This window comes from Devosia sp. Root413D1 (assembly GCF_001425235.1).
Lineage (GTDB): Bacteria > Pseudomonadota > Alphaproteobacteria > Rhizobiales > Devosiaceae > Devosia_A.
In genome coordinates this window covers 107,963-163,825 of the sequence record NZ_LMEA01000011.1, presented here as the reverse complement: position 1 = coordinate 163,825, position 55,863 = coordinate 107,963, and the positions used below count along the sequence as shown (strand labels likewise).

The 55,863-nt window shown below is 65.0% G+C and carries 55 protein-coding genes (2 of these 55 only partly in view); 26 read left to right on the top strand and 29 right to left on the bottom strand.

Features of this window, described 5'->3' with window-relative positions; translation table 11 throughout:
• Window positions 1-643, bottom strand: the 5' portion of a protein-coding gene (gene araD1, locus ASC89_RS18145) for an AraD1 family protein (protein WP_055882580.1). It extends 350 nt beyond the left edge of the window; 643 of the gene's 993 nt are visible here — the first part of the coding sequence; it begins with the start codon at window positions 641-643; the stop codon falls past the left edge of the window.
• Window positions 644-898: 255 nt separating this feature from the next.
• On the opposite strand from araD1, the gene recA reads away from it, so the two are divergent.
• Window positions 899-1,975 carry a recombinase RecA gene (recA, locus tag ASC89_RS18140; protein WP_082528255.1) on the top strand — a complete coding sequence of 359 codons (1,077 nt, stop codon included), beginning with the start codon at window positions 899-901 and terminating at the stop codon, window positions 1,973-1,975.
• A 446-nt stretch (window positions 1,976-2,421) separates the two neighbouring features.
• On the top strand, window positions 2,422-5,061 hold the full coding sequence (alaS, locus tag ASC89_RS18135; protein ID WP_056000371.1) for an alanine--tRNA ligase: 2,640 nt from the start codon (window positions 2,422-2,424) through the stop codon (window positions 5,059-5,061).
• Window positions 5,062-5,158: 97 nt separating this feature from the next.
• Here alaS and ASC89_RS18130 read toward each other — a convergent pair whose 3' ends face one another.
• From ASC89_RS18130 to ASC89_RS18105, 6 genes are all read right to left on the bottom strand, one after another.
• Window positions 5,159-6,118 carry a DMT family transporter gene (locus ASC89_RS18130; RefSeq protein ID WP_055882269.1) on the bottom strand — a complete coding sequence of 320 codons (960 nt, stop codon included), beginning with the start codon at window positions 6,116-6,118 and terminating at the stop codon, window positions 5,159-5,161.
• Window positions 6,119-7,102 (bottom strand): DMT family transporter, encoded by a 984-nt coding sequence (locus ASC89_RS18125; protein WP_055882268.1) that lies wholly within the window; start codon window positions 7,100-7,102, stop codon window positions 6,119-6,121.
• A 110-nt stretch (window positions 7,103-7,212) separates the two neighbouring features.
• A complete protein-coding gene (locus ASC89_RS18120; protein WP_056000368.1) occupies window positions 7,213-8,190 on the bottom strand; it encodes a glycerophosphodiester phosphodiesterase family protein in 978 nt (325 codons plus the stop codon).
• A gap of 62 nt (window positions 8,191-8,252) precedes the next feature.
• Complete coding sequence (locus tag ASC89_RS18115) at window positions 8,253-9,794, bottom strand: hypothetical protein (protein WP_056000365.1); 1,542 nt, start codon at window positions 9,792-9,794, stop codon at window positions 8,253-8,255.
• An 85-nt stretch (window positions 9,795-9,879) separates the two neighbouring features.
• Window positions 9,880-10,281, bottom strand: coding sequence for a DUF6855 family protein (locus ASC89_RS18110; protein WP_056000362.1), 402 nt, complete (start codon window positions 10,279-10,281; stop codon window positions 9,880-9,882).
• Window positions 10,282-10,387: 106 nt separating this feature from the next.
• The gene (locus ASC89_RS18105) at window positions 10,388-11,602 is read right to left on the bottom strand and encodes an NADP-dependent isocitrate dehydrogenase (RefSeq protein ID WP_056000359.1); all 1,215 of its coding nucleotides are present in this window, start codon (window positions 11,600-11,602) and stop codon (window positions 10,388-10,390) included.
• Between the two features lie 487 nt (window positions 11,603-12,089).
• Here ASC89_RS18105 and ASC89_RS18100 point away from each other — a divergent pair, with 487 nt between their 5' ends.
• From ASC89_RS18100 to ASC89_RS18090, 3 genes are all read left to right on the top strand, one after another.
• The gene (locus ASC89_RS18100) at window positions 12,090-12,482 is read left to right on the top strand and encodes a MarR family winged helix-turn-helix transcriptional regulator (protein WP_162247960.1); all 393 of its coding nucleotides are present in this window, start codon (window positions 12,090-12,092) and stop codon (window positions 12,480-12,482) included.
• 63 nt (window positions 12,483-12,545) lie between these two features.
• Window positions 12,546-13,817: a beta-ketoacyl-ACP synthase II gene (gene fabF, locus ASC89_RS18095; RefSeq protein ID WP_055882251.1), complete on the top strand. Its 1,272-nt coding sequence runs from the start codon at window positions 12,546-12,548 to the stop codon at window positions 13,815-13,817.
• Between the two features lie 351 nt (window positions 13,818-14,168).
• Window positions 14,169-14,900 carry a GntR family transcriptional regulator gene (locus tag ASC89_RS18090; protein WP_056000355.1) on the top strand — a complete coding sequence of 244 codons (732 nt, stop codon included), beginning with the start codon at window positions 14,169-14,171 and terminating at the stop codon, window positions 14,898-14,900.
• 109 nt (window positions 14,901-15,009) lie between these two features.
• Here the strand turns inward: ASC89_RS18090 and ASC89_RS18085 are convergent, their stop codons facing one another.
• The gene (locus tag ASC89_RS18085) at window positions 15,010-15,948 is read right to left on the bottom strand and encodes a dihydrodipicolinate synthase family protein (RefSeq protein ID WP_056000352.1); all 939 of its coding nucleotides are present in this window, start codon (window positions 15,946-15,948) and stop codon (window positions 15,010-15,012) included.
• A gap of 153 nt (window positions 15,949-16,101) precedes the next feature.
• Between ASC89_RS18085 and ASC89_RS18080 the strand changes: the two genes are divergently transcribed.
• The 8 genes from ASC89_RS18080 to ASC89_RS18045 all read left to right on the top strand — a co-directional run bounded on the left by ASC89_RS18080 (window position 16,102) and on the right by ASC89_RS18045 (window position 26,792).
• The gene (locus ASC89_RS18080; RefSeq protein ID WP_056000350.1) at window positions 16,102-17,370 is read left to right on the top strand and encodes an ArgE/DapE family deacylase; all 1,269 of its coding nucleotides are present in this window, start codon (window positions 16,102-16,104) and stop codon (window positions 17,368-17,370) included.
• A 174-nt stretch (window positions 17,371-17,544) separates the two neighbouring features.
• Complete coding sequence (locus ASC89_RS18075) at window positions 17,545-18,777, top strand: amidohydrolase family protein (protein ID WP_056000345.1); 1,233 nt, start codon at window positions 17,545-17,547, stop codon at window positions 18,775-18,777.
• Window positions 18,774-19,313, top strand: a complete 540-nt coding sequence (locus ASC89_RS18070; RefSeq protein ID WP_056000341.1) for a GAF domain-containing protein — start codon at window positions 18,774-18,776, stop codon at window positions 19,311-19,313. Before ASC89_RS18075 ends, ASC89_RS18070 begins: the two co-directional genes overlap by 4 nt.
• Before the next feature lie 97 nt (window positions 19,314-19,410).
• Window positions 19,411-20,400 (top strand): sugar ABC transporter substrate-binding protein, encoded by a 990-nt coding sequence (locus ASC89_RS18065; RefSeq protein ID WP_056000338.1) that lies wholly within the window; start codon window positions 19,411-19,413, stop codon window positions 20,398-20,400.
• 73 nt (window positions 20,401-20,473) lie between these two features.
• A complete protein-coding gene (locus ASC89_RS18060) occupies window positions 20,474-22,009 on the top strand; it encodes a sugar ABC transporter ATP-binding protein (RefSeq protein ID WP_056000336.1) in 1,536 nt (511 codons plus the stop codon).
• Window positions 22,009-22,983 carry an ABC transporter permease gene (locus tag ASC89_RS18055; protein ID WP_055882228.1) on the top strand — a complete coding sequence of 325 codons (975 nt, stop codon included), beginning with the start codon at window positions 22,009-22,011 and terminating at the stop codon, window positions 22,981-22,983. Before ASC89_RS18060 ends, ASC89_RS18055 begins: the two co-directional genes overlap by 1 nt.
• 68 nt (window positions 22,984-23,051) lie before the next feature.
• Window positions 23,052-25,121: a hydantoinase/oxoprolinase family protein gene (locus ASC89_RS18050; RefSeq protein ID WP_056000333.1), complete on the top strand. Its 2,070-nt coding sequence runs from the start codon at window positions 23,052-23,054 to the stop codon at window positions 25,119-25,121.
• A gap of 6 nt (window positions 25,122-25,127) precedes the next feature.
• Entirely contained in the window at window positions 25,128-26,792 is a 1,665-nt protein-coding gene (locus ASC89_RS18045; RefSeq protein WP_056000326.1) for a hydantoinase B/oxoprolinase family protein, read from the top strand.
• Window positions 26,793-26,820: 28 nt separating this feature from the next.
• Here ASC89_RS18045 and ASC89_RS18040 read toward each other — a convergent pair whose 3' ends face one another.
• Genes ASC89_RS18040 through ASC89_RS18030 form a run of 3 tightly spaced genes read right to left on the bottom strand, consistent with a single transcriptional unit; the run spans window position 26,821 to window position 27,953 of the window.
• A complete protein-coding gene (locus tag ASC89_RS18040; RefSeq protein WP_056000323.1) occupies window positions 26,821-27,165 on the bottom strand; it encodes a TfoX/Sxy family protein in 345 nt (114 codons plus the stop codon).
• A 15-nt stretch (window positions 27,166-27,180) separates the two neighbouring features.
• Complete coding sequence (locus ASC89_RS18035) at window positions 27,181-27,510, bottom strand: TfoX/Sxy family protein (RefSeq protein WP_056000320.1); 330 nt, start codon at window positions 27,508-27,510, stop codon at window positions 27,181-27,183.
• Complete coding sequence (locus ASC89_RS18030; protein WP_056000318.1) at window positions 27,507-27,953, bottom strand: GFA family protein; 447 nt, start codon at window positions 27,951-27,953, stop codon at window positions 27,507-27,509. Before ASC89_RS18030 ends, ASC89_RS18035 begins: the two co-directional genes overlap by 4 nt.
• An 80-nt stretch (window positions 27,954-28,033) precedes the next feature.
• Here ASC89_RS18030 and ASC89_RS18025 point away from each other — a divergent pair, with 80 nt between their 5' ends.
• The 7 genes from ASC89_RS18025 to rpsD all read left to right on the top strand — a co-directional run bounded on the left by ASC89_RS18025 (window position 28,034) and on the right by rpsD (window position 34,550).
• Complete coding sequence (locus ASC89_RS18025) at window positions 28,034-28,603, top strand: GNAT family N-acetyltransferase (RefSeq protein ID WP_056000315.1); 570 nt, start codon at window positions 28,034-28,036, stop codon at window positions 28,601-28,603.
• Complete coding sequence (locus tag ASC89_RS28205; protein WP_082528251.1) at window positions 28,521-29,327, top strand: GNAT family N-acetyltransferase; 807 nt, start codon at window positions 28,521-28,523, stop codon at window positions 29,325-29,327. Before ASC89_RS18025 ends, ASC89_RS28205 begins: the two co-directional genes overlap by 83 nt.
• Window positions 29,328-29,529: 202 nt before the next feature.
• The gene (locus tag ASC89_RS18015) at window positions 29,530-30,987 is read left to right on the top strand and encodes a GGDEF domain-containing protein (RefSeq protein ID WP_056000312.1); all 1,458 of its coding nucleotides are present in this window, start codon (window positions 29,530-29,532) and stop codon (window positions 30,985-30,987) included.
• A 16-nt stretch (window positions 30,988-31,003) separates the two neighbouring features.
• Entirely contained in the window at window positions 31,004-31,822 is an 819-nt protein-coding gene (locus ASC89_RS18010; RefSeq protein WP_055882201.1) for an RNA methyltransferase, read from the top strand.
• A 72-nt stretch (window positions 31,823-31,894) separates the two neighbouring features.
• The gene (locus ASC89_RS18005) at window positions 31,895-33,133 is read left to right on the top strand and encodes an MFS transporter (RefSeq protein ID WP_056000306.1); all 1,239 of its coding nucleotides are present in this window, start codon (window positions 31,895-31,897) and stop codon (window positions 33,131-33,133) included.
• A gap of 123 nt (window positions 33,134-33,256) precedes the next feature.
• The gene (locus ASC89_RS18000; protein ID WP_056000303.1) at window positions 33,257-33,727 is read left to right on the top strand and encodes a hypothetical protein; all 471 of its coding nucleotides are present in this window, start codon (window positions 33,257-33,259) and stop codon (window positions 33,725-33,727) included.
• 205 nt (window positions 33,728-33,932) lie between these two features.
• Window positions 33,933-34,550 (top strand): 30S ribosomal protein S4, encoded by a 618-nt coding sequence (rpsD, locus tag ASC89_RS17995; RefSeq protein WP_055882197.1) that lies wholly within the window; start codon window positions 33,933-33,935, stop codon window positions 34,548-34,550.
• A 99-nt stretch (window positions 34,551-34,649) separates the two neighbouring features.
• Here rpsD and ASC89_RS17990 read toward each other — a convergent pair whose 3' ends face one another.
• Entirely contained in the window at window positions 34,650-36,023 is a 1,374-nt protein-coding gene (locus ASC89_RS17990; RefSeq protein ID WP_056000299.1) for a peptide transporter, read from the bottom strand.
• 141 nt (window positions 36,024-36,164) lie between these two features.
• Between ASC89_RS17990 and ttcA the strand changes: the two genes are divergently transcribed.
• From ttcA to ASC89_RS17975, 3 genes are read left to right on the top strand one after another with little or no spacing between them, the layout of a single operon-like run.
• The gene (gene ttcA / locus ASC89_RS17985) at window positions 36,165-37,049 is read left to right on the top strand and encodes a tRNA 2-thiocytidine(32) synthetase TtcA (RefSeq protein WP_055882193.1); all 885 of its coding nucleotides are present in this window, start codon (window positions 36,165-36,167) and stop codon (window positions 37,047-37,049) included.
• Window positions 37,050-37,072: 23 nt separating this feature from the next.
• Entirely contained in the window at window positions 37,073-37,894 is an 822-nt protein-coding gene (locus ASC89_RS17980; protein WP_056000296.1) for an inositol monophosphatase family protein, read from the top strand.
• Between the two features lie 32 nt (window positions 37,895-37,926).
• Window positions 37,927-38,646 (top strand): bifunctional 2-polyprenyl-6-hydroxyphenol methylase/3-demethylubiquinol 3-O-methyltransferase UbiG, encoded by a 720-nt coding sequence (locus ASC89_RS17975; protein WP_056000293.1) that lies wholly within the window; start codon window positions 37,927-37,929, stop codon window positions 38,644-38,646.
• Between the two features lie 81 nt (window positions 38,647-38,727).
• Here ASC89_RS17975 and ASC89_RS17970 read toward each other — a convergent pair whose 3' ends face one another.
• Window positions 38,728-39,981, bottom strand: a complete 1,254-nt coding sequence (locus tag ASC89_RS17970; RefSeq protein ID WP_056000290.1) for a multidrug effflux MFS transporter — start codon at window positions 39,979-39,981, stop codon at window positions 38,728-38,730.
• 118 nt (window positions 39,982-40,099) lie between these two features.
• On the bottom strand, window positions 40,100-41,332 hold the full coding sequence (locus ASC89_RS17965) for an MFS transporter (RefSeq protein ID WP_056000287.1): 1,233 nt from the start codon (window positions 41,330-41,332) through the stop codon (window positions 40,100-40,102).
• A 193-nt stretch (window positions 41,333-41,525) separates the two neighbouring features.
• Between ASC89_RS17965 and ASC89_RS17960 the strand changes: the two genes are divergently transcribed.
• Together ASC89_RS17960 and ASC89_RS17955 are read left to right on the top strand one after the other, a co-directional pair.
• Window positions 41,526-41,840, top strand: a complete 315-nt coding sequence (locus ASC89_RS17960) for a Dabb family protein (protein ID WP_056000285.1) — start codon at window positions 41,526-41,528, stop codon at window positions 41,838-41,840.
• 118 nt (window positions 41,841-41,958) lie between these two features.
• Window positions 41,959-42,417 (top strand): hypothetical protein, encoded by a 459-nt coding sequence (locus ASC89_RS17955; RefSeq protein WP_056000282.1) that lies wholly within the window; start codon window positions 41,959-41,961, stop codon window positions 42,415-42,417.
• A 58-nt stretch (window positions 42,418-42,475) separates the two neighbouring features.
• Here ASC89_RS17955 and grxD read toward each other — a convergent pair whose 3' ends face one another.
• The 15 genes from grxD to purC form a co-directional block, all read right to left on the bottom strand.
• Window positions 42,476-42,811, bottom strand: coding sequence for a Grx4 family monothiol glutaredoxin (gene grxD / locus ASC89_RS17950; protein ID WP_055882173.1), 336 nt, complete (start codon window positions 42,809-42,811; stop codon window positions 42,476-42,478).
• 87 nt (window positions 42,812-42,898) lie between these two features.
• On the bottom strand, window positions 42,899-43,534 hold the full coding sequence (locus tag ASC89_RS17945) for an HAD family hydrolase (protein ID WP_056000279.1): 636 nt from the start codon (window positions 43,532-43,534) through the stop codon (window positions 42,899-42,901).
• Window positions 43,531-43,947, bottom strand: coding sequence for an endonuclease domain-containing protein (locus ASC89_RS17940; RefSeq protein ID WP_274532715.1), 417 nt, complete (start codon window positions 43,945-43,947; stop codon window positions 43,531-43,533). The genes ASC89_RS17945 and ASC89_RS17940 overlap by 4 nt, the downstream gene beginning before the upstream one ends.
• Window positions 43,948-44,017: 70 nt before the next feature.
• Window positions 44,018-44,251 (bottom strand): BolA/IbaG family iron-sulfur metabolism protein, encoded by a 234-nt coding sequence (locus tag ASC89_RS17935; protein ID WP_055882167.1) that lies wholly within the window; start codon window positions 44,249-44,251, stop codon window positions 44,018-44,020.
• Between the two features lie 113 nt (window positions 44,252-44,364).
• The gene (gene msrA, locus ASC89_RS17930) at window positions 44,365-44,877 is read right to left on the bottom strand and encodes a peptide-methionine (S)-S-oxide reductase MsrA (protein WP_055882164.1); all 513 of its coding nucleotides are present in this window, start codon (window positions 44,875-44,877) and stop codon (window positions 44,365-44,367) included.
• 237 nt (window positions 44,878-45,114) lie between these two features.
• Complete coding sequence (purL, locus tag ASC89_RS17925; protein WP_056000273.1) at window positions 45,115-47,346, bottom strand: phosphoribosylformylglycinamidine synthase subunit PurL; 2,232 nt, start codon at window positions 47,344-47,346, stop codon at window positions 45,115-45,117.
• A gap of 69 nt (window positions 47,347-47,415) precedes the next feature.
• The gene (locus ASC89_RS17920; RefSeq protein ID WP_056000270.1) at window positions 47,416-47,883 is read right to left on the bottom strand and encodes a CYTH domain-containing protein; all 468 of its coding nucleotides are present in this window, start codon (window positions 47,881-47,883) and stop codon (window positions 47,416-47,418) included.
• The gene (locus ASC89_RS17915; protein ID WP_162247958.1) at window positions 47,883-48,725 is read right to left on the bottom strand and encodes a CHAD domain-containing protein; all 843 of its coding nucleotides are present in this window, start codon (window positions 48,723-48,725) and stop codon (window positions 47,883-47,885) included. Before ASC89_RS17915 ends, ASC89_RS17920 begins: the two co-directional genes overlap by 1 nt.
• Window positions 48,726-48,836: 111 nt before the next feature.
• Entirely contained in the window at window positions 48,837-49,475 is a 639-nt protein-coding gene (locus ASC89_RS17910) for a Pr6Pr family membrane protein (protein ID WP_056000265.1), read from the bottom strand.
• Window positions 49,472-50,119, bottom strand: coding sequence for a Pr6Pr family membrane protein (locus ASC89_RS17905; RefSeq protein ID WP_156384677.1), 648 nt, complete (start codon window positions 50,117-50,119; stop codon window positions 49,472-49,474). The genes ASC89_RS17910 and ASC89_RS17905 overlap by 4 nt, the downstream gene beginning before the upstream one ends.
• A 139-nt stretch (window positions 50,120-50,258) precedes the next feature.
• Window positions 50,259-51,665: an RICIN domain-containing protein gene (locus tag ASC89_RS17900; protein ID WP_056000259.1), complete on the bottom strand. Its 1,407-nt coding sequence runs from the start codon at window positions 51,663-51,665 to the stop codon at window positions 50,259-50,261.
• A 99-nt stretch (window positions 51,666-51,764) separates the two neighbouring features.
• Window positions 51,765-52,430, bottom strand: coding sequence for a phosphoribosylformylglycinamidine synthase subunit PurQ (purQ, locus tag ASC89_RS17895; RefSeq protein WP_055882145.1), 666 nt, complete (start codon window positions 52,428-52,430; stop codon window positions 51,765-51,767).
• Window positions 52,431-52,525: 95 nt separating this feature from the next.
• Window positions 52,526-53,611, bottom strand: a complete 1,086-nt coding sequence (locus ASC89_RS17890; protein ID WP_056000256.1) for an acyltransferase family protein — start codon at window positions 53,609-53,611, stop codon at window positions 52,526-52,528.
• 772 nt (window positions 53,612-54,383) lie between these two features.
• Window positions 54,384-54,626 (bottom strand): phosphoribosylformylglycinamidine synthase subunit PurS, encoded by a 243-nt coding sequence (gene purS, locus ASC89_RS17885; RefSeq protein WP_055882140.1) that lies wholly within the window; start codon window positions 54,624-54,626, stop codon window positions 54,384-54,386.
• 104 nt (window positions 54,627-54,730) lie between these two features.
• Complete coding sequence (gene purC, locus ASC89_RS17880) at window positions 54,731-55,495, bottom strand: phosphoribosylaminoimidazolesuccinocarboxamide synthase (RefSeq protein WP_055882139.1); 765 nt, start codon at window positions 55,493-55,495, stop codon at window positions 54,731-54,733.
• A gap of 283 nt (window positions 55,496-55,778) precedes the next feature.
• Here purC and ASC89_RS17875 point away from each other — a divergent pair, with 283 nt between their 5' ends.
• On the top strand, window positions 55,779-55,863 hold the start of the coding sequence (locus ASC89_RS17875; RefSeq protein ID WP_055882138.1) for a DUF1476 domain-containing protein. Its footprint extends 239 nt past the window's final position; 85 of the gene's 324 nt are visible here — the first part of the coding sequence; it begins with the start codon at window positions 55,779-55,781; its stop codon lies off the right edge, out of view.

Sequence of the window (55,863 nt, the reverse complement as noted above, 5' to 3'; positions counted from 1 at the left end):
AGAAGCGGAGCTTGGAATGGGCGAGGAACAGGTAGTTCACCCGCTCGGTCACGTGGTCGGAGAACTCGTTGCCGAGCGCGAAGCCAAGGCGGAAAGGCGTGCCGTCCTTGCCGATATAGTAGATGCCGGCGATCTCGGGCTCCTCGCCGGCGTCCTTGGCGAAGGCAGGCGAGGGGATCGGCTGGCCCGGCGCGGTGACGGTGTAGCCGTTGCCCTTGTAGAACCATTCGGGCTGCACGCCGATCTCGCCCGGCGCGGGCTTGCCGCCTTCGAGACCCATGCGGAACATCTTCATCGAATCGGTCAGCGGCGCTTCAGCCTGCTGCTGGTTCGACTTGTGCATGGCGTCGCGGGTCGAAGCCGAACCCAGGTGGGTAAGGCCAGTGCCGGTGACGTAGAGGTGCGACGGATCGACATGGTCGATCGGGGCAAGCAGGCGGCCCTCACGGGCGAGCGCCTCGCGATCGAGCTTGGCGCCGAGGCCCTTCTCGATGACCACGGCGCGCAGCGACAGCCCGCGCTCGGCGGCTTCGGCAGCGAGCGCATAGACGCTCTGGGCTCCGGTGACCACGCTGGTGACGCCGCCTTCGGTGGCGCCGACGGCGCGCGCGCCCTTGTCGTCCTGGAACTGGATGAGATGCATGAAGCCCATTCCCTTGATTTTCGTTGCCGCCCTATAGCGCGGCGCAGCCGCGATTGCATTTGGATTTTGGATGTAGATCACCAACGCGGGTGCCAAGGGTGCGCAGCGGTCGAATCGCAAGGCGCCGGTGCGTAAGGAACAGCGAATTTACCCCCTTGACGATTTGGAAACGAAATGAGAACAGAATGAGTACATTAGATGGACATCTTATCGGTTTGCGCGGCGCAGACCGAAGTGGAATAAGGGAGACCGGTGATGGCTGCTGTTGCGCCTCTACGAGTTATTGAGGGATCGATGGATAAGGAGAAGGCGCTGGCAGCAGCGCTGAGCCAGATCGAGCGGAATTTCGGCAAGGGCACGGTGATGCGCTTCGGCGAGGGCGCCATTGCCCAGGTCGAGGCGATTTCCACCGGCTCGCTCGGACTGGATATCGCACTGGGCATCGGTGGGTTGCCGCGCGGCCGCATCGTGGAAGTGTTCGGGCCGGAAAGCTCGGGCAAGACCACGCTGGCGCTGCATGTGGTGGCCGAGGCGCAGAAGAACGGTGGCATCGCCGCCTTCGTCGACGCCGAGCATGCGCTCGATCCGATCTACGCCAGGAAGCTCGGCGTGAAGGTCGATGAGCTCTTGATCTCGCAGCCCGATACCGGCGAGCAGGCGCTCGAGATCGCCGATACGCTGGTGCGCTCCGGCGCCGTCGACGTGCTGGTGGTCGACTCGGTGGCCGCACTGACCCCGAAAGCCGAACTCGAAGGCGAGATGGGCGATTCGATGCCGGGCCTGCAGGCGCGCCTGATGAGTCAGGCGATGCGCAAGCTGACCGGCTCGATTTCGAAGTCGAAGGCGATGGTGATCTTCATCAACCAGATCCGCATGAAGATCGGCGTGATGTACGGTTCGCCCGAAACCACGACCGGCGGCAATGCGCTGAAGTTCTACTCCTCGGTCCGCCTCGATATCCGCCGCATCGGCGCGATCAAGGAGCGTGAGGAAGTCATCGGCAACCAGACACGCGTCAAGGTGGTCAAGAACAAGCTGGCTCCGCCGTTCCGCCAGGTCGAGTTCGACATCATGTATGGTGAAGGCATCTCCAAGACCGGCGAACTGCTCGATCTCGGCGTGAAGTCGGGACTGGTCGAGAAGTCCGGCGCCTGGTTCTCCTATGACAGCCAGCGGCTGGGGCAGGGGCGTGAAAACTCCCGCCAGTTCCTCAAGGACAATCCGGCGATCGCCGACCAGATCGAAAAGGGCGTGCGCGAAAGCTCCGGCATCCTCGGCGAAGCGCTGTTGGCCGGGCCGGAAGGTGACGAGGGCGACGACGGGGACGCGTGATCGGACCCGCCGGGATGTGAAGAAGAGGGCGCCCAGGTGGCGCCCTTTCGTTTTGAGCGGTGGGTTGCGTTTCCACGATCGTGCCATTCACGCCGGCGCTGGTGGGTAAACTCAATTGTGCCCATCCACCGGCCGTCATCCCGGCGAACGCCGGGACCCACTGCTCGGACAATGGACTGGGTACGAACCCCGCCGGTCCGTCACAGCAAGGTCGGATGGGTCGACGTTGGCGGAATGTTTGGTGCACTGGGTCCCGGCGTTCGCCGGGATGACGGCCGGTGCTTGTTGCGGGACTGACGACAGTGCGATCTCCGCGTCCTACGCACCCAATCTGACACCTCTCCCCACCCTGCGCTGGACACAACCGCAAGCCCCGCGATAGAAGGCCTTTCCTGTTGTTCTTGGCGGGGCTCATGGCCTCGCCATTTGTCTGTAAGAGACCCGTCATGACGAGCGTGAACGATATCCGGTCGAGCTTTCTGAGCTACTTCGCGAACAATGGTCACGAAGAAGTCGCATCGAGCCCGCTGGTGCCGCGGAACGATCCGACCCTGATGTTCACCAATGCCGGCATGGTGCAGTTCAAGAACGTCTTCACCGGCGTCGAGAAGCGCGACTATGTGCGGGCGACCAGCTCGCAGAAATGCGTGCGCGCCGGCGGCAAGCACAACGACCTCGACAATGTCGGGTTCACGGCGCGCCACCACACCTTCTTCGAGATGCTCGGCAATTTCTCGTTCGGCGACTACTTCAAGGAGCACGCGATCGAGCTGGCCTGGAACCTGCTCACCAAGGAGTGGGGCCTGCCCAAGGAGAAGCTGACCGCGACGATCTACGAAGACGACGACGAGGCGATGGCGCTCTGGAAGAAGATCGCCGGCCTGCCCGAGGATCGCATCGTGCGGCTCGGGGCCAAGTCGAACTTCTGGCAGATGGGCGATACGGGCCCGTGCGGTCCGTGCTCGGAAATCTTCTACGATCACGGCGACAAGTACTGGGGCGGCCCGCCGGGTTCGCCTGAGGAAGACGGCGACCGCTTCGTCGAGATCTGGAACCTGGTGTTCATGCAGTTCGAGCAGTTTGCGGACGGCTCGCGCACCAGCCTGCCCAAGCCTTCGGTCGATACCGGCTCGGGCCTCGAGCGCGTCGCGGCGGTGATGCAGGGCACGAACAACAATTACGAGATCGACCTGTTCAAGTCGCTGGTTTCGTCGACCATGCACGCCACCAACTTCAATGGCGACCCGACGACGCCGAGCCTGCGCGTCATCTCCGACCACGTGCGCGCCATGAGCTTCCTCATTGCCGAAGGCGTGCTGCCCTCGAACGAAGGCCGCGGCTACGTGCTGCGCCGCATCATGCGTCGCGCCATGCGCCACGCGACCCTGCTCGGCGCCACCGACCCGGTGATCCACAAGATCGTGCCGACGCTGGTCAAGGAGATGGGCCAGGCCTATCCCGAGCTGGTCCGCGGCGAGCAGATGATCGAGGAGACGGTTCGGCTCGAGGAGCAGCGCTTCCTCAAGACGCTGAGCCGTGGTCTCGTCATCCTCGACGAAGCCACCGCCGATCTCAAGCAGGGCGACATGCTCGAGGGCGTCACGGCCTTCAAGCTCTACGACACTTACGGTTTCCCGCTCGACCTGACCCAGGATGCGCTGCGCACCCGCGGCATCAATGTCGATCTCTCGGGCTTCGAGGACGCGATGGCCCGTCAGCGCGCCGAGGCGCGGAAGAGCTGGGCCGGTTCGGGCGAAGCGAGCGAGGACAAGGTCTGGTTCGCGGTTGCCGACCAGGTCGGCCCGACCGAGTTCCTCGGCTACGAGACCGAGACCGCCGAAGGCGCGGTCACTGCGCTGGTCAAGGGCGGCGCCATGGTCGACGAGCTGAAAGCCGGCGACGAAGGCTATGTCGTGCTCAACCAGACGCCGTTCTACGGCGAAAGCGGCGGTCAGGTCGGCGACACCGGTTCGCTTACCGGCGAAGGCAGCGCCGCGACCGTGACCGACACGGTCAAGAACAACGGCGTCTTCGGCCACAAGGTGAAGGTCACCGACGGCACCATCAAGGTCGGCTCACCGCTGGCGCTGATCGTCGATCACGACCGGCGCTCGGCCATTCGCGCCAACCACTCCGCGACGCATCTGCTGCACGAGGCGCTGCGCCTGGTGCTGGGCGATCACGTGGCGCAGAAGGGCTCATTGGTCTCGGCCGATCGGCTGCGCTTCGATTTCGTCCACAGCAAGCCGATCACCCCGCAGGAACTGGCTCAGGTCGAAGAGATCGCCAACGATATCGTCTTGCAGAACTCGCCGGTCGAGACGCGCCTGATGGGCGTCGAGGAAGCCAAGGAGTCCGGGGCTCGCGCACTGTTCGGCGAGAAGTACGGCGATGAAGTGCGCGTCGTCTCGATGGGCGATCCGACCGGTAACGCGGTCGGCTGGTCGGTCGAGCTCTGCGGCGGCACGCATGTGCGACGCACCGGCGATATCGGGCTGATCACCATACTCGGCGATTCCGGCGTTGCCGCCGGCGTGCGCCGTCTCGAGGCGCTGACTGCCAAGGGCGCGCGCCAGCATGCGCGCACCAATGCCAACCTCGTTGCCGGCGTCGCCGACGCGCTGCATGTGGGGCCGCACGAGGTGTTCACCCGCATCGAGGCGCTGCAGGAAAACCTCAAGAAGGCGGAGCGCGCGCTCACCGACGCCAACAAGAAGCTTGCGCTCGGCGGTGGCGGTTCGGCGCCGGCTTCGGCTGACGAGACGGTCAACGGCGTTACCTATGTCGGCCGCGCCGTCGAAGGCATTTCAGCCAAGGACGTCAAGGGCCTGGTCGATACCGAAAAGAAGCGGATCGGTTCGGGTGTGGTTACGGTTGTGCTGAAGGGCGATGACGGCCGCGGCACCGTGGCGGTCGGCGTCACCGAGGATCTGACCGGCAAGTACTCGGCCGGCGAGCTGATCAAGCTCGCCACCGCGGCCTTGGGCGGGCAGGGCGGCGGCGGCCGTCCCGACATGGCGCAGGGCGGCGGTCCGGATGGCGCCAGGGGCGCCGACGCCATCGCAGCGGTGCGCGGCGGGCTGTAGGTCGGCAGTCGGCAGTAGGCAGTAGGCAGTAGGTCGTGCTTTCTGCTCCGACTGCCGACTGCCGACTGCCGACTGCCGACTGCCGACTGCCTACTGCCTACACCGGGTCCGGCCCCGGACCCTTGAAATCGTCCGGCGAGGGGTTGTCTCGCCGGGCGCGATATTCGGCCCAGCGTCCGGCGATGCGGGCGCGGGCGCCATCGGCGAAGATATTGGCGAGCCCGGCGGCGACGATGACGCCAAGCCCGGCAAGGCTGATCGCATCGGGCACTTCGCTGAAGAACAAAGCCCCGAACAGCAGCGCCCAGATGATCTGGCTGTACTGCATCGGCGCCACCCGGCTCGCCGGCGCCAGGGCGACGCCCTTGAGCTGCAGCAGATAGCCGATGCCACCCAATACGCCGCAGGCCACCAGCCCGCCCAGCAGCAACGGGCTCGGCCAGCTGAAGCCGACAATAAAGACGCCGACCAGGTTGACCACCAGGGTGAGCAGGCCGGGCAGGGCGAACAGGGTGACGCGCCGCTCGGCGCCCGAGATCAGCCGGATGGTGGTAAGCGACACGGCAGCGGCGAGCGCGCAGATGAAGGCGGCGATGTGCCCCAGTTCGATCTCACGGAAACCGGGCCGCACCACCAGCAGCACGCCGAGGAAGCTGATGACCACCAGCGCCCAGCGATCGAGCGACACCTCCTCCTTGAGCACGACGACCGAGAGGATGGTCGCCAGCACCGGGATGAGGAAGACGAGGCAATAGGCCTCGGCCAGCGGGATGGTGACGAAGGCGTAGGTGATCAGCACCGCGCTCAGCGTCCGGCAGAACGCGACGAGGAGCATCAGCGCCGGGCGGTTGAGCTTGAAGGTGTCCCGCCAGCGCTCTTCGCGCGGCTTGGAGAACAAAGCCGGCAGGAACGAGAAGACGGTGGTGAACAGGCCGATCTCGAAGACGCTGAGTGAGCCGCCCAGCGCTTTGACCAGCGCGTCGGCGGTCGAGAATGACGCCATCCCGCCCAGCACGCAGAGCACACCGAGCGAAACCGGTGAGAGGGAGCGCAGCATCTACTTGCCAGGCGCCGCCTGCGCCTGGTCGTCGGCATCGCCGCGTCGCGGCAGCTTGGCGTCATCGCCGAGCGGCGGACTGACCTCGGAAACGGCACTGGCCGGACCGAAGACCGACAGGCGCGAGAAGATGCGGATGCGCGTTTCGTCCGACATCACGTTGAGGATGCCGCAGATGGCAACGACGACGAGCCCGCAATAGGCGACGGTATCGGGATACTCGGCATAGAATATCGCGCCGAAGACGATGGCCCAGGCAATCTGGCTGTACTGGGCCGGCGCGATCATGCTTATCGGCGCGGTGCGGGTCGCGGTGATGAACAGGATGTTGCCGGTGCCGCCCAGAGCCCCGATCAGAACCAGGAAGGCGAATTCCTGCAGCGTCGGCCAATGGAACCCGGCGATGAGCATCAGGATGGAGTTGATAACGACAACGTAGCCCAGCGGCAGGCCGAGCAGGCTGACGCGCTTTTCGACCGGGGCGACCTTGCGCAGCGTGGTGGTGGCAATGCCGCCCATCACCGCGGCGCCGACCGCCATGAGATGGCCGAGTTGCAGTTCGCGGAAGCCCGGCCGGACGACGAGGAGCACACCGCAGAAGCTGGCGCCAAGGAACAGCCAGCGCTGCCAGGTCACGGTTTCGCCGAGGAAGCTCCGCGACAGCGCCACCACGAAGATCGGCGCCAGGAAGGCGATCGAGTATGCCTCGGCCAGCGGAATATGGGTGAAGGCGTAAATGATGCAGAGGTTGCCGATCACCCCGGCAATGCTGCGCAAGTGCACGAGATAGGGGTGGCGCATGCGATGCAGGTGCCGCCAGTGCTCGCCCTTGGGCTTGGTGAAGATCGCGGGAATGAAGGAAAACAGCGCCGTCCAGAAGGCAATTTCGAAGACGGAGAGGCTGGTGCCGAACCCTTTGATGATGGCGTCGCAGCAGGAATAGAGGAGATAGGCAAAAAGCGCGAAAGCGACGCCGGAGGGCATCTTCTGGGCATCCAAGAGGGGAGGGACGGCAACTGGTATGTTAGTCCTATACGATGGGCCGGCCGTACCGTCGATGGGCGGGAATGCCACAGGGCCTAATTATTTCGTCTCTACTTGAAGCGTTCACGCGCCAGCGGCCCGATGGTCTCGATTTTGTTGGTCCAGATGTAGCCGGCAAAGTTGTCGGGCACCTGAGCCAGCAGTTCGGGCGTATCGATGCCGGCGGTGCCGGGATCGCCGGAGCTGTAAGGGCCGAGCAGGATCACCTCCGAGCCGGCCTGCTGCAGGCGCTCGATGAAGAGGTTCGGCCAGCCCCAGACGAATGGCGCGACGTTGATCGGCAGCATCACCTTGGTGTTGCGGCAGGCCTCCGGAACAAACCCGGTCCAGCCAAACCCCTCGTATTGCAGTAGGCAATCGACCAGACCCTTGCGCGACCAGACATTGAGATCGCCGACCAGCTCGGCGGCGCGGTAGGTTGGCGGATCACCACCATAGGCGCCCCAGACAGCCGGCCGCCATTGCGGGTGCGACGACAGCAGCTCAGCCAGCATGTCGCCCTCGCGTGCCTCGTTGCTCTTGAAGTTGACGAGGAAGCGCTCGGCGGGGAAGGCGGTGAACACCTCCTTGAGTTCGGGCATCAGGCCGATGCCCTTGCCGCGAAACGGAAAGGTCGCGCCGCCGTCGGCGGTGTAGCCGTAGCCGATATCGAGCAGTTTCAGTGACGCCATGTCGTGGCCACGGGTCTCGCCGGTGCCTTCGGTGCGGCAATCGACGGTCCAGTCATGCAGTACGGCGAACTGGCCATCGGTGGTCGGATGGACATCGAGTTCGACGATATCGGCCCCCGCCGCGAAGGCCGCCTGCATCGAGGGGAGGGTATTTTCGAGGTAATCGTGGGTCGGCTGATCGATCCGCTCGGCGGTGCAGGTATCGTTGTTGAGGTCGGCGCGATCGAAGGTCTGGTGCACGCCGCGATGGGCGATCAGCTCGGGCTTTCCCTGAGGCGGCGCGACGCGCCAGGACGCATTCCAGACGTAGACGGCGGCGACAATGACCGCGAGGCCAAGCAGAATCTTTTTGAACATCAATACCCCTCAATGCGGCTGACGCTCAGGTGAGTTCATGGCTCAAGTATGACCGGATGGCCTCAGCCGCAGTTGAGTTTGGAGCCTTGGAAATCGGCTTCGCACTGGATGCGCCGGAGGGTCGCCAGGTCCTCGTCGGTGGGGGCTTCGCCGTTGGGTTTCACCACGATGGCCTCGACCACGGCGCTGCTCTCGCCATTGAGGATGCCGAACCAGACGAAGGTCGCGGCCGTATCGACGAAGGCGCCTTCGCGGACGAAGCCGGTGTCGCTGGTGACCTCGTTGGTGTAGGCACGGCCCAACGCGCCCTGGGCGAACGCGCTGTCATAGAGCTGGCGAGTGCCGACGCGTTCGAAGACGAAGACGTCACCCAAATGCGAGACGCGCGAGCTGGGCGTGCTGGCGTCGACGACGAGGTCGCTGGGCATGGTCGGCAGCAGCGGCGGCAGCGCCGTGTTGAAGCGGTTGGCGTCGATATCGGCTTCGCCGGGCAGGTCGAGGCCGTCGATATCGGCGTCGAGCGGCAGGAAGAAACTGTTGAGCGGCCCCTTGGCGAAGATGCGCTTCAGCGGGTCGCGCCCGACGCCGGCTGTGGACCAGCCGTGCTGGCGGTTGAAGAAACTGGTGCTCGCGGCATTGAGACCATCGAGGCCGGGGGTGAAGTAGAGCGCGATCTCGTAGTCGCCATCCGTCGCCATCGAGGCGTCGGTGGCCGAGCAGCTGCCGATATCGAGCAGCCGGTCGCCCAGCTTGTAACCGGAGATCGGCCCGGCCAATTCGGCTTCGCCGATGGCCGGCGTGTAGTCGGATTCGAAGCGCCACTGCATGTCGTACGGGGCGGCGCGCTCGTCGATGGCGAGGAGGCGCAGGCAGGCCTCACGGATGGCGGAAGGCAGGTCGGTGATCCAACCGGAGGACGGTGTAGGCGGCAGGGTGACCCGGGCCAAATAGAGGTCTTCCGCGGTCACCAGGTTGTAAGTTTCCTCCGGGCCCATGCCGACCATTTTGAAGATCACCTCGGGATCGACGTTCCACTTCACCAGCTCCTTGACCATCAGGGCGAGCAAATCCCGCGTCTGGCCCTGCATAGCCATGGCGCCGCGCTCGTTGAGGGCATTGGTGAAGGACACTTCGTCGGAGTAGGGGGCGTGGAAGCCGACGACGGATCCGGGCTCGACCATGCGGTCGACATAGGTGCCGACGCCGTCCTGGCTGGACCAGGCAGAACCGCCGAGGAAAGCGAAAGCGCAAGCGGAATAGCAACCGCTGCCGCGCTCGACGACGGTGGCGATATGGTTGGCGCGGAGGAAGTCGGCGAGCGCCAGGCCCTCAAAATAGCTGCCGCCCGGCCCATTCAGGGTGAGTACCGCCGTTGCCCCTCCGTCGGGCCCGATGCACGACAGGCGGCATTTGACGAAGGTGTCGTACATGCTCTGCAGCGTTGCGACATCGCCGTCGGCGGTATCGCCGTCATAGTGCAGGTGCGGCACCGGGTGCGCGGCGGAATACTGCATTGAGACGATGGAAATAGTTGCTGCTGATGCGTTGATCGGCAAGGCGACGAAGATCGACAGCAGAGCGGTCGCGAAGGCGAGAAGACGCATGCGGAAATTCCCCCGAGAACTGTAGTTCTAGGAGCTTTGACGCGCGCCGTTCAAGCGTCCTTGGGGTGGGTCGAGACGGAAACTGCTAGAGAGCACGGACCCGGTTGTTGCGCGGCCCGTGTTCCAGTTCGACGAGACCCAGCACCTCGAGCACCGGCGTCACGTAGTTGGCGAAGCGGCCGCGAAATCCCTTCCGGATGCCATACCACCCACCTACCGGGTTGTCGTGAGAGCGGGCCCAGGCTTCGACCGTGCCAGGCTTGGCGTCCTTCTGCTCATCGGCATTGCCGAGTTCCATCCAGTCGCCGTGCTGTTTCAGCATCTGGTGCAGGTCTTCGATGGCCCTGAGGTGGTAGCGCAACTCGGTGCCGCCGGCGACGCAGATAAGGGCAGGCGGCGTGGCATCGGGAGCGCGGTAAAGCGTGATGTCGCTGCTGCCCGGCGGGGTCTTGAGCAACCACGGATCGTCTCTGGTACCTGCTGCCATCGTTCGCTCCTCATCTGGTGGGGCGAACTATAGACCGGCCAGATGACGGAGGCACCAGAGAGGGCGCAGGCGGCGATGCAGTCGCCGCCTGCTATCGGGTTGGACGTCAGGCAGCCATGGCCTTCTTCAGGTTGGCGTCGATGGCGTCGAGGAAGCCAAGGGTCGAGAGCCACTTCTGGTCCGGGCCGACGAGCAAGGCGAGGTCCTTGGTCATCTGGCCGGCTTCGACGGTCTCGACACAGACCTTCTCGAGGGTCAGGGCGAACTTCGCCAGTTCGGCATTGTTGTCGAGCTTGGCGCGGTGCTGCAGGCCACGCGTCCAGGCGAAGATCGAGGCGATGGAGTTGGTCGAGGTCTCCTTGCCCTGCTGGTGCTGGCGGTAGTGACGGGTGACGGTGCCGTGCGCCGCTTCGGCCTCGACGATCTTGCCATCGGGGGTCATCAGCACCGAGGTCATCAGGCCGAGCGAGCCAAAGCCCTGGGCGACGATGTCGGACTGCACGTCGCCGTCGTAGTTCTTGCAGGCCCAGACGTAGCCGCCGGACCACTTCAGCGCCGAGGCGACCATGTCGTCGATCAGCCGGTGCTCGTACCAGATCTTCAGCTCGTCGAACTTCTGCTTGTAGTGCTCATCGAAGATCTCCTGGAAGATATCCTTGAAGCGACCGTCATAGGCCTTGAGGATGGTGTTCTTGGTCGAGAGGTAGCACGGCACCTTGCGGTTGATGGCGTAGTTGAACGAGGCGTGGGCGAAATCGCGGATCGACTCGTCGAGGTTGTACATGGCGAGCGCCACGCCGGCGCCCGGCGCCTGGTAGACTTCGTGCTCGATAACCTGGCCGTCTTCGCCGGCGAACTTGATGGTCAGCGTGCCCTTGCCCGGGAAGCGGAAATCGGTAGCGCGGTACTGGTCGCCGAAGGCATGGCGGCCGACGATGATCGGCTGGGTCCAGCCCGGTACGAGGCGCGGCACGTTCGAGCAGATGATCGGCTCGCGGAAAATCACGCCGCCCAGGATGTTGCGGATCGTGCCGTTGGGCGACTTCCACATCTTCTTGAGCTTGAACTCTTCGACGCGCTGCTCATCGGGGGTGATGGTGGCGCACTTGATGCCGACGCCGTGCTTCTTGATGGCGTTGGCGGCGTCGACCGTCACCTGGTCGTTGGTGGCGTCGCGGTTCTCGACCGAGAGGTCGTAGTATTCGATATCGAGATCGAGATAGGGAAGGATCAGCTTGTCCTTGATCGCCTGCCAGATGATGCGGGTCATCTCATCGCCGTCGAGATCGACGACAGGGTTGGCAACTTTGATCTTGGCCATGCGTAAGCTCCTCAGCGGCGCGGAAAATCTGATGCCGGGGCTAATAGCATGAAATCGGCCGAGCGAAAGCGTCGGAGCGCAGCCTCGTTGGGCGTCACGCAACCGTCGTGGCGCTGCCGGCATTGTCACCGCATCGCGCGCCAGGTCCGAGGACACTATGAGCATCCCGACGAGCATCCCGCCACACGTGCGAAATCTCGACATCGACAAGACCGACCGCGGACCACTGGGGCCGAGCAAGGCACCGCCGGAACCGCTGTTCGAAACCGACGACGATGTCCTGCCCGACGCGACAACCGGCCCGCCGACGGGTCGGACCAATCGAGAGAGCAGCAACCGGCGCGCTGACGCCGGGCTGGTTGCCGGACCAGCAAGTGCACAAACGCCGCTCCCTTTCGTCGTCCCACCCACTCCAGCGAGCGCCGCCTCACTTGACACCGTGTAACTACACACTATTTGTCGGCGCATGGATGATTTCAGCCGGTGCATGGTTTCGAATACGCGGATGGCGGCGCGGGCGATTACGCGGCGCTATGATGCCTATACGCGGCCGTTCGGCATCACCTCGACGCAGTACTCGGTGCTCGGGCTGATCGTGGCCTCCGGCGAGCGGAACGTCAGCGAGCTGGCCGAACAGCGCGGCTTCGAGCGGACGACACTGACGCGGAACCTCGATCGGCTGGAGAAGATGGGGCTGATCGCGTCGCGCCCGGCCGAGCATGGCAATGGCCGGATCTGTTCGCTCACCCCGAGGGGACGCGACCTGGTCAACGAGTTGCTGCCGCTGTGGCGCAAGGCGCAGGCTGAGATCCGCGCCGAGCTCGGCGCCGACGGCTTTGAAGATACCCTGATGAAACTGCAGCGGCTCGCCACCATCTGAAGCGATGCGGCAGCCTGCTGACCTCGAGCCGACCCGTGTAACTACACATAAGGAAGAATTCCCATGGCAACTCAGTCCGATCCGATCGTCGTCACCGGCATGGGCGTGGTCAGCCCACTGGGCACCGGCGTCGAAACCGTGTGGTCACGGCTCATCGCCGGCAAGAGCGGCATTGTCCGGAACACCCGCTTCGACGTGACCAACTATACGGCCAAGGTGGCCGGGCTGGTGCCGACGAGCGAAACGGACCCTGAGGGATTCGATCCGCTGGTGGCGATCGACCCGAAGGACATCAAGAAGATGGACCTGTTCATCCAGTACGGGCTGGTCGCCGCGCAGGAGGCGATCGCCCAGTCCGGCTGGGCGCCTCAGACCGAGGACGAAAAGGCCCGTACCGCCACGGTGATCGGCACCGGGGTCGGCGGCTCGCCGGTTATGGCGCATGCGGTCGAGACGATCATCGAGAAGGGGCCGCGGCGGCTGTCGCCGTTCACCGTGCCGAGCTTTCTCGCCAACCTCGCGGCCGGCTGGATCTCCATCCGCTACGGCTTCAAGGGGCCGATCGGCGCGCCGGTGACCGCCTGCGCGGCGTCGGGCCAGGCGATCGGCGACGGCATGCGGCTGATCCTTACGGGCGAAGCGGACGTGGCTGTTGTCGGCGGGGCCGAGGGCTCGGTCGACCCGATTTCGGTCGGCGGGTTCGGCGCGGCGCGAGCGCTGGCGACGGCGTTCAACGACGACCCCGAGGGCGCCTCGCGGCCGTTCGACCGCAAGCGCGACGGGTTCGTGCTGGCCGAGGGCGCCGCAGTGCTGGTGATCGAGCGGCTGAGTCACGCCAAGGCCCGAGGCGCGACGCCGCTCGCGATACTTTCCGGTTACGGGACATCGGCCGATGCCTATCACCTGACGGCCGGCGAGCCGGGCGGCGCCGGAGCGCAGGCAGCGATGCGCGGCGCTTTGCGGATGGCCGGACTGTCGCCGGGTGAGATCGACTACATCAACGCCCACTCGACCTCGACGCAGGTCGGCGATGCGGCGGAGCTGGCCGGGATCGGCGCGGTGTTCGCCAATCGCGGCAAGGACCTCGCAATCTCTTCGACCAAGTCGGCGACCGGGCACCTGATGGGCGCAGCGGGCGCCATCGAGGCGCTGTTCTCGATCCTCGCGATCCGCAACGGCATCGTGCCGCCGACGCGCAACCTCGAGGATCCGGATGTGGGCGAGCAATTCAACCTGGTGCCGAAGGTGGCGCAGCAAAAGACCGTGCGGCATGCGCTGTCGAACGCCTTCGGCTTCGGCGGGGTGAACGCCACGCTGGTGTTCTCGGCGATTTAGGCGTTGACGCGGCTCGGCGACGATCTTGCCCTCGTCCCGGGCCCGGCCACACACGATTGCACTGCGGCGCGGCAGGAACGCTGGCGCGCCCGGCCGGTGAGACGTCGCCTGTGCGCGTGCGGGCCAATGCAGCGCAGATACCGATAGCCAGAATCATCGAGGCCACAAAACAAGGCATGCAACGTCAGGCTCGGACCAAGGAGCAATCCCGAAGGTCCGAGCCTGCCGGCAACTGCATATTGCGGCAGTAACGCTCGGGGGAAGTAATCAAGGCGGCGCGCCGTCTGGCAATCCGGTGATACTTTATCTATGAAGCCTGTCCCGACGGTTTGGTGGAATCGAGGTTTGGGAATGGCGAAGAAGCCGCGGCCGACTGCAGAGACGAGTACGCCGGTTCGCAAGCGCGGCCATGGCGTGCAGAAGGTCTACGAGAAGCTGCGGCAATCGATCCTCGATCTCAGCCTGCCACCGGGCAGTCCGCTTGATGAGATGCGGCTGGCGGAAGAGTTCGATCTGTCGCGCACCCCGATCCGCGAGGCCATGGTGCGGCTGGCGGCGGAGGGGCTGCTGACGACCTTGCCGAACCGCAACACCATTGTCGCGCCGATCGATTTCATCAACCTGCCGGTCTATTTCGAGGCATTGACGTTGATGTATCGCGTCACCACGCGCGCCGCAGCGGTACATCGGCGCCCTGAGCACCTGGTGCGCATCCGGGCCTTCGAGGCGGCTTATGCCGATGCCGTGCGACGCCGTGATGCGTTGGGGATGATCGCGATCAACCGCGATTTCCATGTCGCGGTGGCCGAGGCGGGGGGCAATGTCTATTTCACGCAGTTGTTCGCCCGGCTGCTCGACGAAGGGCGGCGGGTGATGCGGGTCTTCTATTACTCGTTCGACGACGACCTGCCGCGCCAGTATGTCGATGAGCACGCCGACATGGTTGCCGCCATCGAGGCGCGCGACGCAGACCGCGCCGACGCGCTGGCTGCGACACATGCTGCCCAGATCGTGCGACAGATCCAGGCCTATATGGCGCGCGACACCACGAGCCGCATCGACCTGGCGCTACAGGAGCGGTGAGCGGGGGGCGCAGAGCCCGGAGGGCTGGAGGGCGCGATGGCTCGGCCGCCCCCTCCCATCGGGAGAGGACCGCCGACTGCGTGTTCGGTGCCCTAGCAGGGCGTTCAGCTTACGCCGCCTCGGACCATGCGGAGTACCAGGTGCGGAAGCGCTGGAGCGACTGTTCGGCGAAGCGCCGCTGCGCCGGGCTCAGGGCATCGGATTGGTTGAAGTGAAGCTCGTATTCCTTCTCGCCGTTGAGCGCGAGCAGGTATTTGAAGAACAGCACCAGGTCCGGACCGGCGTCCCAGGTGGAGAGGGTGATCAGCGCCTCTTCGAGTTCCCTGGCGCGGCGGCGCGCCACGGGGTCCCCCTGCTGGCCTTTGATGCACAAATCCACAAGGTGCAGCACTTCGCGCGGCAGGCAGTTGCCGATGCCGGTGATGGCGCCGGCGGCGCCGCACTGGATGAAGCCGTGATAAACGGCGGTATCGACGCCCACCATCAGCGTCAGGTTCGGATCGGCTGAGGTGATGTGCTCGGCGGCGTAGGAGAGGTCAGCCTCGCCGCCGAATTCTTTGAAGCCCACCAGGTTCTTATGCTCGGCGCGCAGCGCGAAGAACAGGTCGGCGCGGGTGGCAAAGCCATAGTAGGGGCTGTTGTAGATCACCGCCGGCAGGTCCGGCGCGGCCGAGAGCAGGGCCTTGAAATGCGCGTGCTGCGCAGCGGCCGACGAGCCGCGGGAGAGGACGCGCGGGATCAGCATCAGGCCTGCGGCGCCCACCTGCTGTGCATGAGCGGCATGGGCGGCAGCCGCCTTGGTGTTGACCGCGCCGGTGCCGACGATCACCGGGATGCCGGCCTTGACCAGCCGCTCGACGCCTTCCATGCGCTCAGCGTCGGTAAGCAGCGGCCAATCGCCCATCGATCCGCAATAGACGACGCCCGACATGCCGAGCCCGATCAGCTCGTTCGCCTTGCGCACCAGCGCATCGAAATCCGGCGTCCGGTCGGCGCGGCACGGGGTCATCAGGGCGGGAATGCACCCGGTGAACGGGCTCTTTTCCATGGGGTCTGCTCCAGCGGCTAAAGGCGATCAAGCGGCTCATCAAAGCATATTGCGCTTCGTTGTGATCTCCCTATAGGGTTCAGCCGACAGTTTGTCGACAGGGGAAATCCAGTCTCGCACGTGGGGTGCCGATTGGAGTTGAGGAGTGGCACGATGATCGATCCGACAGCGCTCCGCGCGGCGGTGGCAGAAGGGTTTGGCCGGCAGACTGAATGGCTGGCCAAGCTCGCCTCGTTCGACAGCACGCGCGGGAACGAGGCCCCGTGCCAGGATTGGCTGGCCGGCGAATTCGCGGCGCGCGGCTGGGCGGTCGACAGGTACACGATCGACGAGGTGGAGATCGCCGGCCTGACGGGGTACTCGCCGGTGGTTGACGCCGATTACTCCAAAGCCGTGCAGGTGGTGGCGACGCACCAGGTCGAAGCGCCGGTCGGGCGAAGCCTGATCCTGATGGGGCATATTGACGTGGTGCCGGTCGGGGCGACCGAGCTTTGGTCGCAGGATCCGTTCAGGCCAGAAGTGCGCGATGGCTGGATGCATGGCCGCGGCACTGGCGACATGAAGGCAGGTGTCTCGGCCATGGTCTTCGCCCTCGATGCGCTGCGCCGGCTCGGCTACGTGCCGGGCTCACGCGTGCATATCGAGACGGTGAGCGAAGAGGAGTGCACCGGCAATGGCGCGCTTTCGACGCTGGCGCGGGGCTATCGCGCGGATGCGGCGTTCATCCCTGAAAGCATGGGGCACCAGATCATCCGCGCCGAACTGGGCTCAGTGTGGTTCCGGCTGCGCATCCTTGGCCGGCCGGGCCATGTGTACGCAGGCGTATCCACCGGTTCGCACGCCATTCTCGCGGCCATGGCCTATATCGAGGCGCTCAAGGGCCTGACGGCCGAGATCAATGCCGAAGCGGTGACGCACCCATATTTCGGCGCCATTGCCGACCCGGTGAAGTTCAACCCCGGCAAGATCCGGGGCGGGGACTGGCTGGGCTCGATCCCGTCATGGTGCGAACTCGAGTGCCGGCTGTCGGTGCTGCCGGGGCATAGCCTCGCCGATGTGCGCGAGCGTGTCAGCGAGGCCGTTCGCCGTTGCGCCGCCGCGCTAGAAGCCGAGATGCCGGCGCTGAGCTGGATCGGCTTCCAGGCAGATGGCCACGTCTTTGCTCCGGGCACCGAGGCCGAGGCGCTGCTGGCCGGTATCCACGCCGAACTGCTCGGCCGGGAGCTCGAGCCGCTCAGCATGACGGCCACCAGCGATACCCGGTTCTACGACCTCTATTACGGCATTCCGGCGCTTTGCTACGGCGGCAACGCCCGCGGCATGCACGCACCGTCGGAGGCGGTCGAACTCGCCAGCTTACAGACAACCACCGAGGTGATTGCCCGTTTCGTAGCCAGATGGTGCGGCCTGAAGGCAGCATGACCGCCAAAGTTTGGGCAGGATCCGGCTCAGAATCCATCTTGTCGACAAACTAAATATTCGCTCATACTGACATGAAAGCGTCGCAAGCAGGACCTCAATGCGCCTCACCGAGCAGAGCCAGATGCCCCATCGACGGCGCGACGCCGCCCCGCGTGACCTGGCGGTGGCTGGCCGATGAGCGCTGCGCTGAGCTTCACCAACGCCCGTCTGGTCGACCTCGACAGGCAGACGCTGAGCCCGTCGACCACTGTGTCGGTGCGTGACGGCAGGATCATCGGCGTCGGTGCAACGGCGTTGCCCGGGGACGAGGTGATCGACCTCGGCGGCCTGACGCTGATGCCGGGCTTCATCGACTGCCATTTCCATGTCGTGGCCTGGTCGCTCGACCTATGGGCCAATGCCATCGCGCCCGACAGCCTTGCAGCGGTGCGCGCCGTCAAGGTGATGGAAGAACTGCTGGCCGACGGATTCACCACGGTGCGGGATCTCGGCGGCGCCGACTACGGGCTCGTGCGCGGCGTCAACGAAGGGCTGATTGCCGGGCCGGACCTGGTCATCTGCGGCAAGGGGCTGTCGATGACCGGCGGGCATACGGACCTGCGTCAGCGCACCGACAGCCGCCCCGACACCCTGGGCTGGCGCGTCGGCAACATGGGCGTGCTGGTCGACGGCGTCGACGAGGTGCGCCGCGCCTGCCGCAAGATGATCAAGGAAGGTGCCCGCTTCATCAAGGTGATGGGCAATGGCGGTGTCTCCTCGCCGAACGATCCGATCGACGGCCTGCAGTATTCGGACGACGAGATCCGGGCGATGGTCGAGGAGGCTGGCAACGCCAATACCTATGTGTCGGCACATGTCTATTCCGATGCCTCGATCCGCCGCTGTGTGAAGCTGGGCGTCAAGTCGCTCGAGCACTGCAACCTGATCGGCGCCGAGACGGCGGCAATGGCGGCTGAAGCGGGCTGCATCGCCATCCCGACATTGGCGGCCTACGAGGGCCTCAAGCTCGAGGGGGCGCAGCTCGGCCTCGGCGAGGCTGAGCAACTGAAGCTGGACGTGGTACGCGATGGCGGCCGAAACTCGCTCGGCATCATGCGCAGGGCAGGCCTGCCCATGGCCTTCGGCACGGACCTGTTGGGCCAGTTGCGCAAATATGGCGGACTCGAGTTTTCGCTGCTCGCCGAGGTGCTGACGCCGAAGGAAATCCTCAGCGGTATGTGGGACGCCGGCGCACGGCTTTGCCGCATGGAGGGCGAGATCGGCACCATGGCGGCCGGGGCGCGCGCCAACCTGGTGGCCTTCGACGTCGACCCGTTCACCGACATCGCGGCGCTGGGGCGTCCGGCCGAGCACCTGAAGCTGGTGGTCAAGGACGGCGTGGTGGCGCATGACCGGAGGCGCGCATGACGCCTGACCTCGCGCATGCCTTCAGATTGGCAGCCGGCGAGCACGCCGCCGAGGCGGTGTTCGCCTATGCCCGGGCGGGTATCCACCAGGCGGCCGGCTCACTCCTCACCACCGCTTCGGTCTACGATCTCAAGCAGATGCGCTCACGCCGGGTGTGGACCGACGATGCGGCAGCCTACCCGACGGGCAATTTCAAGCGGCTCGACCGCAACCGCTACTTCGAGACGGTGATCGAAGGCCGCCGCCCGTTCTCCTCGACCAGCATCGAGGAGATCGCCACGGTGTTCTTCGACTGGCAGAAAATCCAGCAGCTGGGGTTCGAATCCAACATGAACCTGCCGGCGATCGCCGATGGCCGCGTGATCGGCACCATCAACCTCCTGCACCGCCAGGGACATTTCACCACCGACCGGGTGGCGCTGGCGCTTGCCTGGCAACCGGTGGCGACACTCGCCTTTCTTTTGCTCGACCTTGCTGGGTCGGAAGGCGCCAACTTCCACGGAACCGACACCGCGGTGGCGGCAATGGAAGGATAACTCGCTGCCTCGCAGGCGGCGCATTACGTGGTCCGGTCATCACGGGCCCAAGGGAACGCAACAGGAGCGGGACAGCCGTCCCGACAGGAGAGAACGCATGCATAAACTCATCGCCGCGGCATTGCTGGCCACGTGCCTCATCCCCGCCACCGCCATGGCCCAGGAGCCGATCCGCCTGGCCTTCCTCGCCGCATCGAGCCAGAACGGCTACAATGATGCGACCTGGCAGGGCGTGAAGGCTGCCGCAGAGAAGGCCGGCGGCGTCGAGGTCGAAATCTTCGACGGCGAGTTCAATGCCGCCACCCAGTACAAGCAGGTGGAAGACATCATCGCCGGCGGTCGCTTCGACGGCATCATCATTGCTCCCAACGATACGGTCGGCATCGCCACCGCGCTCGAAGAAGCGACCAAGGAAGGCCTGCTCGTCGCCTCGACGCTGTTCCCGGTCGGCCCGGAACTGACGGTGATGACCCCGCAGGTCGCTGGCCTCACCACCACGGTTGCCTCCAACCCGGTGGACGGCGCCACGGCCCAGGCCGAGGAAGTGGTGAAGTTCTGCGCCGACAAGGATCCCTGCAACGTGGTGATCATGATCGGCCAGTTGCAGTTTCCGTTCGACAACCTGCGCTACAAGAGCTTCGAGACCGTGCTGAGCCAGCACGCCAACATCAAAGTCGTCGCCACCGGCGAAGGCAGCTACAGCCCTGATGCGTCGCTGACTGCGTTCCAGGACATCATCCAGGCGAACCCCAAGATCGACGTAGTGCTCTCGAACGCCGACCAGCACCTTCTGGGTGTCGAGATCGCGCTCGCCGATGCCGGCATCCCGATCGAGCCGATCTACCTGATCGGCGGCGGCCTCAACCAGATCACCGTCGACAAGATCAAGGCTGGCGTGTTTGACGCGACGCTTTCCGGTTACCCGTATTCGGAGGGGTTCTACGCCGCCGATGCGCTGATCCGGGCCAAGAAGGGCGAGACGGTCGAGAACTGGATCGACCCGGCCACCAAGGCCACCAACCCGCTGATCGTCACCAAGGAATGGCTCGACGCCAACCCCGACTTCAAGGCCGAGTGGGAGGGCTGATCGCCACGGCGACATTCCTGTCGGGGGCGCAAGCGTCCCCGGCCACCTGCATCGAGCCGTTCTGGAGACGCCCATGACCACGCCAAGCATCGCCGTTCGGGTGCGCGGAGTCGCCAAGAGCTTTGGCGGGACGCGCATCCTCGAGGGCATCGACGTCGAGATCGCCGCGGGCACCGTGCACGCGCTGGTCGGCGAGAATGGCGCCGGCAAATCGAGCCTCGGCAAGATCATCGGTGGCTATTACATGCCGGACGAGGGGGAGGTTGAAATCCTGGGCGCCCGGGTGGCGCGCTTTTCGCCGCGCGACGCGTTGGGTCTTGGCGTCGCCATGATCCACCAGGAGCTGCAGCTCGCGCCCGAGCTCAACGTGGTGCAGAACGTGTTTCTCGGCCGCGAGAGCCAGCGCGCCGGCATCCTCGTCGGCGGCGACACCGCCCGTTTCGCAGCGTTGGAGAAGGCCTGCGATTTCGGCATCGATCCGCTCGCCAAGGTGGCGACGCTACGCATCGCCGAGCGCCAGAAGGTCGAGATCATGCGCGCCATCGCCCGCGATGCGCAGGTCATCATCATGGACGAGCCGACTTCGTCGCTGACGGAGGACGAGGCCGACCGCCTGCATGAGGTGATCCGGCGGCTGAAGGGGCAGGGCAAGACTGTGATCTATGTCAGCCACTTCCTCGACCACATCCTGGCCAATTGCGACAACGTCACCATCATGCGCGACGGCAAGGTGGTGCGTACCTCGCCGATGACGGGCGAGACCAAACAGACGCTGGTCGATTCCATGCTCGGGCAGGCGGCCGAAATCCTCTGGCCGGCGCTGCCCGCCGCCCCGGCCGAAACGCTGCCGCCGATAGCCGAGCTGCGCGGGGTCAGCACCGGCACGGGGCTCTCCGATGTTTCCCTCGTTATCCGCCCGGGCGAGATCGTCGGGCTGGTCGGCCTGGTCGGCTCGGGCCGCACCGAGGTGGCGCGCGCCCTATTCGGCGCCGATCGGATCACCGGCGGCGAGTATCTGATCGAGGGCGCGCCGGTGCGCGGCCGCTTCACGGTCCACGACGCCATCGCCGCCGGTGTGGCGCTGGTGCCGGAGGACCGGCGCAAACAAGGCCTGGTGCTGACGCAGCCAACCCGCTTCAACATAAGCCTTGGCACGCTCGGCCGGATCAGCCGCTTCGGCATCCTCGACCGCGGCGCCGAGATCAGGCAGACGCGCGAGATGATCGGTCATTTCGGCATCGTGCCGGGCGCGATCGACGGCCGGGTGGCCCGCTATTCGGGCGGCAACCAGCAGAAAGTGCTGCTGTCCAAATGGGCGGTTGCCAAGCCCAAGCTGCTGATCCTCGACGAGCCCTCGCGTGGCGTCGATATCGGCGCGCGGCGGCGCATTCACGATTTCATCGTCGAGATGGCGAGGCAGGGTGTCGGCGTGCTGCTGATTTCATCCGAGCTCGAGGAAGTCATCAACCTCTCCCATCGCTGCTACCTGCTCAGCGAAGGTCGGATCTTCGCCGAGGAGCCCGCCGCCGCGCTGACGGTGGAGGCGGCGCTGACCCGCGTCTTTCTCGAACAGAACAGCCAACGCAATCGCCAGGAGGCTGCCAGCTGATGGCCGACACCACCCTCACCAAGACACCCAGCGCCGTGCGCCGGCGCTTCGATATCGGCGACTTCGTGCGCCAGTATGGTGTGCTTATCATCATCGCGGTGATGCTGCTCGCTCTCACCATGCTGTCGCCGTCGTTCCTGACGCCGCGGAACCTGTTCAACATCCTCAACCAGTCGACGCCGCTGTTCATCATCGCCTGCGCGCTCACCCTGGTGATCATCGGCGGCGGGTTCGATCTCTCCACCGGCGCCATTTTCGGCGTCGCCTCAGTGAGTGCGGCGTATCTCGCCGTCAATGTCGACCCGCTGGTGGCCATCATCGCGGCGCCGCTGATCGGGCTCCTGCTGGGCTCGATCAACGGCATCATCATCACCGCCTTCAACGTCCACTCGTTTCTCGTGACGCTGGCAACCAGCCTCGTCTATCGCGGCATGGCCATCCTCATCACCAACGGCAAGCTGATCCCGGTGCGGGTCGAGGAATTTGCCTGGCTCGGCCGCGCCAAGCTCGACCTGGTCAATGTCGCCGTGCTGGTGATGCTGGCGTTCATGGCGCTGATGATGTTCATGCTCAACCGCACGACGCTGGGCCGCGCCATCTTCGCGGTGGGCGGCAACGAGGAAGCGGCGCTGCTTTCGGGCATCCGCACCAACCTGGTCAAGATCATCACCTTCGCGGTTTCCGGTGGCGCAGCGGGCCTGGCCGGAGTGATCACCGTGTCGCGCCTCTCCATGGGCGAGCCGCAGGCCGGCACCGGCTACGAGTTCGAGGCGATCGCAGCGGTGATCCTGGGCGGCACCTCGATCATGGGCGGCGCCGGCGCCATCTGGCGCTCGATGGCCGGCGTGCTGCTGATGGCGCTGATCGGCAACGGCTTCAACATCCTCAACGTGAACCCGTTCTTCAAGGACCTGACCACCGGTGTGATCATCGTGCTCGCCGTCGCGCTCGCCGCGACCGGCAACAAGCGATGAGCGTGCGCCACCCCCAGGATACTGCGCCGTCGGCCCCCGACCGCGGCGCGCAAACGAGAGACTGAGATATGTCCGACAAGATTACCCGCGTGGCCACCGATGTCGGCGGCACGTTCACCGACCTCGTGTACTTCGAAACCGACACGCGCACTGGCGCGCAGAGCGTGCGCACCGAAAAGTCGGACACCACTCCGCCCGAGTTCGAGAAGGGCGTGCTCGATGTGCTGGCCAAGGCGGGCGTCGCGCTCGATAGCCTCGATTTCCTCGCTCATGGCACCACCGTGGTGATCAACTCGCTGACCGAGCGCAAAGGCGCCAAGGTTGGCCTGATCACCACGAGAGGGTTCCGCGACGTCTTGGAAATCGGCCGCGGCAACCGCCCGGATTTCTTCAACCTCAAGTACAAGAAGCCCGAACCCTTCGTCGCGCGTTACCTGCGCCGGGAGCTCGCCGGCCGCATCGATTTCCATGGCAACGAGCAGGTACCGCTCGACCTGGCAGACCTCGCGCCGATCGTTGCCGACTTCAAGGCCGATGGCGTTACGGCCGTCGCCATCTGCTTTATCCACGCCTATGCCAATCCGTCACATGAAGAGGCGGCGCTGGCCGAGCTGCGCCGGCTGTGGCCGGAGGTGATCGCCGTCGCCTCGCACCAGATCACCCGCGAATGGCGTGAATACGAGCGCACCTCGACGACGATCCTGTCGGCCTATGTGCAGCCGGCGGCGCAACGCTATCTCGAGCGGCTGGAAACGGGCCTTCGCGACCAGGGCTATGCCGGCGGGCTCTATGTCATGCAGTCCAACTGCGGCGTTGATACCGTGGACTCGATCAAGCAGACACCGATCACCATGGTCGAATCCGGCCCGGCCTCGGGCTTCTGGGGTGCGGCCGAGCTCGGCCGCATTATCGGCGAGCCCGACGTGCTGGCGCTCGATATCGGCGGCACCACCGCCAAATGCTCGCTGATCAAGGGCGGCCATGTCACCATCAAGACCGACTACTGGATCGAGCGCGACCGCAAGTCGGCCGGCTACCCGATCATGGTGCCGGTGGTCGACCTGGTCGAGATCGGCAATGGCGGCGGCTCCATCGCCTGGGTCGACGAGTTCGACAAGCTGCATGTCGGCCCCCGCTCCGCCGGCGCGGTGCCGGGCCCGGCCGCCTATGGCCGCGGCGGCGTGAACGCCACCACCACCGACGCCAACCTGGCGCTCGGCCGCATCAACAAGGACTACTTCGTCGGCGGCAACGTCGTCGCCGACATGGAGGCGCTGAACGGCGCGCTGGCCGAGCTCGGCGGCAAGCTCAAGATGAGCAATATCGAGGTGGCGCGCGGCATCGTGCGCATCGCCAATTCGAACATGGTCAACGCGCTGAAGCTGGTGTCGGTAAACCGCGGGTACGATCCGCGCGATTTCACCATGGTGGTGTTTGGCGGTGGCGGTCCGATGCATGGCGCCGAGCTTGGCAAGGAACTGGGCGTCAAGAAGGTCGTGGTGCCGCGTGGCGCTTCGGTGTTCTCGGCCTGGGGCATGCTGATGTCGGACCTCAGGCGCGATTATTTCGTCACCCAGCTGATGGATGCTGACGACCACCAGAGCCTGTCTGGCCTGCTGAGCCGCACCCGCGAACGTGCCATCGCGGATTTCGCGCGCGGCAACGTGCCGGCCGACAAGGTGAGCATCACCGGTCTCGTCCGCGTGCGCTACCAGAACCAGGAGTTCGCCGTCGAAGTGCCGCTGCCGGCGGGCGAGCCGAGCCCGGTCTCCATGGCCGAACTGATCGCCAACTTCCACGATGCCTATGAGCGCGAATACACCTATCGGCTCGACGCCGGCGTCGAGATCATCGGGCTGCACCTGGTGGCGGCCTCGGAGGTCGGCAAGCTCGAGATCACCAGACTGGAGCGGACCGGCGCCAGCCTCGAGGCCGCGATCAAGGGCCGCCGCGACGTCGACTACGCGACCGACGGCGTCCATGAGGCCACCATTTACGACGGCACGAGGCTTGAGCCCGGCATGAGCTTTGCCGGCCCGGCGGTGATCGAGGATCCGGGCACCACGGTGGTCATCCAGCCGGGCAACCGTGTCAGCATCGACGACTACGGCAACATCCACATCGCGATTGAGGGCTGAAGCGACATGAGCAAGCACGACCCCGTCACCTTTGACATCATCCAGAACGCCCTCGAAGCGATCGCCGACGAAATGTTCGTGGCGCAGCGCAAGGCGTCGATGTCGGCCATCATCTACGAAGTGCTCGACCTCTCGTCGTCGATCCTCGATCCAGTCGGCGATATCGCCGCGGCCGGCGCCGGCATTCCGGCCTTCATCGGCGTGCTCGACAAGGCGGTCAAAGGTATCCTCAAGAAGTTTCCGCTGGAGAGCGTCCGGCCGGGCGACCTCTATGCTTCCAACGACCCCTATTACGGCGGCGTAACGCATCTCAACGACATGGTGCTGACCTCGCCGGTGTTTTCAGGCGACCGGATCGTCGCCTGGGTCGCCAACATCGCACACTGGAACGATGTGGGCGGGAACGTCCCCGGTTCGATGTCGGCCGACGCCACCGAGATTTTTCAGGAAGGCGTGCGCATCCCGGCGGTCAAGCTGTTCGACCAGGGCGTCGCGAACCAGGCGGTGTTCGACATCCTCTACGTCAACACCCGGCTGCCCGATTTCCTCAAGGGCGACCTGTGGGCCGGCATTGCGGGGCTGCGCATCGGTGAGCGCCGCGTGCAGGAACTGCTCGCCAAATACGGCGCCGATACCTACCTCGCCGCTGTGGCTGACTACATGGACCTGGGCGAGCGCCGGGCGCTGGCGGCGCTCGGGCAGATGCCGGCCGGCACCTACGACTATTCGGAAACCCAGGACGACGGCGCGGTGCATAATGTTCGCCTCGTCATCACGCCGGAAAAGTTCACCGTCGACCTGCGCGGTAACCCCAAGCAATCGGGCTCCAAGAACTCCTCACGCGAGGGCTCCGAGATCGCCCTGCAGCTGGCCTTCAAGGATTTCACCGATCCGGACGGCCCGGGCAATGGCGGCTGCTTCCGTCCGCTCGAGGTGATCACCGAGCCCGGCACCATCTTCCACGTCGTCGAACCGGGCGCGCTCGGCTACTATTCCGAGGTCGAGATCCGCTTGTTCGACATGACGCTCAGGGCGCTGGCGCACCATTTCGGCGGCATCGTGCCGGCCGGCAACTTCGCCTCGATCTGCGGCACCGTGATGGGCGGCAAGCACCCCGATACCGGCCGCCATTACACCATCGTCGAGCCACAGGTGGGTGGCTGGGGCGGCTGGGACGGCAATGACGGCAATTCGGGACAGTTCTCCGGCTTCCACGGCGAAACCTTTAACTGCCCGGCCGAGATCGCCGAAGCCCGCTATGGCATGTTCGTCGACCAGGTGGCGCTCAATGCCGAGCCTGGCGGCGAGGGGCAGTGGCGTGGCGGCAAGGGCATCGAGGTGCATTACCGGGTGCGTGGCGACAACAACTTCCTGTCGCTCGGCTATACCCGCTCCACCATACCCCCATGGGGCGTCGCCGGCGGCCTCGACGGCTCGCTCAACTATGTCGAGTTGCGCCGCACCGATGGACGCAGTGAGCGCTATGCGTTCGCAACGAACGTGGTGGTGAACACCGGCGACGTGATCCGCATCGTCACCGCCAATGGTGGCGGCTATGGCGATCCCAGGGATCGCAGCAACGACGCGATCGCCCGCGATATCCGCGATGGCTATCTGACGCGAGAACGTGCGCTGGAGGTCTACGGCACTGAGGGCAAGCTCGGGGGCTGAACCTTCTGAAGGGGCCCGCGGCGGCTCTCTATTTCGGTGGCATGGCGGCGACCCAGCGCTCGGCGGTTTCGACCCAGTCGCGCAGGTGGTCGTCTTCCTCGATCGCTTCGGCATCGACCCAGATGAAGCCGCGCATCGCCTTGTCGCCGTGGATCATCTGGGTGGCGCCGGGGCGAGCAAGGGCGGCCTCGTTATTGTCCTTGCCGACGCTGAGCAGGATGCGCCCATCTTTCTTGCAGCCGACCAGGATGCGGCCGTTGAGCAGGAAGGTGAGCCCGCCGAACATGGTCTTTTCGGTGATGCGCGGGTCGCCGTCGAGGATGTCACGGATGCGCTCGGCGAGGTGCGTCATGGTGGTGGAAGCGGACTTCATTTCGGGGGCAGGGGCCTATTTGGGGGGAAGGGTTTTGGCATAGCTGAGGGCGTAGGCGATCCAGCGGCTGAGCGCCGCGTCGTCGGGCGTGCCGCCGGCCGCTACCGCGATGAAGCCGGTCATCGGGCGGGCGCCCATGTGCATCTGGTAGGCACCGGGCATGGCGAGCGCCTCGGCCTGCTTTCCGGGATCGATGCGGACCAGCAGCTCGCCCTTGGCGGTGGTGCCGATGGCCATGTTGCCCCCGAGCATGAAGCCGAGGCCGCCGAACATCTTCTTTTCGATGAGGCCGGCGGGCAGCAGCGGCCGAAGGCGGTCGCCCATGGTGTCGGAGGCGCTGCTCATCGGGGTGTCTCCGGATCGCGGTAGGTGTCGTGCTGCGGGAGGCCATCGGGCAGGGCGTCCCACTCGTGATGGCTGCGGGCGAAGATCAGCTGGTTGGGTGCGAACCAATCGGCGCTGGAACCGAAGAGGCCGACCGGCAGCATCAAGAGGTCTGGGGCGCGGCTCGACTGGGCGTAAAGCGGCGTGCCGCAGGCGGGGCAGAACCAGCGGGTCAGCGTAGCGCCGGAATGGGCGGGCCGGGCGAAGCTGGCGGTAGGGCCGGTGACGGTGACGTCGGCGGGGCGGGCCAGGGCGACGGTGGAATGCCCGGTGCCGGTGGCGCGCTGGCAATCCTCGCATGAGCACATGAACATCGAACGGATGCGGCCCGCTACCGACAGCGTAACCTCGCCGCAGGCGCAGTTGGCGCGGAGCTCGATCTCGGGTTTGGCGTTCGCGGTCATGCGCGCATGCTGACACCGAGGATTTGCCATCCGCAAGTCGTCTGCTTGATCGCCGATGGCGCTGGCTTTAGACGAACGCCATGGTCTACGCGCCTCACTATCCGATCGAAACCGAGCGGCTGCGGCTGCGCCCGTTCACGCGCGGCGATGTCGACGCGGTGTTCGCGTACCGGCAGCGCGAGGATGTGGCGCAGTATCTGTTCGACGGCCCGATGAGTCACGAGAGCGTCACCGAAGTGGTGCAGCAGCGGATCGGGCAGTACGAGCTCACCAACGAGGGAGACAAGGTCTTCCTCGCGGCCGAGCTCAAGGCGTCGCCGCGAGTCATCGGCGAGGTGTCGCTGATCCTGCGCGACGGGCCGGCGCGGCAGGCCGAGATCGGTTACATTTTCCACCCCGAGTTCCATGGGCGAGGCTATGCCACCGAGGCGGCCCGCATGCTGCTGCAGATGGGATTCGAGGGCGCCGGGATGCATCGGATCTACGCGCGCTGCGACGCCCGCAACGCCGGATCGTGGAAGGTGATGGAGCGGCTGGGCATGCGGCGGGAAGCGCATTTCCGCGAGCATGCGCTGTTCAAGGGCGCCTGGGACGAGGAGTTCGTCTACGCCCTGCTCGAAGGCGAATGGCACCACCGCGCCGAGCGCTAAGTCCTGCCAAGGACTTGGCTATTCCCGCTCGACCGAGTGGATTTGGCAAGATATTTCAACGACTAAGGCGGAACCGCCATCAACCCGTCGCGTTGCTGGAGTAAGCAGCACCATGAGGGGAGGAGCGGAGATGGCGATGCCTGACTTTCCGATTGAGACAGAGAGACTTACTCTCAGGAACTTCCACAAATCCGACCTGGACGCCGTCATGGCGTACCATGCCTTGCCCGAGGTGCAACGTTACCTCGACTGGAAAGCGCGCGACCGGGTGGAGGTGAAAGCCGCCCTCGATGCGATGTGTGCGCAGCACCGGCTGACCCGGCCGGGCGATGCGCTGACCCTGGCAGTAGTACGCAAGGCCGACGATATGCTGATCGGGCAGATTTCGTTGCGCTGGACCGACGCAACGGCGGGGCAGGCCGAGTTGCGCTTCATTCTAAGCCCCGCCCAGCGGCGGCAGGGCTATGCGCGGGAATCGGTCCGCGCCATGCTGGATCTCGGCTTCAACGAGCTCGGGCTGCACCGGATCTATGCCCGGTGCTCGGGGCGGAACCAGGCTTCGGCCAAGCTGCTAAAGGATATCGGCATGCGGCTCGAGGCGCATTTCCGTGAGCATGCGCTGTTCCAGGGCGAATGGGACGAGGAGCTGCATTTCGCCATTCTCGATCGCGAATGGCTGCGCGGCAGCAAGGTGAAGGAACTGAGCCACCACATGGTGGCCTGATTTCACGCGCGCGTTATGGTAGAGCCAAGGCGGCTGGGCGTCGACTTGGTAAAGCCGCATGGCTGGCATGCAAACTGCCTGACGCCTGCCAGGCCGCGTGGTCTACTTGTTGCTGCTGAGGCATCGCGTTTCGGCAGAATGCTGATTGAGGGGTCAGGCGTTCGGCGCGATGTCGCGAATGGACGCACGCATAGAGGACCCCATGGACTTGACGCCCGCGGCCGGGGGCAGCCGCACCCCCAGCTTTCTATCGTTTCACGCCCGCGACGTGCTGATCGTCGCCACCCTCATCTTCCTTGCCGCCATCGCCGGTAGCCTGTCGCGACCGATCGGGTTCCTTGCGGCATTCTGGCCCGCCAACGCGGTGCTCGCCGGTGTGCTGGTGCGCTCGCAACGGCTGCGCACGTTGCCGGTGATTCTCGGCGCCGCCGCCGGATACCTCGCGGCGGCAGTGGTGATAGGCGACAGCCTGCGCCTCGCCCTGGTGCTGACCGGCGGCAACCTGCTGGGCGTGCTCGCCTTCATGCTGCTGTTCGGTTCGCTCGAGCCGGAAGACCGGGCGCTGTCGCGACCGCAGGGCGTGATCTCGCTGCTGCTGATGGCATGCGCCGCGTCGGCGGCCGCCGGCATTGTCGGCGGGGTGGCGCTGAGCGAGATCACCGGCCTCAGCTATTTCGAGGCGTGGGCCGGATGGTTCGCAGCCGAGCTGGTGAACTATCTGGCGTTCCTGCCGGTGCTGCTGACGGTGCCGCCGCCATCGAAGTGGCTGCCGCTGCCCAAGCTGCGGGCAGGCCGGGCGTGGAGGCTGCTGCTGCCGGTTGTGGTGCTTGGCGCGGCGATCGGTTTGTCGCTGCTGGTGGCGCATCCGGTCGCCATCGTGTTTCCGGTGCCGGCGCTGATCTGGTGCGCGCTGGCGCTGCCGCTGGCTGCCACGGCGGTGCTGGTGATGATCTACTCCGGGCTGGCGATGATCGGCATCAAGCTCGGACTGTTCGACCTGGGGCTCGGCGCCGATGTGACGGGCGATGCGATCACCGCAGTACACATGGCCGTGGCACTGGTGGCGTTGGGGCCGATGGTGATCGCCAGCGTCAATGCGGAACGCCGCCGCCGGATCGAGCAACTGGAACGGCTGGCGCGCCACGATTCACTGACCGATGCGCTGACCCGCAGCACCTTTATGGACGAAGGGATCCGGCTGCTGTCGCAACTGCTTGAAGAACAGGCGGCGGTCGCGGTGCTGGTGCTCGATGCCGACCATTTCAAGCAGATCAACGACGTGCACGGCCACCCCTCCGGGGATCGGGTGCTGGTGGCGGTGGCAGCGGCGATCCGCACCGCCATCCGACAGGGCGATCTGTTCGGCCGGATCGGCGGAGAGGAGTTTGCGCTGGTGCTGCCGCGGGTGACGCGGCGCGAAGCCCAGGCGGTGGCGGAGCGGATGCGCAAGGCCGTCGCCAACCTCGCGGTGGTACTGGAAAGCGGCAACCTGCAGCGGATCACCGTCAGTATCGGGGTGGCATTCGACGTCGCAAGCAGCGGCGGGCTCTCCGAAATGGTTTCGCTCGCCGACCGCGCGATGTATGAGGCCAAGCGGGCAGGGCGCGACCAGGTGGTGGTCTCAGACCTCGATGGATCGGAACGCCCGCCGATGCACTGAAAGGATGTCAGGGCCGATGGCCGGAACCGATAAATCGCAGGAGTTCACCTTCCGGCCAAGCCCGGCGATCATCCTGTGCGAACCGCAACTGGGCGAGAATATCGGTACGGCGGCGCGGGCAATGGCGAATTTCGGGCTGTGGGACCTCAGGATCGTCAACCCGCGTGACCCGTGGCCGAACGAGCGGGCCATCGCCGCGGCATCGCGGGCCGACCACGTCATCGACAAGGTGCGCGTGTTCGCGACGGTCGAAGAGGCGATTGCCGACCTGCAACTGGTGTTCGCCACCACCGCCCGACGGCGCGATATGCAGAAGCCGGTCTATGGCCCCGAGGAAGGGGCGCAGCGGATGATTTCGCACATCGCCGGCGGCGAGAAGGCCGGGCTGCTGTTCGGGCGGGAGAAATGGGGCCTCTATAACGAGGAAGTGGCGCTCGCCGACGCCATCGTAACCTTCCCGGTCGAGGCGGCGTTTGCCTCGCTCAACATCGCGCAGGCGGTGCTGCTGATGGCGTATGAGTGGCGCCAGCAGGCGGACAAGGGCGAGGTGCTGCCGTTCAGCGGCGGGCTCGACCCGACCGCACCGCGCGAGGAACTGATCGGGCTGTTTCTGCATCTCGAGGAAACGCTGGATCGTACCGGCTTCTTCAAGACCGAGGACAAGCGACCGACCATGGTGGATAACCTGCGCGCCGCATTTGCCCGGGCGCAACTCTCGACCCAGGAAATCCGGACGCTGCGCGGCGTGATTTCGTCGATCGACCGGGCGCATCTGCGGCAGGGGCGGAAGGCGCGAGAGGCCGAGGCGGCAAAGGCGGCGAAGTCCGAGGACTGACCTCCGGGCAGCCGAACAACGCCCAAAGTATGCTTTGACGCCTTGTCGGTGCGCGTGGCATCACCCATCACCATGTCTTCTCCCCCCGCCGCCGAGCCCTCCAAGCTCGCCTTCAGTTACCGGAACTTCCGCTTCTTCTGGCTGACCACCCTGCTGGTCAGCTTTGCGGTGCAGATCATGTCGGTGTCGATCGCCTGGCAGATCTACGACGTGACCGGCGAGGCGTTCCTGCTCGGGTTGGTGGGGCTGTCGCTGTTCCTGCCGGCGCTGGTGCTGATCCTGATTACCGGGCTCACCGCCGATCGCTTCAACCGGCGGATGATCATGGCGATCTGCCTCGGGGTGGAACTGCTCTGCGCGCTGGGCTTCCTGGCCTTCGTCAATGCCGAGGCGCACGAGGTGTGGCCGATCTTCGGCATTCTCGTCGTGCTGGGCACGGCGCGGGCGTTCTGGAGCCCCGCCGCGCAATCGCTGGCGCCCAACCTCGTGCCGCCGGAAGCGCTGGCCAACGCCATCACCACCAATATGTCGGCCTGGCAGTTCGCCTCGATCGCAGGCCCGGCGGTGGGTGGGTTGCTCTATGGCATCGCGCCGTCGGTGGCCTTCGGTGCCGGCGCGGTGCTGCTGGTCATCGCCATGGGCTCGGTGCTGATGATTTCGAAGCCGCAGCATCGGGAGTCGCACCAGGCGACCAGCCTCGAGACCATGCTGGCGGGCTTTCGCTACATCTTTTCCAACAAGGTGGTGCTGGGGGCGATTTCGCTCGACATGTTCGCCGTGCTGATGGGCGGCGCCGTGGCGCTGCTGCCGATCTATGCCAAGGACATCCTCCATGCCGGTCCGCAGGAGCTCGGGTTCCTGCGCGCGGCGCCGGGCATCGGCGCCATCGCCATGGCGCTGTTCCTGACCCGCTTCCCGATCCGCGACCATGCGGGGAAGCTGTTGTTCCTGTTCGTCGGGCTGTTCGGCGCCTTCACCGTGCTGTTCGGCTTTTCGACCACGGTCTGGATCTCGGTGCCGGCGTTGGCACTGGTCGGCGCCTCCGACATGGTGAGCGTCACCATCCGCGAGACCATCATGCAGCTCTGGACCCCTGAAGAGGTACGCGGCCGGGTGAACGCCGTGAACTCGGTGTTTATCGGCGCCTCGAACGAACTGGGCGAGTTCCGTGCCGGCACGGTGGCACATCTGATCGGGCCGGTGCCAGCGGTGGTGATTGGCGGCTTCGGCTCGATCGCCATCGCGGTGCTGTGGAGCCGGCTGTTCCCGGGGCTGAGAAACCAGCGCACCCTCGACCGGAAAATGGTTTAGCCCGCTACGGGTTGACACGAGTTGAAATAATCTGAGTCCAGAACTTAAAGCGCCGAACAAGTGAGCGCGGGCTAATTCTACCCTGCAGGCCGGAGCGTCCGGCCGCATGCAAGGGAGGAAAGGATGCCTCAACACACGGACAACTACGAACTCAAGTGCCCGGAAAAGCTGGGCAGCAGACCACCCAAGAACAACCAGCCGAACATAACGGCGACCGACGTGCATATCAACCAGACGGACGCGAGCGTCGAGGTGCTCGGGATCGGCGGGATTGATCCCAACAGCCCGGTCAGTCCGCATGGTGTCGGCATCGACGCCAACGGCGTGATCGACATCACCGGGATCAACGTGAAACCGGGTGACACGATCGTCGTGCGCCTGAAGCACAAAAAGAGCAACGCCAGGCTGCCGCTGATCTACCATTGGACCTATCCGGTGGTGGGCGGGGGCAACGGGGAAGACCAGACGCTCGCGATGCTCGACGAGGAAGGGCCGGCCACTGGCGTCGCGAGCGCCGAGTTGCAGCCGCTTCTCGAAGCCCTGCTCGAGGCAATCGGGCCACTCGAAGGCAGGACGCGCCGCAAGGAACGCTAAGCGACCGAAGCGCCGCCGGCACGCCCGAATGGCCCGCGGCGCTTGACTCCTGCGGCTTCCGCCTCTATCACGCGCCCACTTGTCGAGCCCTCGGGCTCCTCGAGCGCACCCGGGATTCCCTGAATTCAGAGAATCTGTCGGTCCGTTCCGCAAGGACGGGCAGAGGAGGGCGCAATCACTTTCGACGATCTATGAAAGGATTCCGATGTCGAAGCGCGATTCAGTTAAGCACAAGATCGACCGCCGTCTTGGCGAAAACCTGTGGGGCCGTCCGAAGTCCCCGCTCAACAACCGTGCCTATGGCCCCGGCCAGCACGGCCAGCGCCGCAAGGGCAAGACCTCCGACTACGGTCTGCAGCTGCGCGCTAAGCAGAAGCTCAAGGGCTATTACGGTTCGATCACCGAGAAGGCCTTCAAGAAGCTCTACACCGAAGCTTCGCGCGTCAAGGGCGACACCGGCGAGCGCCTGATCGGCCTGCTCGAGAGCCGTCTCGACGCCATCGTCTACCGCGCCAAGTTCGTGCCGACCGTGTTCGCGGCCCGTCAGTTCGTGTCGCACGGCCACATCCTGGTCAACGGCAAGCGCGTCAACATCCCGTCCTACCAGGTCAAGGTCGGCGACAAGGTTGAGGTGCGCGAGCGCTCCAAGCAGCTCGGCATCGTGCTCGAAGCCAACCAGCTCGCCGAGCGCGACGTTCCCGAGTACGTGGAAGTCGATCACGGTAAGCAGACCGCCGTCTACGTCCGCGTCCCGGCTTTGTCGGACGTGCCGTACCCAGTGCAGATGGAACCGAACCTGGTGGTGGAATTCTACTCGCGCTAATCGCGCGACACACCACGGAATTGGAGAGGGCCGCCCCGATGGGGCGGCCCTTTTGTTTTGGGGCGGCAGTTAAGCCGCCCTTGGGCGGCATACCCCCCGCTATTGAGCCGGCGCGCCGGAGAGGGATTCCTTGATGGGTTCCTGATCGCTCGGGATGAAGCCCTCGAACTGGTGCAGGCGCTGGTAGACCGACAGCAGATTCACGATGGTGGTCCAGGCCCGAGCGAAGAACTGGAACGACGAGGAGACCTGGCTGAACGCCGTCGAAATCTGCTGGTAGAGACCCAATGTCAGCGTTCCGGCGAGGATGGACGGCGACATGGCGAGGAGGGGTACATAGCCGACCAGGTTAAGGTACGCGTACCGCGCCAGGTTGAAGTAGGTGTAGTGGAAGTACAGCCGGAAATAGTTCTTCTGCACGTTGGCGAACAGTTGCCGCGCCGTTACCGGCTCCGCGCGATCGGCGTTGTCCTCGCCATAGACCAGCTCCTTACGATAGGCAGCCTCGACCCGCTGGTTGGCGAAGTTGAGGCCCGGAAGCTTGATGCCAACGAGGGCCAGCATCGCGGTACCGAGGGCCGCGGCGACCAATGCTACCCAAACGAGGCTACCAGGCACGGCACCCAGAATCGGGAGTTCGGTGATGTGCTGGGAGAAGCCCCAGAGCAGCGGCAGGAATACCACCAGCGTGATGAGTGAGGAGAAGAAGCTTGTGCCGAGGTCTTCCACTGTGTCGGCAAACCGCATCGTGTCTTCCTGGACGCGCTGTGCTGCGCCCTCGGTAGTGCGGATCGATGGCCAGTAGGCCATGTAGTAGGAGTTCATCGCCTTGCGCCAACGGAACACGTAGTGCGACGTGTAGAAATTGAGCAGCACCAGAACGAGGATGTTCGGCATCAGCACGGCGAAGAGGATGAATACCTGACCGTAAAACGTGGCCGGCTCCACCGATCTTGGCTGGCTGAGGGCCTGCTGCACCATATTGAAAAAGGTGCCGGACCAATCGTTGATCCAGGCATCGACCTGGACGTTGAAATAGAGAACCAGAAGGATCGCCGTCGACGAAACGACCGACCACCAGTACCACTCGTTGCGCTTGTAGAAGTACCAGAACACGCAGAACGCGATCGCGACCATCAGGACGAACTGATACTCCCAGAGCTTCGCGCCGTTGAGGAAGTTAGTATCCTCGGCGACGCAGTTGGCCGGTGTGGCGACAGGGGCGCTGCCGTCGGTCGCGGCCGGCGCGTTAGGGTTGGCAGCGCTCTGCGTTGCCGGCGCTTCATTGCTGGGCGCTGTGGAATCGGCCGCGGCTGGCGCCGGCGCGCAAATCGCCGGAGCCAGGAAACGATCAAGGCCGACTACGGAACGTATCGGCCCACCGGCGACGAAGAAGATCACGGTGGCAAGGACCATCCAGATCACGGCCGATGAGAAGAACAGCTTGGGTTCGGGGAAAAATGAGCGGAACAAGGGAGACTCCTTGGGGTTCCGTGAGGTCGGGGTCATCTAACTGACTAAATCCGCGACCGGCAACAAATCCGGTGGAACCTTGCCGCGAGTTAAAATTGCCGCAAGCTTCCGGTAAGGCGCCGGGTTTGCTACAGCAGCGGCATGAACCAGATCGTCAGCCCAGCCGTACTCGAAGCAGATGCCGAGGACCTCTCCGGCACGCATCCGCTGTTTGCCGCGGCGCCGCGCAGCGTCGAGTTCAACAAGCTCAGGAAGCGGCTCGTGCGCAATATGCGCGAGGCGATCGAGAAGTTCGGCATGGCGCGGGCCGGCGAGAAGTGGCTGGTGGCCATTTCGGGCGGCAAGGACAGCTACGGCATGCTGGCGCTGCTGCTCGATTTGAAGTGGCGCGGGCTGCTGCCGGTGGAACTGATCGCCTGCAACCTCGACCAGGGGCAGCCGAACTTCCCCAAGCACATCCTGCCGGAGTGGCTGACGCAGAACGGCATCACACACCGGATCGAGTATCGGGACACCTACTCGGTGGTGACCAGCACGCTGCCGCAGGGCGCGACCTATTGTTCGCTCTGCTCGCGACTGCGGCGTGGCAATCTCTATCGCATCGCGCGCGAAGAGGGGTGCTCGGCGCTGGTGCTGGGGCATCACCGCGAGGACAGCCTCGAGACGTTCTTCATGAACCTGTTCCATGGCGGCAAGCTCGCGGCGATGCCGCCGCGGCTGATGAACGACGATGGCGACGTCGAGGTGCTGAGGCCGATGATCTACTGCGCCGAGCCGGACCTCGAGAAATTCGCCGAGCACATGGCGTTCCCGATTATTCCCTGCGACCTCTGCGGCTCGCAGGAGGGGCTGGAGCGCAACGCCATGAAGGCGATGCTCAACGACATCGAGAAGCGGATGCCGGGGCGCAAGGACATCATGATCCGCGCCTTGGGCAATGTGCGGCCGAGCCATTTGCTCGACCCAAAGCTGTTCGACTTCCTTGGCCTCAGCGGCGCGCCGAAGGATGGCGCTTCCGGCGCCTGACCCCGATAACACCGAGAGTGACCATGCCGAGTTTTGATATCGACCGCCTTGCCGTCATCCTGCGTGATGCGGCCAAGGCAGAAATTCTGCCGCGCTTCCGGCACCTCGACGCAGGGATGGTGCGGCAGAAGACCGATGCGATCGACCTCGTGACCGAGGCGGATGAGCAGGCGGAACGACAGATCAAAGCCGCGGTAGATGCAGCCTGGCCTGAGGCGCTGTTCGTCGGCGAGGAATCGGTGGCGGCCAATCCGGCGCTGCTCGACGAACTGGATCAGGCCGAGTTCGCCATCGTCGTCGATCCGGTCGACGGCACGGCCAACTTCGCGGCGGGGCTGCCGCTATTCGCGACAATGGCTGCAGTGGTGCGGAATGGCGAGACCATTGCCGGGATCATCTACGACCCGATGGGCGACGACTGGGTGCTAGCGGAGCAGGGCGGTGGCGCCTGGCAGCGGCGGCCGGACGGCACGCAATGGCGGCTCAAGGTGGCGACGGCGCCGGGGCTGGCCGACCTGGTCGGCCACGTGTCGATCACCTTCCTGCCGGCTGAGAGCAAGCCGACGGTGCTGGCCAACCTCGCCAAAATCAAAGTGGCGGCGAACTACCGTGTCGCCGGGCACGACTACCGGACATTCGCGACCGGCTTCTCGCACTTCGTGATGTTCAACAAGCTGATGCCGTGGGATCACCTGGGCGGAACGCTGATTTCGCAGGAGGCCGGTGGCCATGTGGCCCGGTTCGACGGCTCGGCCTATCTGCCGAGCCACCGGGGCGGTGGGCTACTAATTGCGAGTGATCGCGATACCTGGAATTTACTGCGCTCAGAGGTGTTTACGCTATAGTGAGGGTCTGATCCGTCGAGGGGAGACGCGGTTTGGACCAGCTGAACTACTGGGCGATCGCCGATCGCGAAGTCGAAATCCAGAACCCGATTACCGATCGGAAGCTGCGGCTGCTCGACGATTACTGTTCCATCCGCGATGGGATGAGTGTCCTCGACATGGGCTGCGGCAAGGCCTGGCTGATGCGGCACTGGGCGGAGAAATTCGCCATCCAGGGCGTCGGCATCGACATCAACGCGCGGTTTCTTGAAGCGGCGCGCCGGAAGACCCCGGCCCGCGGCCAGCTGACCTTCCACAATGCGTCGGTGAAGGGTTTCAAGATAGAGCCGGCGTCCTACGACGTGGTGCTTTGCCTCGGCGCGGCAGCCTCGCTCGGCGACGTGCCGTCGGCGCTCGAATGGATGGCCACCGCCGCGAAACCCGGTGGGTCGCTGGTGCTCGGAACGACCGTCCTCAGGCATCCACCGGCGGTGCCGAAGGGCGATATCCTGCCGCCCGACACGGTCAGCATGATGGGGGTGATGGAGCGCCACGGCGCCGAGGTCTCAGCAACGATCAGCGCGTCGGACGCCGACTACGAGCGCTACCAGAGCCACCAGCGGCACGCGACGCTGATGTGGGCGCGCGACAACCCGAACCACCGGGACCACGCCGAGGTGCTGCAGAAGAGCCGCGACGACTGGATGCACTACCAGCGGATCATTCGGCCGATGCTCGGCTGGACCATCTTCGTGGGGCGTAAGAACGGCTGAGTGCAGGCCAGTTTTGATTCCCTCCTCGCAAGGGGAGGGGAGCGCAAGGCTTGTGCAGACAGCTCGGCAGAAAGCGCTAGACTAGTGCCCGCCGTCGTCGTGATGCGTCTCGTATTGCGGGCTGACGCCGAACAGCTTGCCCTTCTCGGCGATGAGGATTGAGACCAGCACCAGGGCGCCCATGGTGGCGTAGCCGAGCGCGTTGGGGACGATCGTGCCGTTGAAATGCTGGCCGATATAGGTGCCGATCAAGGCGCCGCCGACCGTCTGGGTGAAACCGAAGACCGAGGCGGCGGTGCCGGCGACGTTGCCGAGCGGCTCCATCGACAGCGAGTTCATGTTCGACGCGGCCCAGCCGAAGAAGAACTGGATCACCATCAGCAACCCGAAAAATACCGGGAACGGCACCGGGCCCATCAGCGCCACGGCCACCAGGATGGCGGCGGTGCCGAGATAGACCAGCGCCGCGGTGTGGCTGAGGCGGCGCATGCCGAAGCGGCGTACGACGCGCGAGTTGATGAACTGGGCGACGGCGATGGTGCCGGCCATGGCGGCAAAGGCCACCGGGAAGTACGGCCCGAGGCCATAGATCTCGACGAAGATCTGCTGGCTCGCTGAGATGAAGCCGAACATGGCGCCGAACAGGAAGGTGCCGGCGAGGCCATAGAACAGCGCCACCCGGTTGGTGACGACGATGCGGAAACCGTCGACGATCGAGCCGAAGCTGAGCGGGCGCCGGTATTCGGGGTGCATGGTCTCGGGCAGGCGGAAGAAGGCCCAGAGGCTGATCGCCGTCGCGAGGCCGCCCATGAACAGGAAGATATACTGCCAGGGGCCGGCCAGGAGGATCAGTTGCCCGATGCCCGGCGCAAGGATCGGGATGGCCATGAACACCATGAAGGTCAGCGACATGATCTCGGCCATCTCGCGGCCGGAGAACTTGTCGCGCACCACGGCCGTGGCGATGACGCGGGTGCCGGCAGCGCCCATGCCCTGGACGAAGCGCAGCGCCAGCAGCGCCCCGAAAGTGGGGGCGAAGGTCGCGGCAAAGGCGCAGATCAGGTAGATGGCGAGGCCGACCAGCAGCGGGCCGCGGCGGCCGAAGCGGTCGGTGAGTGGGCCGAAGGCGAGCTGGGCAATGCCGAAGCCGAACATGTAGACGCCGACGACGAACTGCCGCTCGTTCTCGTGGCTGATGCCGAATGCTTCGCCCATATAGGGCAGCGCCGGCAGCATGACGTCGATGGCCAGCGCGTTGAGCGCCATCAGCCCTGCAACAAGGATAATGAATTCAACGCGGGAGAGGTCCCGCGTGGTCGGCGATGTATCGGACATTGTTTGCTCAGAAATGGCCGTGGGACGGCCGGAAAGGCCGGGAAGATGCGCGCATCTCCGGCCTTTGGCAACCCGCGGGTGATCAATACTTTCGAGAGGCTGAGGCTATTGTCGAGTCTTAGCTGGAAGGAGCTTGCCTCAGCTGGAACGACTGGGCTCCGAGTTCGCGGATCGGCAGGTGAATGGCCGCCGACGCGAGCCCGAGGAGGATCCCCAGGTACCATACGATGCTGTAGGAGCCGGTGTGATCGTAGACGAAGCCACCCAGCCACACCCCGACGAACGAGCCCAACTGGTGGCTGAAGAAGGCAACGCCATAGAGCATCCCCATGTAGCGGGCGCCGAAGAACAGCGTCACCAGCCCGGCCGTCAGCGGCACGGTGGAGAGCCACAGCAGGCCCATCGCGGCGGCGAAGATGTAGGCGCTGATCTCGGTGACCGGGAACAGCACGAACAGGCCAATGGCCACGGCGCGGCTGAAGTAGATCGAAGCGAGCAGCAGCTGCTTGGGGAGACGACCGCCCAGATAGCCGGCGGTGAGCGAGCCGACGATATTGAACAGCCCGATCACCGCGATGGCCCAACTGCCGACTTCCGGAGACAGGCCGCACTGCACCAGATAAGCGGGCATGTGGACGTTGACGAAGGCGAGGTGGAAGCCGCAGACGAAAAAGCCGACGACCAGGAGGCGGTAGGACCCGAACCCCCAGGCGCGGCTCAGCGCTTCCATGAACTTGAGATCGGCTTGGCCGGCGGCGCGCTCGGTGCGGCCGCGTAGCGCGAAGGTCAGCGGGATCACCAGCGCCAGGATGGCGGCGGCGTAGATGAGAGCGCTCTGCCAGCCGAAATTGCTGATGAAGGCCTGTCCGATCGGCGCGAAGGCGAACTGGCCGAATGATGAGGCCGCGGTGGCGACGCCGAAAACCAGGCTGCGCTTTTCCTGCGGCACACGGCGACCGAAGGCGATCATCACGATGGAGAAGGACGAGGTGGCGATGCCGACCCCGGTGATCACGCCCGCCGTGAGGTTGAGCATCGAGCCGGTGGGCGAGACCACCATCAGCGCGAGACCTGCCGCATAGATCAACAGGCCGCCGATGATCACCTTGGCCGTGCCGTAACGATCGGCGAGACCGCCGGCGAACGGCTGGGCAATACCCCAGGCGAGGTTCTGGATGGCCATCGCCATGCCCCAGGCTTCGCGGGTCAGGCCGAGGTCCGACGTCATCGGCAGGGTCAGAAGACCAAAGCTGGTGCGGATGCCATTGGTCACCGCCGCGATGATGCAGCCGCAGATGATCAGCGCAATAAGCGGCGTCGCCGCAGAGCGGGTGGCGGTGATCGAGGACATGGCGGGAGGACTCAGAGGAGGTGGGGCAGGGAGGGAGAGCGTGTACTTACACGTACTTTTACACTCCGGGCGGGCCTCGCTGGAAACGCATTTTGCTTATGCCAGCCATCACGTTGCGTGATCGTGGCCTCATGCCGCAGTTGTCTGGCGATCGGGGAGGACTATATGCGGTGCAGCAACGGAGCTTCGCCTCGTGATCCGCCATATCGTCTTCTTTACCGCCAAGCCAGCCAATCTCGACGCCGTGGTCGAGGGACTGAATCTGCTGGGCCAGATCCCGCACGCGCTGCATTTCGAGGTGACGCGGAACAGCAAGGTCGACCAGTTCGGCAACGACGTCGATGTGGTGGTCTATGCCGAGTTTGCTGACGAAGCGGCCCTGGCTGCCTACAAGGCGCACCCGCTCTATGCCGAAGCCACCCGTCGCGTGCGGCCGCTGCGTGAACTGCGGTTCGCAGCGGATGTTCCGGCGCACGAGGCGAGTGTGGTGCTGCGCCGCTCGGCCTGAACGCAAGACTATTTCTTTCCCGCCATCGGACTACCCCCTCGAGCGGAAGGATTTTCCAGCATTCGGCTTGCCCGGAAACTGAGCGCGCATCAGCTTTACCGCGACCGGGAGGGCGATGATGGACATCAAGGAAACCGAAGCAATGGTGGTGCTCAGCACCAGCCGGCGGCTCACTATTGCAGCGATCAAGCAGGTCAGCCCAGAGATTACCGGACAGCTCGATGCCGAAATCGCGCGCAGCGGGCTGGAAATCGCCGGGCCGTGGGTATTCGTGGCGCGCAATCTGCCCAGGGACAGCAAGACCGAATTCGAGCTTCGCTTCTGCCGCCCGGTGCGCCGCGCCGATGGCTATGATGGGCCGTTCGCGGTTGCCCACCTTGAACCGATCATGGTGGCGAGCGCGATGCATCAGGGCTCGATGCGGACGTTGTTCACTGAGGGGTACGCGCCGCTGGTGGCGGCGATCGAGGCATCCCGACACGTCTTCTCCGGGGAAAGCCGCGAGATCTACCACCAGTGGGCCGGTCAGGGCGGGAGGTACCACCGGATCGAGATCCAGTTCGGGCTGGACTACTGAACGCAAAAAGGCCGCGTCCGAAGACGCGGCCTTTTTTGCCATCGGTCCGTGACTGGCGTCAGGCGGTCTGCTTGACCGCGATGCCCTTATCGGCGAGGTGCGATTGCAGTTCGCCCGCCTGGAACATCTCGGTGACGATGTCGGCGCCGCCGACGAACTCGCCCTTGATGTAGAGCTGCGGGATGGTCGGCCAGTTGGCGTAGGCCTTGATGCCCTCGCGCAGGTCCTGGTTCTCCAGCACATTGGCGCTCTGATAGTCGACGCCGAGATAGCCGAGAATCTGCACCACGCGGCCGGAGAAGCCGCACATCGGGAAATCCGGCGTGCCCTTCATATAGAGGAACACGTCGTTATTCTTCACCTGCTCGTCGATCAGTGCGTTGATGTCGCTCATATGCATGCCTTTCAGGCCGGGGAGGATGCCGGCTCCGCTCTCTCTCGTAAATAGTCCTGCAATGCGGCGCTGTCGAGGTGCTCATCGTCATTTGACGATGCTTAGCCGCTGCGCGATCCAGGGATGGCCGGTGACATCCTCGAGTCCCTCGTACTGCACCGCCTCCCAGCCGTGGGCGCGGGCGGCCTTCACGATGTCCTCGCGGTCGTCGAAAAACAGCGGCGGCTCGGCCTGTCGGCCGAGGCGGTTGCTTACCCAGTCGAAATAGGGTTTTGCCGGCTTGGCGTGGCCGATCCGGGCGGAGTGGAACATGTCCTCGAACAGCTCGCCGAACTTCAGCTGCTGCCATAGCCACTGGGCCCGCATGTGTTCCTGGTTGGTGGCGAGGTAAAGCGTCGTGCCGACGGTCTTGAGTTGCGCCACCACATCGAGCAGCGGCTGGTTGACGTTGCTGTCGTGGCTCAGCCAGTAGCCTGCAAAGGCCATGCTGGGGCCGCGATAGCCGAGGCCGGGCAGGGTACGATCCAGCGCCTCGAGCAGCGACATCTGCCCGACGATCACCTTCTTGATGAAGATGTCGTAGATGAACTCGCTCTTGAACCGCTCGGGGTCGACACCGAGGTCGGCGAGCAGGTTCTCATCCCAACGGATCTGCTTTTCCGGGCGGGCATGATAGCCGTGCACGAGCACGCCATCGACGTCGAAGAGGACGATGCGGGTCATGGTGAGCCCCCTGATCCTCCCCCGCGGGGCGGGGGAGGGGGACCGGCGAAGCCGGTGGAGGGGGCCGCGGTCTCTCGGATGCTCACCGCGACGGCTTCAAGTGCCTCGGGGTCGAGAATGTCGCTCGCCATGAAGCGGATAACTCGAATCCCCTGATTGTTCAGCCACATGGTTCGTCGCTCGTCCTGCCCAACGCGTTCGGTGTTGTCGTGGGCGCGACCGTCTACCTCGATCGCCAGCTTCCGTTCGGCGCAGTAGAAGTCGAGGACGAACGGTCCCACTGGGTGCTGTCGGCGGAAGCGGAGGCCGTGGACCTTGCCGCCGCGGAGCAGCTGCCAGAGGATGACCTCGGGCAAGGGCATGTCGCGTCGCATGCGCTTGGCGCTGCTATAGCTTTTGGATGATGCCCGCACGATTGGCTCCCCCCTCCACCAGCCTTCGGCTGGTCCCCCTCCCCCGCCACGCGGGGGAGGATAAGGGGGACTAATCCGGCGCTTTCGTCTGTAGCGCCAGAGAATGCAGCACCGTCCCCATGTCTTCGCCAAACGCGGCGTTGACCATCTGGTGCTGCTGGACGCGGGTCTTGCCGCGGAAAGCTTCGGAGGTGACCGTTGCTGCGTAGTGATCGCCGTCGCCGGCGAGATCGCGAATCTCGACGATGGCGTCCGGAAGGGCCTTGAGGATGCGGCGTTCGATTTCGTTAGCGGCCATGCCCATGACATGTCTCCCGGTAGTTGAGCCCACCTGAGATATGGCATGCGGCAGAGGGGCGTTCAACGAGACGGGCGCCGGTTTCCCGGCGCCCGTTTGGTTTTCTGAGATCGTTCCGGTCAGGCCGCCTGGCGCTTGGGCAGCTTCCAGTTGGGCCGCACCCAGTGGCAGGTGTAACCGTTGGGGATGCGCTGCAGATAGTCCTGATGCTCGGGCTCGGCCTCCCAGAACGGGCCGACCGGCTGCAGCTCGGTCACGACCTTGCCAGGCCACAGGCCGGAGGCGTCGACGTCCTTGATGGTGTCCTCGGCCACGGCCTTCTGCTCGGCGTTCTCATAGAAGATCGCAGAACGATAGGCGCGACCGACATCGTTGCCCTGCCGGTTCCTGGTCGAGGGATCGTGGATCTGGAAGAAGAACTCCAGGATGTCGCGATAGCTGATGCGGCTCGGATCGAAATTGATCTCGACCGCCTCGGCATGGTCACCGTGGCTGCGATAGGTGGCATTGGCGAAGCCGTCATCGCCCGAGTAGCCGACACGGGTGGAGATAATCCCGTCCTTGTGGCGCAGCAGCTCCTGCGCGCCCCAGAAACACCCGCCAGCCAGAACCGCCCGCTCAGTGGTCGTCATGATGGTCTCCATTATTTGGGATGCGCTCTATATACGCACGGACGGGGCGGAATGTTACACCCGGTCACGAATTTGGCATTGCGCGTCGTTGAGGCAGACGGCCCCCTCCCATCCTCCCCCTTAAAGGGGGAGGTGCCCTGCCGGTTCACCTGGCGCGATCGAAGACAGGGCCTCGACTCTTCACCTCCCCCTTCATGGGGGAGGCCGGGAGGGGGCCGTCTCCATCAGTCGGGTGCTTCAGACCTCAGCGATCTCGCCGGCCATGAACTCCGGGAACCAGCCTTCGTGCGCCGACTTGAGGTCGGCGATCGAGACCGGGCGGGCTTCGCCCAGGGTCAGCGAGGTGCCGCCGGTATTGCCGATCCAGGGAGCGAAGACGCCAGCATAGGGGTAGACCTCGGCGTAGAACTTATCGAGGTTGGCCCGGCTCATGGTGACCAGGTAGCGGCCCTGGTCTTCGCCGAAGAACAGCGGCAGCGGGTCGCCGCCATCGAGCTGGTTGACGGTGGCGCCGATGCCCGAAGCCATCGCCATTTCGGCGAGGCCGACCGCGAGGCCACCATCGGAAAGATCGTGCACCGCTGTCGCGATGCCATCGCGGATCAGGATGCGGACGAGGTCGCCGACTTTGCGCTCATGCGCGAGATCGACCGGCGGCGGGGTGCCGTCCTTGCGGTTGAACAGCTCGCGAAGGTAGATCGATTGGCCGAGATGCGTACCCCACCAATCCGGCGCGCCGAACAGCAGGATCGCCTCGCCTTCGGCAGCGAAGGCGGCGCGGGCCATCTTCGACCAGTCGGGGATCAGGCCGACGCCGCCAATGGTCGGGGTCGGCAGGATGCCGCGGCCGTTAGTCTCGTTGTAGAGCGACACGTTGCCCGAGACGATCGGGAAGCCGAGCGCACGGCAGGCATCGCCAATGCCCTTCACCGCGTGGACCAACTGGCCCATGATCTCGGGACGCTCCGGGTTGCCGAAATTGAGGTTGTCGGTGGCGGCGAGCGGGTCGGCACCGGTAGCCGTGAGGTTACGCCAGCACTCGGCGACAGCCTGCTTTCCACCTTCGTAGGCGTCGGCCTCGCAGTAACGCGGGGTGACGTCGGAGGTGAAGGCGAGCGCCTTGGTGGGATGACCATCGACGCGGATGACGCCGGCATCGCCGCCGGGGCGCTGCAGCGAGTTGCCCTGGATCAGCGTGTCGTACTGCTCGTACACCCAGCGGCGCGACGACAGCGCCGGCGAGCCGAGCAGCTTCAGCAGCGCATCGGCGATGTCCATCTGCGGGATGTCGTCGGCGGCGAGCGCCGGAGGCACCACCGGCGCGGTCCATGGGCGGTCGTATTCCGGCGCTTCGTCGCCGAGCTGCTTGATCGGCAGGTTGGCGACTTCCTCGCCCTGCCACATGACGCGGAAGCGGAGGTCGTCGGTGGTCACGCCGACGGTAGCGAAGTCGAGCTCCCACTTTTCGAAGACGGCGCGGGCCTCAGCTTCCTTCTCGGGATGCAGCACCATGAGCATGCGCTCCTGGCTTTCCGAGAGCATCATCTCGTAGGGCGTCATCGCGTCTTCGCGCACCGGCACCATGTCGAGGTTGAGCTCGACGCCGAGGTCGCCCTTGGCGCCCATTTCCACGGCCGAGCAGGTGAGCCCGGCGGCGCCCATGTCCTGGATGGCGATCACCGCACCGGTGGCCATCAGCTCGAGGCAGGCCTCGAGCAGGCGTTTTTCAGTGAAGGGGTCGCCGACCTGCACGGTGGGGCGTTTCTCCTCGATGTCGTCGCCGAACTCGGCCGAGGCCATGGTGGCGCCGCCGACGCCGTCGCGGCCGGTCTTGGCGCCCAGATAGACAACAGGCAGACCGACGCCTTCGGCCTTGGAATAGAAAATCTTGTCGGTATCGGCGAGGCCGGCGGCGAAGGCGTTGACCAGGATATTGCCGTTGTAGCGCTCGTCGAACTCGACCTCGCCGCCGACGGTGGGGACGCCGAAGGAATTGCCGTAGCCGCCGACGCCGGCGACGACGCCGGAGACCAAGTGCTTGGTCTTTTCGTGCTTGGGATCACCGAAACGCAGCGCGTTCATCGCCGCAACGGGCCGCGCCCCCATGGTGAAGACGTCGCGGAGGATGCCGCCAACGCCGGTCGCCGCGCCCTGGTAGGGCTCGATGTAGCTGGGGTGGTTGTGCGATTCCATCTTGAAGACGATGGCCTGGCCATCACCGATATCGACGACGCCGGCATTCTCGCCCGGCCCCTGGATCACCAGCTGGCCTGATGTCGGCAGGGTCCGCAGCCACTTCTTCGAGCTCTTGTACGAGCAGTGCTCGTTCCACATCGCCGAGAAGATGCCGAGCTCGGTATAGGTCGGCGCGCGGCCGATCAGCTGCAGGATCTTCTGGTACTCGTCGAGCTTAAGTCCATGGTCGGCAACAAGCTCTGGCGTGATGGTGATGTGGTTATTGAAGGTCATCCGATTCCGGCCCTGATCCGCTGGCGTTCGCTATAGCGGATACGACTCGCGGGGGACACCACAAATGCCTCAGATTTCCCCGCCGACCAGCATGGCAAGGCTGGAATTGTAGTATTGCGGGTCGCCGGTGACCTCGTCGCCGAGCCAGTCGGGCAGGTCGAGCTTGCGGGTCGGGGATTCGAGCTCGACTTCGGCGATCAGCAGGCCGGCGTGCCGGCCCTGGAATTCATCGACCACCCAATCACCGTCGGGCAGGTCGAGGAGATGTCGCAGCTTCTCGATCTGCGCGCCGCGGACGTAACCCAGCATCTGCCGTGCGTCGGCGATCGGCACTTCGTACTCGAACTCGGCGCGGGCGAGAGCCGAGCCGCCGCTCTTGATCGTGATGTAGCCGAGCCGGTCATCGACGGTCCGTACGCGTACGGTGACGCCGCTGCCGGCGGTGAGGTAGCCCTGGCGCAGCAGTTGGGTGGCGGTCACAAGGTCGCGCCAGCCGGCACTGGCGATGAGGTATTTCCGCTCGATCTCGATACCCATTACTCGGCGGCCTCGCGTCGCATCCAGCCCTCGAAATAAGCGGAGAAGCGCGCCTTCAGGGCTTTAGGTTTTTCGGCGAAGACCTGCCGGCCAAGATTGGCGATCCTCGACTCGATCTCGGCCTGCCGGCGGTCTGCCGCATCAATCGCAAACCCCACGTCAATATCCGGGCCGAGCTCTGCCGGCGCGGTACGCAACAGGTCCTGCAGCACCGCAAGGTCGTGGTGCAGCCCCAAATGATCGGCGAGGTCGCCAGCGCACTTATGGGCGGCGGGGAGGATTTCGCCCGCACAGCCTTCGAGCAGGCCGAGCTGGTTCCAATGATACTTGCTGTACTTGCGCCACTCGTGGAAGGCCTCGTCGGTACGGCGCCGATTGGCCTCGCGGCCGGTGTGGCGGCCGCGGCGGTAGGTGTGCTTGAGGCCGGCAGCGAGGGTGTCGAGGTCGATCCGCTCGAGCCGCCAGTGGTGGCTGCGGCGATCGAGTTCGCGCATCTGATCGGCGAAGCTCCGCAGGGCCTCCACCTCACCATCGTGACCGGACGCGTCGGAAGCAAGGGGTGGCACCGGCCGGTGGGCCCAGGCCATCAGTTCGATATAGGTCTGCTGGGTGACCCGCATGTCACGGGCGGCGGCAAGACCGCGAGAGGCGTCGCGAACGAATGCGTCTTCGGTGGCATAACCGGCGAAGCCCGGGCGGACCAGGCGGAACAGGGCGCGCAGTTTCTTACAGCGCCGGCGGGCCTCGTGCACTCGCCTTTCGGGCGACTCCTGGCCGTTCTCGGCGCCGGCAATGGCCTTGCCGATCTGCTCACGCGCTATACGCAGGAACCCGTCACCCACGGTGACATCGTCCCGCGACCACTCGAAACTCATGGACTTACCGCCCCGATGAAAGGGCGAGCTTAGGGGCGAGCGAGTGTCACAAACAAGGCGTCAGACTCGAGCCAGGCATCAGACTCGCGCCGGCTGCCGGCCGCCGAGCCAGCGGTCGACGGCGACGGTCAGCGCATAGATCGCGACGAAGCCGATCAGCATGCCCAGGCAGCCGACGGCGACCTGGCCGTAACCCAGCTTATCGACGTTGAGGATGGGGTAGGGGTACTCGTGCACCAGCGCGCCGCGGAGCATCACCACGATGACGTAGAGGAGGGGATAAAGCAGCATCTTCGGCACGTCGGCGAAGCGCAGCGCGCCGTGCTCGGGTGTCAGCAGCCACCACAGCACGAACAGCCATGGCGCCAGGTAGTGCATGTAGATGTTGAGGACGTTGTCGATGCCGGTGAAGGACTCGAGGCCCGACAGAAAGAAGATGTAGTAGACCGACACCATGACGATCGAGCCGACCGTCAGCCCGCGGGCGAAGGGGCGGTTCCACCAGCCGAGCCAACCCCAGCTGGTCACCGCCGCAACGTAGCAGAGCGCCATCATCAGGTTGGTGAGCACGGTGAAGAAGGTGAACAGAAAGGCCAGCGCCCCGACCAGGTTGTCGCCGCTCTCAAGCCGGCTGGTCAGCGTCAGCCAGGTGCGCGCCAGCAGGGTAATCGGCCCGGCGATGGCGCCGAACCACAGCAACACCGTTCGTAGCGTCATGCCGGTTTCCCCCTCTGCGCCAAAACGCGATCGCCCCAGACAATGATCACGGAAAAGATGCTGACGGCAACCAGCAGCACGGCAACGCCGATCGCCACCCCGCCATAGCCGAACTTGCCGGCATCGAGAATATCATAGGGGTACTCGTGGACCACGGCGCCGCGCAGCAGAACCCAGGCCGCATAGCCGATGCCCGGCAGCAGCATCAGCCCGATATGCTGGAAGCGCAGCACGCCATGCGGCGCGAACAGGGCCCACCAGACGAGGTAGAGGATTGGCGCGACATAGTGGAGCAACCAGGTGGCGATGCCGAGCGCCCCTTCGAGCTGCAGCGTCGGGGCCAGCATGAAGTGGTAGTAGAGCATTACCAGCGTGATGAAGGCGGCCGCTGAGGCCATGATCACCGGCCGGCGGAACCAGCCAAGCCAGTTCCAGCCTGACAGCACGGCGGCGTAGGTCAGCAGCAGCCACAGGTTGGTCAGGTGGGTGAAGTAGGTCCAGAAGTAGATGAACGCGTCGGGGAACGACCGCGCCACCAGATTGGTCGTCGAAACGGTCATCACTGACGGGAAGATGGCCGACCAGTCGAGCGCAAGGCCGGCAGCGCCGGCAAGGATCGCGGCCCAGGCGAGCAATATCCGCAATTGGCAATCTCAGCAGAAATCGTTGCAATGAGCTGAGACTAGAGCGCGTCGCGGCGATCCGCCATCGCAAGTTGGACCGCGGTCGCGAGGGTAGGGCGCGCCCCGGCGCTATCGCCAGAGCGCCCGAGCAGTTTTTCCGCTAGCGCAGCAGCCACCAGTCGGCGCTCAACCAATCCTGCCCGATCGGGCTGATCGCCAGCGCGCCGCTTTCGACATTGAGGTAGGCGTCGGCCTGCCAGACGTTGCGGAAGCGCACGTAGTAGCCACCGCCGCTCGGCTCCATCTGCCACATCGCCGATTGCCACTCGGGCTGGATCGGCCCCACCGCGAGATAGCCGTTCTCGACATGCAGGTACTCGTCGGGCTTCCAGACGCTATGGATACGGACATAGCCGCCCTCCACCGGATCAAGGGTCCAGCGGGCACTCAGCCAGTCGAGCAGGATGGTGGTGCTGGTGGGCTGGCCGGTCTCATTGTTGAGGAACGCGCTGGCGATCCACCGGCTGCCGATCCGCACTTCCTGACCCACGCCGCCCAGCTGGCCGCCGCCCTTGCCGACCACGTTGAAGTTGAGCAGCAGGTTGACCGGCTGCAATCCCTTCTGCTGCACGATCACCGGGATACTGGCCGGGCCCGGCACGGCGACGTTGTTGTAGCAGTTCGCTCCGATGTTGGGTGCCTGGCAGGCATAGACGAAGAAGCCCCAGCTATAGGTCCCGACCCAGTTGAACACATCCTGCGCGCCGTCGAGATCGACGACCTGGATGCCGTTGGCGTGGTTGCCGAACTGGTCGAGCATGTTGGGGACCAGCACCTCGACGGGATCGGCGGTGTTGCGACGGTAGCCGCTGATCAGCAGGTGGCAGTTGAGGCTGGGCAGCTGCCCGATGACGATCTCGGTCGGGCAATCGACGGTGACCATCAGCGGGCCTTCATCCGGACCGCCTCCTCCACCGCCTCCGCCGCCGCCACCACCGCCCGTGTCGGTCGCCGAGACGCGATAGCGATAGGTGACGCCATAGCCGTAAAACGCTCCGATTCTGAGCTCGATGGTCGAACCGTCGGCGAGTGTCGGCGACGGCGTAACATGGACCGAAATCGAGTTCGTCCGGCTTTCGGACCCGCCCTGTTGTGCGTCGGGCACCGACACGTCGGCGCTGGCCGGGTCCTTGTCGAACTCAAAGCCACCCGTGGGGCTGTTCATGCCGATGCCCGCATAGATGCGATTCGGCGTTGCCTTGCCCTCGATGGTCATGTTGACCGTAAAGCCGGCGCCGTCGCTGGTGCGTGGTGGCGGCGTCCAGGTGTAGTCGGCCTGATAAGTCTTGTACTGAGCGTCCTCGATCGAGATGTGCCCGTCTGCGACGCCCCAGCGCGGATCGTTGCCGGGGTCATCCGGCACGATCTCGATCATCTCGAGATACGGCCCCTGGGCCGAGGCGCTGCCGGCGAAAACAAAAAGGACGGCTAGGCCGCCCATCATCATCGCCAGAAAGAAGGACAAGACCGCCGGCGCCAGGCCAGCCTCTCTCAGTCGCCAACGCATCGTCCCTCTCCCGGGCTCGAGCCAGCGCCGCAACGAGACGATTCCTCGCACTGGAGTGCAAGGCGATCAAGTCAACATTCGTGACCTGTGGGTTACCGCTTAGGCAGCTTCGAGCAACGCCGCGAACAGTTGCCTGCCGTCCGTGCCGCCATGCGCGGTCTCGATCAGGTTCTCGGGGTGCGGCATCAGGCCGAGGACGTTCTTCTTATCGTTGAACACGCCGGCGATATCGTTGAGCGAGCCGTTCGGGTTGGTGCCCTCGGCATAGCGGAACGCCACCTGGCCATTGCCTTCGACGGCAGCCAGCGTCTCGGCGTCGGCGAAGTAGTTGCCATCGTGGTGGGCGACCGGGCAGCGGATCACCTGGCCCTGGGCGTAGCCGCTGGTGAAAGCGGTGGTGGCATTCTCGACCGAGAGCTTCACTTCGCGACAGACGAACTTCAGCGAGGCGTTGCGCATCAGCACGCCGGGGACGAGGCCGGCCTCGCTGAGGATCTGGAAGCCGTTGCAGACGCCCATCACTTTGACGCCCTGTGCCGCGCGCTCGCGGATGGTGTCCATGGCCGGGGAGCGCGCTGCAATGGCGCCGACGCGCAGGTAGTCGCCATAAGAGAAGCCGCCGGGGATGACGATCAGGTCGACCTTGGGGATCTCCGCATCCTTGTGCCAGACGATCGCCGGCGCCTCGCCGCCGATCTTGGTGAGGGCCGCGATCATGTCGCGATCACGGTTGAGACCGGGGAACACGACGACGGCGGCTTTCATCGGCAGCAGCTCCAGATGCGGGATGCCGATCCTTTGGTCAGGTCTTGGTGGCAAAAGCAAGGGCGGAACCGCAGTTCCGCCCGATCGGCTGTGGCTTACTCGGCCGGGAGCACCGCAGCCGGCTTGATGGTGCTGCGGCTGCCGGGCGTGCCGGGGATGTGGGCCCAGGCCGGGCGCTCGAACAGGAACCTGCCCCAGCCGGTCTTCTCGATCAGCCAGTAGAGCACCAGCGGCGACAGCAGGGCGATGGTCATCACGATGACGCTGACGGTGCTGACGTCGGGGATCAGGCCGGTGCTCTCCAGCAGGGTGCGGCTCGCGGCCATCGGGATCGAGAAGCTGAGATAGACGACGATCGAGTGCTCGCCGAGCCAGCGCAGCCAGCCCATCCATGGCAGCCTGATCAACAGCGCCGCGGTGAGGCAGACCGCGAGCGAGCCGACGAAACCGAGCGCCAGGTGCAGCACGGGCAGGGCGGCATAGCCCATGGTGATGCCGCGCGGGTGCAGTTCCGAGCCGCCGCCGAACACCAGGAAGCCCTCGATGAAGGCATAGGCCACGAGCGCCAGCGCAGCCCAGAGCACCTGCCCCTGCGCCGCGGCAATGATGCGGAACACCAGCGGCGCGAAGGCATAGCCGGCGTAGAAGTAGACGAAATAGGCCGCGAAGTGGTCGACCAGGGCGATGCCTGATGTGACCGGGAAGATCTGCAGCCCGGCGGCTGCAGCAAGCGCCAGCCAGTGCGGCACCTTGCAGCTGAAGAGCAGCTTGGTCACCAGCGAGTAGACCGCCAGCATGTAGATGAACCACAGAACGCCGTAGGGTTCGACGATGGCCCAGAGGATCTGGCTGCCGACGGCAGCGAAGTCGCCGGTGCCGAGACCGACCTTGAAGACGATCTGCAGCACGGCCCAGAGCGCATAGAAATAGAGATAGTGGACAATCCGGCGATCGGCATAGGCGGCCCAGGGACGTGCGATCACCTGCCCGAGGAACAGGCCGGAGATCAGGAAAAACTCCGGCATGCGGAACGGGGTGGCCCAGCCGATGATGTAATGCAGGACGCCGGTGCCGTTCAGGTCTTCGCCGACGCCGTAGGCCGAATGCATCATCACCACGAGGATGATGGAGAGGCCCTTGGCGGCATCTACCCAATCGAGACGGTTGGCTGCAGTCGGCATTCTCTGGGGCTCCCGGGGCGCGTCCCGCGCGTTGTAACGCCTGGGATCGCATCTGGGACGAAATGCCTGCACTTAGGCTTAAGCCAAGTGCTTAATAACTAAAGATTTATCGAGCTGCGGGCCCGCCGGCCCGCCGCGCTGCCAGTGTCAGAGCGGCAGCGACAGGTGGGTGGCGAGCAGGACGCCGATGGTCATGAAGAACAGGGCAGAGAGCGAGAAGGTCTTGATCATTTTCGATATCGGTCGGCAGCGCGAAACTGCGCTTAGGTCAGGGCGGTGTTTAGGTCGGTTCGCGGGACCCTAATAGTCACGGCCCGTGCATGGCTCCAATGCGCCCCTATGGCTGAATGGAGTCTGAACCAGCACGGTTAATTGGAGGGTGTGATGCGACGGTGCGCCTATTCGGTGAGCGCGGGGCGGCGAAAAAGTGGCGGCGGCCACGTTGTGGCATCCGCGTCACGCGACCAAAGTCTAAGCCGGTCTGCCTATGCCGATATGGGGCACGCCTGGTGCCCATCCGCCGATGACACCGAGTGGAAGGCGGCGGCAGCGCGCCGCCGCAAGCGCTCTCGATGGTACGAGGCGAGCCGCGGCGCTGCCGAAAAACGCTAAGGCTTACGCCTCAGACGGGGACCGACGCGTAGGCGGCGAAAAGCAGGCCGAGCGCGAGGAAGAAGGCAATCGACAGGGAGAATGTCTTGAGCATCGGGGCGGTCTTTTACTGGTACAGGCTCAGGGTTACGCGAGCGGCCCGTACCATAAGCGGTGAATCTTAAGGCGTGATTTCTATCGTGTAGTTTTCGATGACGGTGTTCGCCAAGAGCTTCTCGCACATCGCCCGGACATTAGCCTCGGCCTGTGACAAATCGGATTCACCCAGCTCGACGTCGAACACTTTTCCCTGCCGTACGGCACCGACGCCGGAAAAGCCGAGGCTCTTCAGCGAGCCCTGGATGGCCTGACCCTGGGGGTCGAGGACGCCGGATTTGAGCGTGACGGTGACGCGGGCTTTCATCGAAAATTCCCGAAACAGGGCAGGGGGTAATACCCTGCATTTTCAGTGGTCGCGCGGTCGAACCGGAAAGGTTTGCAACCTTTCCTGGCCACGCTCCGGGGCGGCTATTGCACGAGTCGCGGGCCGGTGGTCAACGCGTTGTCGGTTTCCACAAGAATACCGAGGCGCTGCGCCACTTCGCGGTAGGCATCGACCAGCCCGCCGAGGTTCTCGCGGAAGCGATCCTTGTCGAGCTTGTTGCGGGTCTTGATGTCCCACAGGCGGCAGTTGTCCGGGCTGATCTCGTCGGCCAGGACGACCCGCATCAGGTCGCCGTCATAGAGGCGGCCACACTCGATCTTGAAGTCGACGAGTTGGATGCCGACGCCCATGAACAGGCCGGTGAGGAAGTCGTTGACGCGGATGGCCAGCGCCATGATGTCGTCGAGCTCCTGCGGCGTCGCCCAGCCGAAAGCGGTGATGTGCTCTTCCGACACCATCGGGTCGCCGAGCGCGTCGTCCTTGTAGCAGAACTCGATGATCGAGCGCGGCAGCTGGGTGCCCGGCTCGAGGCCGAGGCGCTTCACCAGCGAACCGGCCGCGACATTGCGCACGATGATCTCGAGCGGGATGATCTCCACTTCCTTGATCAGCTGCTCGCGCATGTTGAGCCGGCGGATGAAGTGGGTCGGAATGCCCAGGCCGTTCAGCTTGGTGAAGATGTACTCGGAGATCCGGTTGTTCAGGACGCCCTTGCCATCGATGATCTCGTGGCGCGCGCCGTTACCGGCCGTGGCGTCGTCTTTGAAGTACTGGATCAGCGTCCCGGGCTCCGGGCCCTCGTAGAGCGTCTTGGCCTTGCCGTCATAGATTTTGCGGCGACGGTTCATATGAGCCCTGCCTCTCGGACAATGTAGGGAATTGCGGCGTTCATGCGCCAGAATGGCAGCCTAATGCAAGCTCTTTCACCGCCGGCGGAACCGAGTGGCACGTCGCGCCGAACTCACCAAATTGGGGGATGCCGGCGCTTCACGCGCATCCAATGGCGCCGTGGATCGTTGATCGGATTGACCAAATGCCGCGACCGCCACCCGTTGATTTGGCTGGCGGTCCAGCTTATGTGCAAACCCATCGAGGGCGCCCGACTGCCGGGCAGATTTGCGGAGAGCGTAGATGTCGGGATTCAACGATCGCGAAAAGGGTCAGGAAGCGAAGTTTGCTCACGACTCGGAACTGCGCTTCAAGGCTGAGGCGCGTC

Excerpts from the sequence above, each read along its gene's own strand:
- purL (WP_056000273.1), bottom strand. The coding sequence starts at position 47,346 with ATGACCTTCAATAACCACATCACCATCACGCCAGAGCTTGTTGCCGAC.
- purQ (WP_055882145.1), bottom strand. The coding sequence starts at position 52,430 with ATGAAAGCCGCCGTCGTCGTGTTCCCCGGTCTCAACCGTGATCGCGAC.
- ASC89_RS18090 (WP_056000355.1), top strand. The coding sequence starts at position 14,169 with ATGGCGAAGAAGCCGCGGCCGACTGCAGAGACGAGTACGCCGGTTCGC.
- ASC89_RS18070 (WP_056000341.1), top strand. The coding sequence starts at position 18,774 with ATGACGCCTGACCTCGCGCATGCCTTCAGATTGGCAGCCGGCGAGCAC.
- ASC89_RS18030 (WP_056000318.1), bottom strand. The coding sequence starts at position 27,953 with ATGACCGCGAACGCCAAACCCGAGATCGAGCTCCGCGCCAACTGCGCC.
- ASC89_RS18125 (WP_055882268.1), bottom strand. The coding sequence starts at position 7,102 with ATGCCCTCCGGCGTCGCTTTCGCGCTTTTTGCCTATCTCCTCTATTCC.
- ASC89_RS18065 (WP_056000338.1), top strand. The coding sequence starts at position 19,411 with ATGCATAAACTCATCGCCGCGGCATTGCTGGCCACGTGCCTCATCCCC.
- ASC89_RS18100 (WP_162247960.1), top strand. The coding sequence starts at position 12,090 with ATGGTTTCGAATACGCGGATGGCGGCGCGGGCGATTACGCGGCGCTAT.
- ASC89_RS18085 (WP_056000352.1), bottom strand. The coding sequence starts at position 15,948 with ATGGAAAAGAGCCCGTTCACCGGGTGCATTCCCGCCCTGATGACCCCG.
- ASC89_RS18025 (WP_056000315.1), top strand. The coding sequence starts at position 28,034 with ATGGTCTACGCGCCTCACTATCCGATCGAAACCGAGCGGCTGCGGCTG.
- ASC89_RS18120 (WP_056000368.1), bottom strand. The coding sequence starts at position 8,190 with ATGTTCAAAAAGATTCTGCTTGGCCTCGCGGTCATTGTCGCCGCCGTC.
- ASC89_RS18040 (WP_056000323.1), bottom strand. The coding sequence starts at position 27,165 with ATGAAGTCCGCTTCCACCACCATGACGCACCTCGCCGAGCGCATCCGT.
- ASC89_RS18045 (WP_056000326.1), top strand. The coding sequence starts at position 25,128 with ATGAGCAAGCACGACCCCGTCACCTTTGACATCATCCAGAACGCCCTC.
- alaS (WP_056000371.1), top strand. The coding sequence starts at position 2,422 with ATGACGAGCGTGAACGATATCCGGTCGAGCTTTCTGAGCTACTTCGCG.
- ASC89_RS18130 (WP_055882269.1), bottom strand. The coding sequence starts at position 6,118 with ATGCTGCGCTCCCTCTCACCGGTTTCGCTCGGTGTGCTCTGCGTGCTG.
- ASC89_RS18105 (WP_056000359.1), bottom strand. The coding sequence starts at position 11,602 with ATGGCCAAGATCAAAGTTGCCAACCCTGTCGTCGATCTCGACGGCGAT.
- ASC89_RS18075 (WP_056000345.1), top strand. The coding sequence starts at position 17,545 with ATGAGCGCTGCGCTGAGCTTCACCAACGCCCGTCTGGTCGACCTCGAC.
- ASC89_RS17890 (WP_056000256.1), bottom strand. The coding sequence starts at position 53,611 with ATGCCGACTGCAGCCAACCGTCTCGATTGGGTAGATGCCGCCAAGGGC.
- ASC89_RS17970 (WP_056000290.1), bottom strand. The coding sequence starts at position 39,981 with ATGTCCGATACATCGCCGACCACGCGGGACCTCTCCCGCGTTGAATTC.
- ASC89_RS18110 (WP_056000362.1), bottom strand. The coding sequence starts at position 10,281 with ATGGCAGCAGGTACCAGAGACGATCCGTGGTTGCTCAAGACCCCGCCG.
- grxD (WP_055882173.1), bottom strand. The coding sequence starts at position 42,811 with ATGAGCGACATCAACGCACTGATCGACGAGCAGGTGAAGAATAACGAC.
- purS (WP_055882140.1), bottom strand. The coding sequence starts at position 54,626 with ATGAAAGCCCGCGTCACCGTCACGCTCAAATCCGGCGTCCTCGACCCC.
- ASC89_RS18055 (WP_055882228.1), top strand. The coding sequence starts at position 22,009 with ATGGCCGACACCACCCTCACCAAGACACCCAGCGCCGTGCGCCGGCGC.
- ASC89_RS18115 (WP_056000365.1), bottom strand. The coding sequence starts at position 9,794 with ATGCGTCTTCTCGCCTTCGCGACCGCTCTGCTGTCGATCTTCGTCGCC.
- ASC89_RS17955 (WP_056000282.1), top strand. The coding sequence starts at position 41,959 with ATGGACATCAAGGAAACCGAAGCAATGGTGGTGCTCAGCACCAGCCGG.
- rpsD (WP_055882197.1), top strand. The coding sequence starts at position 33,933 with ATGTCGAAGCGCGATTCAGTTAAGCACAAGATCGACCGCCGTCTTGGC.
- ASC89_RS17980 (WP_056000296.1), top strand. The coding sequence starts at position 37,073 with ATGCCGAGTTTTGATATCGACCGCCTTGCCGTCATCCTGCGTGATGCG.
- ASC89_RS18080 (WP_056000350.1), top strand. The coding sequence starts at position 16,102 with ATGATCGATCCGACAGCGCTCCGCGCGGCGGTGGCAGAAGGGTTTGGC.
- ASC89_RS17920 (WP_056000270.1), bottom strand. The coding sequence starts at position 47,883 with ATGGGTATCGAGATCGAGCGGAAATACCTCATCGCCAGTGCCGGCTGG.
- ASC89_RS18005 (WP_056000306.1), top strand. The coding sequence starts at position 31,895 with ATGTCTTCTCCCCCCGCCGCCGAGCCCTCCAAGCTCGCCTTCAGTTAC.
- ASC89_RS17910 (WP_056000265.1), bottom strand. The coding sequence starts at position 49,475 with ATGACGCTACGAACGGTGTTGCTGTGGTTCGGCGCCATCGCCGGGCCG.
- ASC89_RS18015 (WP_056000312.1), top strand. The coding sequence starts at position 29,530 with ATGGACTTGACGCCCGCGGCCGGGGGCAGCCGCACCCCCAGCTTTCTA.
- ASC89_RS18035 (WP_056000320.1), bottom strand. The coding sequence starts at position 27,510 with ATGAGCAGCGCCTCCGACACCATGGGCGACCGCCTTCGGCCGCTGCTG.
- ttcA (WP_055882193.1), top strand. The coding sequence starts at position 36,165 with ATGAACCAGATCGTCAGCCCAGCCGTACTCGAAGCAGATGCCGAGGAC.
- ASC89_RS17935 (WP_055882167.1), bottom strand. The coding sequence starts at position 44,251 with ATGGGCATGGCCGCTAACGAAATCGAACGCCGCATCCTCAAGGCCCTT.
- ASC89_RS17945 (WP_056000279.1), bottom strand. The coding sequence starts at position 43,534 with ATGACCCGCATCGTCCTCTTCGACGTCGATGGCGTGCTCGTGCACGGC.
- msrA (WP_055882164.1), bottom strand. The coding sequence starts at position 44,877 with ATGACGACCACTGAGCGGGCGGTTCTGGCTGGCGGGTGTTTCTGGGGC.
- ASC89_RS18010 (WP_055882201.1), top strand. The coding sequence starts at position 31,004 with ATGGCCGGAACCGATAAATCGCAGGAGTTCACCTTCCGGCCAAGCCCG.
- ASC89_RS18050 (WP_056000333.1), top strand. The coding sequence starts at position 23,052 with ATGTCCGACAAGATTACCCGCGTGGCCACCGATGTCGGCGGCACGTTC.
- ASC89_RS28205 (WP_082528251.1), top strand. The coding sequence starts at position 28,521 with ATGCGCTGTTCAAGGGCGCCTGGGACGAGGAGTTCGTCTACGCCCTGC.
- fabF (WP_055882251.1), top strand. The coding sequence starts at position 12,546 with ATGGCAACTCAGTCCGATCCGATCGTCGTCACCGGCATGGGCGTGGTC.
- ASC89_RS18000 (WP_056000303.1), top strand. The coding sequence starts at position 33,257 with ATGCCTCAACACACGGACAACTACGAACTCAAGTGCCCGGAAAAGCTG.
- ASC89_RS18060 (WP_056000336.1), top strand. The coding sequence starts at position 20,474 with ATGACCACGCCAAGCATCGCCGTTCGGGTGCGCGGAGTCGCCAAGAGC.
- recA (WP_082528255.1), top strand. The coding sequence starts at position 899 with ATGGCTGCTGTTGCGCCTCTACGAGTTATTGAGGGATCGATGGATAAG.
- purC (WP_055882139.1), bottom strand. The coding sequence starts at position 55,495 with ATGAACCGTCGCCGCAAAATCTATGACGGCAAGGCCAAGACGCTCTAC.
- ASC89_RS17900 (WP_056000259.1), bottom strand. The coding sequence starts at position 51,665 with ATGCGTTGGCGACTGAGAGAGGCTGGCCTGGCGCCGGCGGTCTTGTCC.
- ASC89_RS17965 (WP_056000287.1), bottom strand. The coding sequence starts at position 41,332 with ATGTCCTCGATCACCGCCACCCGCTCTGCGGCGACGCCGCTTATTGCG.